The following is a 44,935-nucleotide window of genomic DNA, read 5'->3' on the forward strand; positions in this document are numbered from 1 at the left end:
GAATTACCGATTTCTGTCCCACTCTCTTTTTGATTGCATTGAAAAAAGTGGCGAAATGGCGTATGATAAACGTGTAAGGTTTCCCAATAGGAGGTGTTCAGATGGACTTTCGTTTAGATCAAAGTTTAGTAGCTCTTGGTATTGATACGGTTGTGGTCGGAATTGCTAGAAATGTGGACCCCCAAGCAGTTTTACCCCCTTCTTTTCTTGAAAAGAAGAAAGTAGTTGAACAATGGGCGCTCCAATGTCAGACAGAAGAAGTAGTGGCATCTCCTGTTATCAAAGGGTATACAGACCTCTTGCAAACAGTAGGGCGTAGCATCAAGAAAAATCCACCAACAGTCCTAGCTCTTATCCGAAACATCCAGCATCGAGGAGCTCTTCCTCAGATCAATAGCATCATCGATATCTATAATGTCGAATCGCTGAAGTCTTTTCTCGCGATCGGAGGACATGACCTAGATAAGATTGAGGGACCGATTGAATTTACAGTGAGTCAAAGAGACGATCTCTTTCTCCCTATCCTTTCTAGTGAAAAACATGTCGCACCGACAGATCCTGTCTACCGGGATCAAAAAGGAGTTCTGGCTTGGTTGGATGTACGCGATAGTGACCATTACAAATTTGAGGAGACTACGCAAAACGCCCTCTTTGTCATCCAAGGAAATACCGAGACGTCAGTCGAGATGCGTTTAGAAGCGCTAGAACGAATCCACAAGGACCTTGCTCTTTGCATGCCTCAGCTTCAATTTGAGAAATTTCTCGTCACACAAAATGGAGTGGAAAAGGTCGTGTAAACAGCGAAAATCATTTTCATGAAATTTTCAATTTGACAAAGTAATCCATTTGCGGTAAGATATTGTTCGGGCACCTCATTTTGAGGTCGGAGCTCCCTAAAGATTAGGGAGCTATTTTTGTTTTTTCTGCAAAGAGGAATGGCCTCTACAACATTAGAAGAAGAGGAAAGCACATGTCAACAAAATATATTTTTGTCACGGGTGGTGTCGTATCATCCATCGGGAAAGGGATTGTCGCAGCAAGTCTTGGTCGCTTGCTCAAAAATCGTGGATTGAAAGTGACGATCCAAAAATTTGACCCTTATATCAATATTGACCCAGGGACGATGAGCCCTTACCAACACGGGGAAGTATTTGTCACAGATGATGGCGCAGAGACAGACTTGGACCTTGGTCACTATGAACGCTTCATTGATATCAATCTGAATAAGTACTCAAATGTGACGACAGGGAAAATTTATAGCGAAGTCCTTCGCAAGGAACGTCGCGGAGAATACTTGGGCGCGACTGTACAGGTGATTCCTCATATTACAGATGCCTTGAAAGAAAAGATCAAACGAGCAGCGACGACGACGGATTCAGATGTCATCATCACAGAAGTCGGAGGAACAGTTGGAGATATTGAGTCCCTTCCATTCCTTGAAGCTCTTCGTCAAATGAAGGCAGATGTCGGTGCTGAAAATGTTATGTATATCCACACCACCCTTCTTCCTTACTTGAAAGCTGCGGGAGAAATGAAAACCAAGCCGACGCAACACTCTGTGAAAGAACTTCGTGGTCTTGGGATTCAACCAAATATGTTGGTCATCCGTACAGAAAAGCCAGCTGGTCAAGGAATTAAGAACAAGTTGGCTCAATTCTGTGATGTGGCACCAGAAGCTGTCATCGAGTCACTTGATGTGGAGCACTTGTACCAAATCCCATTGAACTTGCAAGCACAAAATATGGACCAAATCGTTTGTGACCATTTGAAATTGGATGTTCCTGCAGCAGATATGACAGAATGGTCTGCGATGGTCGACAAGGTCATGAACCTCAAGAAGCAGGTCAAGATTTCCTTGGTTGGAAAATACGTAGAATTGCAAGATGCCTACATTTCTGTCGTTGAGGCCTTGAAGCACTCAGGGTACGCCAACGATGCAGAAGTCAAGATTAATTGGGTCAATGCCAATGATGTGACAGCTGAAAATGTGGCAGAACTCCTTGGAGATGCGGATGGAATCATCGTCCCAGGTGGTTTTGGTCAACGGGGAACAGAAGGAAAAATTCAAGCCATCAAGTATGCGCGTGAACAGGACGTCCCAATGTTGGGTGTCTGCTTGGGTATGCAGTTAACCTGTATCGAATTTGCCCGTCACGTTTTAGGCTTGGAAGGGGCCCATTCATCCGAATTGGATCCAGAAACCAAGTATCCGATTATCGATATCATGCGGGACCAAATCGATGTGGAAGATATGGGAGGAACGCTCCGTCTCGGTCTTTACCCATCTAAACTCAAACGAGGATCAAAAGCAGCCGCTGCCTATGACAATCAAGAAGTGGTACAACGTCGCCACCGTCACCGTTATGAGTTTAACAATGCTTTCCGTGAACAGTTCGAAGAAGCAGGATTTGTCTTCTCAGGCGTTTCACCAGACAACCGTTTGGTCGAAATCGTTGAAATCCCAGAAAACAAATTCTTTGTTGCTTGCCAATACCACCCAGAATTGTCAAGCCGTCCAAACCGCCCAGAAGGACTTTACACAGCCTTTATCACAGCGGCAGTTGAAAACCACGATAGCAAATAAAAATCAAGGGAGCAGGTCGAAGGACCTGCTCCCTTTTTGTGAAAAAATGACAAACTCTGAAAAAAGTTTGAAAAAAATCTTGACAAAAAAGTCGTTGATTGATATACTAGTAAAGTACTCAATCGCGGGGATGGCGGAATTGGCAGACGCGCAGGACTAAGGATCCTGTGACCGCTTTAGGTCGTGAGGGTTCAAGTCCCTCTCTCCGCATCGGATCAAGATAGCTTCGGCTATCTTTTTTTGTTTTCAAATCTCTTTGTGGTAGAATGGGTGTGAGATGAGGTGAGAACATGAAGAAAAAGGATCTGGTTTTGGTCGATGGCCTCTTTGCACTATTGGGAAGTGCCATTAATTTTTTCGGTCCTATCCTAATTTTAGCGATGGCGATAGGCGCATACAAGGATACTTTTAGATATTTTATTGCCTTAAACATATGGAATGTTTTCATTTTTTTAGTGGCGATTGCTTCTAAGTATCTGCTCAGAGAAGAGAAAAGGATGAAAAGATGGATTCCCAATCTCTTTCAGATAGCAGGCTTTATTCTCTTTCTTGCGTCAATCCTTGCAGTGTTTGAGAATATTCCCTTTCTTGAGGGAGTGCTAAACGGACTTCTTGGGAAAATGTTTACCGACAGTCAGTTATTTGCTGCTTATTTCTATTCTCAATGGGTCGCAGGTGGACTCCTTGTGATTTGCGGGATTGGCTTTCTCCTTTCATTAAAAAATTTTAAAGAGAAGGATTGAAAGGGGGCATAAACTCCCTTTTTTTGCTTTTTGAAAGGGATGGAAGTCATAGGAGGGAGAGGGTTCCTCCTCATTTATTGGAAGAAATCGCTTAAAGGCACAGGAAAAACTAGCAATTTCATCTAAAAAGTGATAAAATAAACAATGTAAGTGGGATTAACCCCACAAAAATTTATAGGAGGCCTATAACAAATGGCAATCGTTTCAGCAGAAAAATTTGTCCAAGCAGCTCGTGACAATGGTTATGCAGTTGGTGGATTTAACACAAACAACCTTGAGTGGACTCAAGCTATCTTGCGTGCAGCAGAAGCTAAGAAAGCTCCAGTACTTATCCAAACTTCTATGGGTGCTGCTAAATACATGGGTGGTTACAAAGTATGTAAAGCCCTTATTGAAAACCTTGTAGAATCAATGGGTATTACTGTACCAGTTGCTATTCACCTTGACCATGGTCACTACGACGATGCTCTTGAATGTATCGAAGCTGGTTACACTTCAATCATGTTTGACGGTTCACACCTTCCAGTTGAAGAAAACCTTAAATTGGCGAAAGATGTCGTTGAAAAAGCTCATGCTAAAGGTATCTCAGTAGAAGCTGAAGTTGGTACTATCGGTGGTGAAGAAGACGGTATCATCGGTGACGGTGAATTGGCACCAATCGAAGACGCTAAAGCAATGGTTGCTACAGGAATCGACTTCTTGGCTGCAGGTATTGGTAACATCCACGGTCCTTACCCAGCAAACTGGAAAGGTCTTCACCTTGACCACTTGCAAAAATTGACTGAAGCTGTTCCAGGATTCCCAATCGTATTGCACGGTGGATCAGGTATCCCTGATGATCAAATCCAAGCAGCTATCAAACTTGGTGTTGCAAAAGTTAACGTGAACACTGAATGCCAAATCGCATTTGCAAATGCTACTCGTCAATTCGTACGTGAATACGATGCAAACGAAGCAGAATACGACAAGAAGAAACTCTTCGACCCACGTAAATTCTTGAAACCAGGTTTCGAAGCAATTACTGCAGCTGTTGAAGAACGTATCGACGTATTCGGTTCAGAAGGCAAAGCTTAATTAAAAACAGGAAAGCAAGGTCCCATGTGGATCTTGTTTTTTTGTATGGGAAAGGTTGCTTCCAGAGGTTAATTTTTGTACAATATGGCTATGAAAAAATTCAAACTGTGGAGCTGGATCATTTGTGGCTTTTTCCTGCTCTTTTTAGGTGCTACATTTATTTTTCATCAATTCAGTTTACGAAATGAAAGTAAGCTTCTCACACCCATTGGTAAACAAGTTACAGTCAATGGACATCGAATGAATGTCTCTGTTAAAGGAGAAGGACCTGAAACAATCGTTTTTCTTTCCGGTGCAGGTATCGCCTCTCCTATTTTAGACTTTAAGAATCTATCAGATTCCCTATCCAAAAAATACAAAGTTGTTGTCGTGGAGCGAGCAGGATATGGTTTTAGCCAAGATAGTGATCGTTCAAGAGATGTGATGGAGGTCCTTTCTGAGACCCGTCAAGCTTTGGTGCAAGCTCATGTTTCAGGACCTTATGTGATTGTTTCGCATTCAATGGCTAGTTTAGAGAGTCTTGCTTGGCAAGAGAAATATCCAAATGAAGTGAAGGCTTTGATTGGCCTGGATTGGGCCTTGCCAGCGAGTTATGAAGATTTAAAAGAACACCCAACTCTCATAACCTTAGTCTATTGGACGAGTAAGATTGGCCTGCTCCGTTATTTCCCAGAGTCCTTTTATATAAAAAATCCAACTCTGACTGAAACTGAACGACAACAATATAAATTACTAGCATATAAGCAGTTGATGTCACAAGCCATGCTTCATGAATCCCGTTTGGCAAAGGAAAATGCCAAGAAAGTTCCATCTAGCATTAATCCGAAAATTCCAGCCTTACTCCTGGTTTCTAACGGTGAAGGCACGACATTTAGCCAATCAGAGTGGCAACGTTATGCAGAGAGATTTGCAAGCGACCAGTCTAATGTTCAAGTCGACTATATAGATGCGCCTCACGACCTCTATCATTATCAAAGCGATGCTATTGTTTCTCGCATTAAAGAATTTTTAGAGAATAATTGAGGGCTTAAAAATCCATTGAGACTGATGATAATAATTAAATGCTGAAGGATTAACAGTAGAATCGTTAATTTTCTCGATTAAAAAATTCTTTTTCTTAACAATAAGCCTGCCCCTAAGGGCAGGTTTTTTGGTGTCTTAAGGAAACTATTTAACAGAATTTTTGATTAAAAGTTTCATTTTAAGAGAGAAATCTCTAATTTTATAATCTATAAGCAAACGCTTGCATTCCTTTTTTTATTAGATTATAATAGGTTGGTATAAAGCCTTCTGTAATAATATTTAGAAAGTGTAGAAAGTAAGGATTTAGAATATTTGTGGTCAAAAATACAATGTTGCTTCTTACGATAGGGAGATAGATATGGCAATGATAGAAGTACAACATCTTCGGAAAAATTTTGTGAAGACAGTTAAGGAGCCGGGGTTAAAGGGAGCCTTGCGCTCCTTTATTCATCCTGAAAAGCAGACCTTTGAAGCGGTCAAGGATTTAACTTTTGAAGTTCCAAAAGGGCAGATTTTAGGATTTATCGGGGCAAATGGTGCTGGGAAGTCAACCACCATCAAAATGCTGACAGGAATTTTGAAGCCCACATCTGGCTTTTGTCGGATTAACGGCAAGATTCCGCAGGATAATCGCCAAGATTATGTCAAGGATATTGGAGTCGTTTTCGGACAACGCACCCAGTTATGGTGGGATTTGGCTCTGCAAGAGACCTACACGGTTTTGAAAGAGATCTATGATGTACCGGACTCGCTTTTCCATAAGCGCATGGACTTTTTGAATGAAGTTTTGGATTTGAAGGAATTTATCAAGGATCCTGTGCGGACTCTTTCACTAGGTCAACGGATGCGGGCGGATATTGCGGCTTCCTTGCTTCACAATCCCAAAGTTCTCTTTTTAGATGAACCGACTATTGGTTTGGATGTGTCGGTCAAGGACAACATTCGTCGGGCCATTACCCAGATTAATCAGGAGGAAGAGACAACTATTCTCTTGACTACTCATGATTTGAGTGATATTGAGCAACTCTGTGATCGGATTTTTATGATTGATAAGGGGCAAGAGATTTTTGATGGAACGGTTAGCCAGCTCAAGGAGACCTTTGGAAAGATGAAGACTCTCTCCTTTGACCTGACGCCAGGTCAAAATCATCTCGTCTCTCATTATGAGGGCTTGCCTGATATGTCCATTGATAGACAAGGAAATACTCTCAATATTGAATTCGATAGTTCCCGCTACCAGTCGGCCGATATTATCAAGCAAACCTTATCTGATTTTGAGATCCGTGATTTGAAGATGGTAGATACGGATATTGAAGATATTATCCGTCGCTTCTATCGAAAGGAGCTCTAAGATGGTCAAATTGTGGAGACGTTATAAACCCTTTATCAATGCAGGGATTCAGGAGTTGATTAGCTATCGAGTCAACTTTATTCTTTATCGGATTGGCGATGTCATGGGTGCTTTTGTGGCTTTTTATCTATGGAAGGCTGTCTTTGATTCCTCCCAGGAGCCTTTGATTCAGGGCTTCAGTATGGCGGATATCACCCTCTACATCATCATGAGTTTTGTGACTAATCTTCTGACTAGGTCGGATTCTTCCTTTATGATTGGTGATGAGGTCAAGGATGGTTCCATTATCATGCGCTTGTTGCGACCAGTGCATTTTGCGGCTTCTTACCTCTTTACGGAGCTTGGTTCCAAGTGGTTGATTTTTATCTCTGTTGGACTGCCATTTTTAAGTGTCATTGTTTTGATGAAAATCTTATCTGGGCAAGGGATTGTAGAAGTGCTGGGACTAACTACCCTTTATCTCTTTAGCTTAACCCTGGCTTATCTGATTAACTTTTTCTTTAATATTTGCTTTGGATTTTCAGCCTTTGTATTTAAAAATTTATGGGGTTCCAACCTACTTAAGACTTCCATAGTGGCCTTTATGTCTGGGAGTTTGATCCCCTTGGCTTTCTTTCCAAAGGTCATTTCAGATATTCTGTCCTTCTTACCTTTCTCATCCTTAATTTACACTCCGGTCATGATTATTGTTGGAAAATACGATGCTAGTCAGATTCTTCAAGCACTTTTGCTTCAGCTTTTCTGGCTTATAGTGATGGTGGGCTTGTCTCAGTTGATTTGGAAACGAGTCCAGTCATTTATCACCATTCAGGGAGGTTAGTATGAAAAAATATCAACGCATGCATCTGATTTTTATCAGACAGTATATCAAGCAAATCATGGAATACAAGGTAGATTTTGTGGTTGGTGTGTTGGGAGTCTTTCTGACTCAAGGCCTGAACCTCTTGTTTCTCAATGTCATCTTTCAACACATTCCCTCCCTAGAAGGTTGGACTTTTCAAGAAATTGCCTTTATCTATGGATTTTCCTTAATTCCAAAGGGACTAGATCATCTCTTTTTTGACAATCTCTGGGCTTTAGGTCAACGACTAGTTCGAAAAGGGGAGTTTGACAAGTATCTGACTCGTCCTATCAATCCTCTCTTTCACATCCTCGTTGAGACCTTTCAGATTGATGCCTTGGGTGAACTCTTGGTCGGTGGCATTCTATTAGGAACAACAGTAACTAGCATCTCTTGGACTCTTCCAAAATTCCTGATTTTTCTAGTCTGTATTCCTTTTGCGACCTTGATTTACACTTCTTTAAAAATCGCGACAGCTAGCATCGCTTTTTGGACCAAGCAGTCAGGTGCCATGATTTACATTTTCTATATGTTTAATGATTTTGCCAAGTATCCTATTTCTATTTACAATTCGCTCCTTCGTTGGTTAATTAGCTTTATTGTACCTTTCGCCTTTACGGCCTACTATCCTGCCAGCTATTTCTTGCAGGACAAGGATGGACTCTTTAATATTGGTGGTTTGATTCTGATTTCCCTTGTTTTCTTTGTTATTTCCCTCAAACTTTGGGATAGGGGATTGGATGCTTACGAAAGTGCTGGTTCGTAAGAGGTAAAGTAAGACTAAAATCAAGAAAGGAACTTATGATGTTTGTAATTAAAGAAGTCAAGGGTGAAGATCAAAAAATGGCAGTTGTCGCTGAGATTTTAAGGGATTTGCCAGAATGGTTTGGAATACCAGAAAGCACGCAAGCCTACATTGAAGGAGCTAAGGATTTACGAGTTTGGGCTGCTTATCAAGAAAGTGATGTAGTAGGGTTTATAAGTTTATCATATTCGAGTGAAGATTGTGCTGAAATTGACTGTCTAGGCGTGAAAAAATCATTCCAAGGTCAAGGAATTGGAAGGAAATTAATTACGACTATAGAAAGAGAAGCAGTCAAACAAGTGGACTACCTACAGGTCAAAACAGTCGCAGAAGGTTCAAATAAAGATTATGACCGAACAAATGTCTTTTATCGCAGTCTTGGTTTTAAAAAATTAGAGATTTTTCCGCAACTATGGGATCCACAGAATCCATGTCAGATTCTGATTAAAAAGATCAACTAAAAGTGCTTGACATCCGCTATCAGAGTGCTATACTAAGAAGGTAATCGCCGATTTAGCTCAGTTGGTAGAGCAACGCACTCGTAACGCGTAGGTCACAGGTTCGATCCCTGCAATCGGCATAGAAAAAATCTGCTTTGAAGGAGCGAGACGATGAATAATGGTGATCACATATTCGTTCGGTCTCGCTCCTTCTTTTGACCACATAGGCGCCATTTTTGACCACTTAGTCAAAAGTCCTTGTCTCCGTAGGACCTCTCTGCTATCATAGAATCATCAAAGGAAGAAATACTTCCGAATAATCAAAATGAGGTATATGATGAAAAAATTACTTGGACTTTCATTGATTCTTGCTGCTCTTGCAGTTGTGATAATGGGAATGGTTGGCTTTCCAAAGATCGATGTGAATATCTGGCCCCTATTTCCTGTTCTCTTATTTGCATTCTTTACACTTGAAAATCTCTTGAAAAAAGATTACAAGGCAAGTGTTATCTGCGCCTTGATCGCGCTGATGATCGCAAATGCGATTTACGATCTCTTGCCGGTCTCAAATGGTTTAGTTATCACAGCAGGTGTGCTCGCTTGCGTAGGTCTTAGTTTTCTTTTACCGGACAAGGAAAGCAATAAATAAAGAAAGGAGGCTGGGATAAAAGTCCTAGCCTCTCAATTGTCTTTGGATTGTCGAGCAAGACGCAGTGGTTGAGTGGGCTCTACTACGCTGATTTCATCAGATTTTACAGCCCTACTCAACTGTGCGGAGGTGGGACGACGAAATCGAATTCTAACGAATTACCGATTTCTGTCCCACTCTCTTTTTTACTTCTCAAATACGACCTCTTGATGGGGAAAATGTGCCACTTACTGAAAAGTCCTTGTTTTGTTTTCAACAGCTGTTATAATGGTACTATCAAAACGTTGGGAAAGGAGTTTTATGAAAGTTAGAATCGAATTGGATCCATCTATGGACGAGCCTGAGATCTTGATTCGAGCTCCGCGCTTGACCCCGGAGTTGACCCAGCTGCAAGAGAGAATCCTGGAACAAAAAGTCGCTCCTTTAGCCTTCTACAAGGATCGAAGTGAGTATTTTCTAGATGTGGCATCGATCCTCTTTTTTGAGACGGATGGGGAGAAGATTTTTGGGCACACCAAGGACGAGGCCTATGAGGTCAAGCAGAAGCTCTATGAGTTGGAGGAGCTGCTTCCCATCGCCTTTTGTCGGATATCCAAATCCACCATTGTCAACGCGAAGCAGATCTACTCTCTGGAAAAGTCTTTTTCAGGGACCAGCACGGTCAATTTCTACCAGACCCATAAGCAGGTTCATGTATCTAGACGCTACTATCAACTCTTAAAAGAACGACTAAATGAAATGAGGTAATATCATGAGAAAAAAATTAATTGGAGTATTCTTAATCCTTTTAGCAGCCTTAATCCTCTTACAAGGCTATTTTGTAAAATGGGACATCAGCATCTGGACCTTGGCTTGGGTTACCTTGCTTGCCGTTCTGTCCCTCTCTAGTTTCTTAAAACGCCATTTTGGTTGGGGCTTCATCTATGGACTTTTAGCCCTCTTTTGTCTCAATGGGCAATACCATTTCCTTCCGGTGTCCAATTCAGTTGTCATCCTCTCCTCAATTCTCGCTGTGATTGGGCTCAACATTTTGTTCAAACCCTCTAAGAAAACAAAAGCCCGCCTAGCTTCCTATTCTGCTGGGTCCATGAGTAAGTCGGATGGCAATGACATCGATGTCACTTTTTCAACAGTGACAAAATATCTCAATGATCAACACTTCACCCACGGAAGTGCAGATGTGAGTATGGGAGAAGCTTCGGTTTATTTTGACAATTGCCGTATTGAAGGTCCTTCTGCTCAGTTTGTTGTCGATGTTTCCCTTGGAAGTTTGAGCCTCTATGTACCAAGTGATTGGCGGGTCCATGTTCATGTGGATAATTCCCTCTCGGCGATCCAACATCAGGAAAACCCAAGTGCTCTGACAAGCAAGGATTTCTACATTACGGGCGATGTTTCCTTAGGAAATCTGGAAATTATCTATGTCGGAGCGAATTCGTTTTCTTAAATCTGAAATGAAAAACTTTGGCCAAAAGCTTGCCAAGAGAGATTTTTTTTGGTAATATAGTACGGTATGTGGTGCTAGCACATCCGTTATATTAGATCTAATAGGAGGAAACACAGAAATGGCTAAAGTATGTTATTTCACAGGTCGTAAGACTGTATCAGGTAACAACCGTTCACACGCTATGAACCAAACAAAACGTGCCGTAAAACCAAACCTTCAAAAAGTAACTGTCCTTATCGATGGTAAACCTAAAAAAGTTTGGGCTTCAGCTCGTGCATTGAAATCTGGTAAAGTAGAACGCGTTTAATAAAGAATATAGAACCTCATAGAGGTTCTTTTCTTTTTCTCTAGAGACAGCTGTCACAGCGGGAGAAGAATAGTCCCTACCCTTTTACAGTTGACCTCTTTTATGGTAAAATAAAATATAAAATACTTTTGAGGTAGAAATTATGACAGTAAAAATCAATACAAAGGACGGTCAAATTGAATTGACTGATGAGGTTATCGCAACTGTTGTAGGCGGTGCCGCTACTGAGATCTTCGGTGTGGTTGGAATGGCCAGCAAAAATGCGATCAAAGATAATTTCCAAGCCCTCCTAGGGAAAGAAAACTTCTCTAAAGGTGTTGTTGTCAAAACAACGGAAGCAGGAACTATCGCAGTTGATGTTTACACTGTTTTGAGCTATGGAACAAAGATTAGCGAAGTCTCAAAAAATATTCAAGAACGTGTGAAATTTAGTTTGGAAAATCAACTTGGAATCACTACGGATACTGTGAATGTCTATATTCAAAATATCAAGATTGTGGGAGAATAATCGTGGCTAATATTACTACAAGTTTATTTCAAGAAATGGTTCAAGCGGGGGCTACGCGCTTAAATAAACAAGCGGAATATGTAAACTCTTTGAACGTCTTTCCTGTGCCAGATGGGGATACAGGAACCAATATGGGAATGACCATCGAAAATGGGGCCAAAGAAGTATCTGACCGTTCTGCATCAACTGTTGGAGAAGCAGCAGGGATCTTCGCTAAAGGTCTCTTGATGGGGGCGCGTGGGAACTCAGGAGTCATCACTTCTCAATTGTTCCGCGGATTTTCTCAAAGTGTCAAAGACAAAGAAGAATTGGATGGAGCAGCACTTGCAGCAGCCTTCCAATCTGGGGTAGAAGTTGCTTATAAAGCCGTTATGAAGCCAGTTGAAGGGACTATTTTGACGGTTTCTCGTGGGGCAGCCATCGGGGCCAAGAAAAAAGCAGAATCTACCAATGATGCAGTAGAAGTTATGCGTGCCGCTCTTGAAGGAGCTAAAACAGCTCTTGCGAAGACTCCAGATATGTTGCCAGTCTTGAAAGAAGTTGGCGTGGTAGACTCTGGTGGTCAAGGGTTGGTCTTCATCTATGAAGGATTCTTGTCAGCCTTGACAGGTGAATTCATCGCTTCTGAAGAGTTCCAAGCAACACCTGCAACCATGTCAGAAATGATTAATGCAGAACACCACAAGTCAGTCGCTGGCCATGTGGCTACTGAAGACATCAAATTTGGTTACTGTACAGAAATCATGGTCGCTTTGAAACAAGGTCCAACCTATGTCAAAGACTTCGATTATGATGAATTCCGTAACTATTTGAACAACCTTGGGGATTCCCTATTAGTGGTGAATGACGATGAGATTGTCAAAGTTCACGTCCATACAGAAGATCCAGGTCTTGTCATGCAAGAAGGTCTTAAGTACGGAAGCTTGGTCAAGGTGAAAGTCGACAACATGCGTAACCAACACGAAGCGCAAGTTGAGAAAGAAGAGCGCCAAGCTAAACCGGTTGAAGAAAAAGAATATGCCATCATTGCAGTCGTTGCGGGTGACGGATTGGCTGATATCTTTAAAGCGCAAGGGGTGGATTACATCATCTCTGGCGGTCAAACCATGAACCCATCAACAGAAGACTTTGTTAAAGCTGTTGGAGAGTTGAATGCGCGCAACATCATTATCTTGCCAAACAACAAAAATATCTTGATGGCCGCTCAATCTGCAGCAGAAGTGATTGATCAACCAGCAGCAGTTGTAGAGACCAAGACCATCCCTCAAGGATTGACCAGTCTTCTTGCCTTTGATGAAAGCAAATCGATCGAAGAAAACTACGAACGCATGAGCGCTTCATTGGGCGATGTTGTGTCTGGTAGCGTGACAACAGCGGTTCGCGATACCACTATCGACGGCCTTGAAATCCATGAAAATGACAATCTTGGAATGGTCGATGGTAAGATCGTCGTTTCAAACCCAGATATGATGGAAACCTTGGAAGAAACATTCGCTCATATGTTGGACGAAGATAGTGAAATTGTGACCATCTATGTCGGTGAAGACGGCAGTGAGGAGTTGGCAAACGAATTAGCTCAAGCTCTTGCTGAGAAGTATGAGGATGTAGAAGTGGAAATCCACCAAGGTGGCCAACCAGTCTACCCATACTTGTTTAGTGTAGAATAATTGAACAGAAGGTTCCTTTCGGAACCTTTTTTTGTATATAGAAAAACGAGGAGATTCCCTATGAAATCAGCGTGATTCAGAGGGATTGAGACTGAAGTGAACCCTCCACTGAGGCTTTATTCGTGAGAAAAAGGAGTTTCTGCAAAAAGTCTCACATTCATCAGATTTTTATTCAAATTGAAGAGCTTGAAAAGAGGGGGAAATGCTTTGAGCAGTGGAGTTTTTAGACAAGAAAGACGCGATATGTTATACTGGTATCAGTATGTGAAAGGAGAGTTATAAAAATGAAGAAATTTTTTGTAACCCTTGGGCTAGCCATTTTGGTATTGACTGGTTGTTCGCAATCCCAAACAAAGAAAACTACAACCGCTAGCTCATCTAGCAGTTCCTCTGTTAAAAAAGAAGTAAAAAATGAAGAAAAAACCACAACCTTAGTAGGAGATATCAATGGAACAAAACACCGGGATATCATCAAGTCTAAGGGAGATAAGGTTGAAAACCTTCGCATCGAAGTGACGGCCGATCTGCCCCAACAACTTGGGACCATCGCAGCAGAGAAGTCGCCTGAAGAACTCACAGCAGCCATTCAAGCTTTGCTGGAGCAAAATGAAGACTACAAGAAGCTGAAAACCGTTCCTGGTTTTAGCTTGGAGTATAGCGTTACACCAGAGAAGAAATTGCTCTCAACCAGTGTGATTGACCTCAACCAAATTGATGCCAAGTCTCTAGAAGAAATTTCTTACTTCAAAGATGCTGGTCTCAATGATTTGAAAAATATGAAGGCAGATGCCTTGGTCAAGGCCTTGAAATTGCATGGCATGAAAGAAGAAGGCCAGTAAGAAGAATAGAAAAAGTCGAGTGAAGTCACTTGGCTTTTTTTAGTGACTTTTGTCATGTGAGCGAGTGACAAAATTATCTAGTGGCTGTTATTTTCTTTCGCTATAATATAGTCAGAAAGTAAGAGGTAAGGAAAAATGAAACAATGGTTCTATAAAGTGTTTACGTTAACAGTGGTGGGGATGGTCGTCTATTTGATCTTTTCAAAGGATGATAGTCTTTATTACCATTTTCCTTGGGAATTATTTGCTGGGATTGGCATCATGAGCTGGGTGGTCCAGGAAGTTTTGAAAATGGTCAAGGCGGTTAAAAAGGAAATAGAGCAGTGAAAAAAACGGGAGTGACCTTGGTTGTTTTTGTCATCATTCCAGCTAGCCAAGCCTGCTTGAAAGGAGAGTATCATGAGCGTCATTAGAGTAGAGAACTTGAAAAAAAGCATCAAAGGAAAAGTCATTTTAGAAGATCTTTCTTTTGCGGTTGAACGGGGGGATTGTCTGGCCTTAATCGGGCCAAACGGAGCTGGGAAAACAACCTTGATGAACTGTCTTCTGGGAGATATGAAAGTGACTTCTGGAATCATTGAAGTAGAGGGGAAGGCTCCTGGTCATCCTCGATTAAAGGCTAGTGTCTCCTATCTCCCTCAAGAGAATGCTATCGTTCAAAAGTTAACCGTGCAAGAACTGATCAACTTCTTTCGCTCTATTTATCCCAACCCCTTAACAGGGGAAGAAATTGATGATCTATTGCGTTTTACTCCAGAACAAAAGAAGCAATTAGCCAGTAAGCTGTCTGGTGGGCAAAAGCGTCTCTTATCCTTTGTGTTGACCTTGATTGGTTGTCCGAGTCTTTTGTTTTTGGACGAGCCAACTGCTGGAATGGATACGTCCACCCGCCAACGCTTTTGGGAGATCGTCGGGCATTTAAAGGAAGAAGGCGTGACCATTGTCTATTCTTCGCATTACATCGAGGAAGTAGAACATACAGCTGATCGGATCCTGGTCTTGCATCAGGGCCATTTGCTTCGGGATACGACACCTCTCGCTATGAGAAGCGAAGAGGTAGAAAAACATTTCACTCTACCTCTACGCTACCAAGCTCTAGTGGCAGAGATGGAAGGTATTGGTGAAGTGGTCATTAAACCCGATGCCCTTCAGGTTGTGACACGGGATGCCAATCGTTTGTGGACTCGATTACAAGAAGAAGGATGTTCGATCCAAGAAATCGAAGTAAGCAATCGAAGTTTATTGGATTCTATTTTTGAAAATACAAAGGAAGTAGGTAGAGAAGATGAAACGCATGAAAGCTCTCGGCGTGGTTGAGTGGCATTTGACTAGACGCCAAGCCATTTATTACTTGTTATCAATTGGGATGCCCACGGCCTTTTATCTCTTCTTTTCAGGGATGTACCAGGACACGCCAGGGGCACCCGCTCACTTTATGAGGGATTATCTTTTGTCCATGACGGCTTTTTCTATGATGTCTACGGCTATCTTTTCTTTTCCAACCGTTCTTGAAACCGATCGACTCAATAATTGGCAAAAAGTCTTGCGCCATACCCCCGTATCTATGGTAGAATATTATCTAATAAAGGTTGTGGGTCTCTTTGTCGATTTTCTCCTATCGATTGGAGTTGTCTTTACCGTAGGCCATGTGGTGCGGCATGTGAATATGCCCCTGCAGGATTGGATCTTAGGAGCCTTCCTTCTCATCCTAGGAAGCCTAGCGTTTGTGGCTCTCGGTCTGGTCTTGACCCTGCTTCCTTCTAGTCAATTGATGTCTGTTGTAGGTAATCTCCTTTACATGGGACTGGCTGTCATGGGAGGGCTATGGATGCCGATTAGTCTCTTTCCAGAATGGATGCAAGCCATCGGCAAATGCTTACCAACCTATCAATTGATGGAACTGATTAAGACCTTTTTAAACAAGGGACAGGTTAATGTCTTTGCGAGTGTCTATTTAACCTTGTTTACCCTGGTCTTGTTTGCCCTTGTTATCATCTATCGTCGTCATTCTGAGGTTCGTTCATGATTGAAAAACTCAAACATATTCACCATATGTTTTACGTAGGCTTAATCTTTATGGCCTTTCCCTTTGCTTCTATTTTCTTAGGGCAGATTCCCTGGTGGCATTTCTTTTTAGCCATCTTCTTTATGATAAGCTATCTAGGAATCCTCATTACTGAAAATAAGAAACTGACCTGGCTTTTTTGGATTTATCTTCTACTTTATATTGCAGGAAATACCTTTTTTGTTGGAACTAGCTTTTGTTGGTTTTACTATTATCTGAGCAATATTTTGCTCTATCGTTTAGGGATTCGCGATTTTCGCTCGCCCTTTCTTTGGACGGCTGTTGGATCACTACTGATCCTTTTTGGAGCCCTGTTATTTAATAGGGAGATGAGAGAAAATGATTGGCTTTTTGTACTGATCATCTGCTTGTTCATCGCGATTATGACCTATAGTATGGCCCGGGCTGAGATGATGGAAGAGTTGAAAGCTGACCATGCCAAGCAAAATGCCCAGATCAATCTTTTGCTGGCAGAAAACGAGCGCCATCGGATTGGCCGTGATCTGCATGACAGTCTAGGACACACCTTTGCCATGCTCAGTGTCAAGGCGGACCTAGCTGATCAATTCTTAGCATTGGGTCAGGTTGAGAAGGCTAAGGAGCAGGTGCAAGAGATTCAAGCCATCAGTCAAGAGTCCATGCACCAAGTCCGAGAGATTGTCGAGAACTTGAAGCAGCGAACCCTGGCAAGAGAGCTAGAAACCGTCAAGCAAATGCTGGAAGTGGCGCAAGTAAAAGTGGAGATTCAAAATGAGCTTGATACAGCCAGCATCTCGCCGATTCTAGAATCTGCTCTGGCTATGGTATCTCTGGAATTAGCTACCAATATGATCAAACACGCCAAAGCGACGCAGGCTCTTCTCTCTTATCGCTCCACCGAGACAGGAGTGGAAATGGTCGCAGAAGACAATGGCATCGGCTTTGACAAAGTTTCCGACAAGGACCTGCACTCGATTCGCGAACGGATTGCCTTGTTGGGAGGAGAGCTGGAGATCAGTCATCAACACAAGCCGACCCGGATAGAAATACGGATCCCCTATCAAGAAAGGAAATAAGATGCGCTTATTAGTTGCTGAAGACCAAAGTATGTTGCGCGATGCTCTCTGCCAGCTCTTGCTCCTGCAAGAGGATGTGGAAGATGTCTTGCAGGCTGGCGATGGACAAGAGGCCATTCGTTTACTCGAAACACATCCAGTCGATATTGCGATTTTAGATATCGAAATGCCCATCAAAACAGGGTTAGAAGTGTTGGAATGGGCTAAAAGTCAACAACCCCAGATCAAGGTCGTCATCGTTACCACCTTTAAGCGGCCGGGCTATTTCGAGCGGGCCCTCAAGGCTGGAGTCGATGCCTATGTCTTAAAAGAACGCCGCATCACGGATTTGATGGCGACTCTTCATACAGTATTAGCAGGGCAAAAAGAATATTCTCCTGAATTAATGGAAGGGATCTTGACCCATCCCAATCCTCTAAGCCCTCAAGAAAAGGCAGTTTTAAAAGAAGTCGCAAAAGGGGCTTCTAACCAAGAAATTGCTGATCGTTTATTCCTCTCAAACGGGACCATCCGCAATTATATGTCAGCCATTCTGACCAAGTTGGATGCGGAAAACCGGACCGAGGCAGCAAAGATCGCCCAAGAAAAGGGTTGGTTATAAGGAAGAAAAGTTTCTAGGATTTCCTAGAGACTTTTTTTCTGATAGACGTAGCATTTTTAGAAAAACTCTCATTCTTCGGATTTGAATAGAAAATTCAGAAAATTTACTATTTTTCCTTGAAATATTTTCTAAAAATGGTATGATAGTAGCATGCTAATTTGATATACAAAGTACTGGAAAGGAGAGACATGGAGAAAATTACCTTAGAAACTGCGAAAACCGGTTCAGAACTTGTCCTTGAAACCCTGCGTGATTTGGGAATCGATACAATTTTTGGTTATCCTGGTGGAGCCGTTTTGCCTTTATACGATGCTATCTATAGCTTTGAAGGTATCAAGCATATTCTTGGACGACACGAACAAGGATGTTTGCATGAAGCTGAAGGCTATGCCAAATCAACTGGGAAGTTGGGTGTCGCAGTCGTCACGAGTGGACCGGGGGCTACCAATGCTATTACAGGGATTGCGGATGCCATGAGCGACAGTGTGCCTTTATTGGTCTTTACTGGTCAAGTCAATCGCGCTGGAATCGGGAAAGACGCCTTCCAAGAAGCGGATATTGTGGGAATTACCATGCCCATTACCAAGTACAATTATCAAGTACGTGAGACGGCAGACCTTCCGCGGATTATTACAGAAGCTGTCCATATCGCGACTACAGGTCGTCCAGGTCCTGTCGTCATTGACCTACCGAAAGACGTCTCTGCTATAGAGACAGATTTCATCTATGAACCAAGTGTGAAGCTTCCAAGCTATCAGCCAACCATTGAACCAAATGAATTGCAAATCAAAAAGATTTTGAAGCAATTGAGTAAGGCTAAAAAACCAGTTCTTCTTGCTGGTGGTGGAGTGAGTTACGCTGGAGCCGCAAAAGAGTTGATTGCTCTAGCAGAGCGCTATCAGATTCCAGTAGTGACCAGTCTGTTAGGTCAAGGAACGATTGCAACCAGTCATCCTCTTTTCCTAGGGATGGGAGGAATGCATGGATCCTTCGCGGCCAATATCGCTATGACAGAGACGGATTTCATGATCAGTGTTGGTTGTCGATTTGACGACCGTTTGACAGGGAATCCAAAGACTTTCGCTAAAAATGCTAAGGTTGCCCATATCGACATTGATCCTGCAGAGATTGGGAAGATCATTGCTATCGACATTCCTGTGGTTGGCGATGCAAAGAAAGCCTTGCAACAGTTGCTAGCAGAGCCAACGGTTCATAACAACACTGAAAAGTGGATCGAAAAGGTGACCCAAGATAAGAACCGGGTTCGTTCTTACGATAAGAAGGAACGGGTTGTGCAACCACAAGCTGTGATTGAACGCATTGGAGAGTTGACCAAGGGGGACGCTATTGTCGTCACAGACGTTGGACAACACCAAATGTGGGCAGCTCAATACTATCCTTACCAAAATGAGCGCCAATTGGTAACATCTGGTGGTCTAGGAACGATGGGATTTGGTGTTCCTGCAGCTATCGGAGCGAAAATTGCCAATCCAGATAAAGAAGTTGTTCTCTTTGTCGGAGATGGTGGTTTCCAAATGACCAACCAAGAATTGGCGATCTTAAATATTTATAAGGTTCCGATCAAGGTCGTTATGCTCAACAACCACTCGCTTGGAATGGTCCGTCAATGGCAAGAAGCCTTCTATGATGGTCGGACGTCAGAGTCAGTCTTTGATAGTCTTCCGGATTTCCAATTGATGGCGCAAGCTTACGGGATCAAGAATTATAAATTTGATAATCCTGATACTCTGGAGAAGGATTTGGAAGTCATCACAGAAGATGTACCAATGTTCATCGAAGTAGACATTTCTCGGAAAGAGCATGTCTTACCGATGGTACCAGCTGGTAAGAGTAATCATGAGATGTTGGGGGTGAAGTTTAATGCGTAGAATGTTAACAGCCAAACTTCAAAACCGATCAGGTGTTCTGAACCGCTTTACTGGAGTCCTGTCGAGACGTCAAGTCAATATCGAAAGCATCTCTGTTGGTGCAACAGAAAACCCTAATGTATCGCGGATTACCATTATCATTGATGTTGCTTCGCATGATGAAGTAGAGCAAATCATCAAACAGCTCAACCGTCAGATTGATGTGATTCGCATTCGTGATATCACTGACAAACCACACTTGGAGCGCGAAGTGATCCTGGTGAAAGTTTCTGCACCAGCTGAGAAGCGGGCAGAAATCTTGGCCATTATTCAACCTTTCCGTGCGACCGTGGTCGATGTGGCCCCAAGCTCTATCACCGTTCAAATGACGGGAAATGCAGAAAAGAGCGAAGCCCTCATTCGTGTTATTCGACCTTATGGGATTAAAAATATCGCTCGTACCGGTGCAACCGGTTTTACTCGAGATTAATTCTCGCCTTAACATTGTTAACCCCGCCTTAAAAAGGCAAATTAAAATAGAAAAGAGATTTTACTTATGGCAGTTCAAATGGAATACGAAAAAGACGTTAAAGTTGCAGCATTAAATGGTAAGAAGATTGCTGTGATCGGTTATGGTTCACAAGGACATGCGCATGCACAAAACTTGCGTGACTCAGGTCATGATGTCATCATCGGTGTACGTCCAGGTAAATCATTCGATAAAGCAAAAGAAGATGGTTTTGATACTTATACAGTAGCAGAAGCGACTAAATTGGCAGACGTGATCATGATTTTGGCTCCGGATGAAATCCAACAAGAATTGTATGAAACTGAAATTGCGCCAAATCTTGAAGCGGGTAATGCTGTTGGTTTTGCACACGGATTCAATATCCACTTTGAATTCATCAAAGTTCCAGCGGATGTCGATGTCTTTATGTGTGCACCGAAAGGACCAGGTCACTTGGTTCGTCGTACTTATACTGAAGGATTTGGTGTACCAGCACTTTACGCAGTCTATCAAGATGCTACAGGTAACGCCAAAGACATCGCTATGGACTGGTGTAAAGGGGTTGGATCAGCACGTGTTGGTCTTTTGGAAACAACCTATAAAGAAGAAACGGAAGAAGATTTGTTCGGAGAACAAGCTGTACTTTGTGGTGGTTTGACTGCCCTTATCGAAGCTGGTTTTGAAGTATTGACTGAAGCAGGTTATGCTCCAGAATTGGCCTACTTTGAAGTTCTTCACGAAATGAAATTGATTGTAGACTTGATCTACGAAGGTGGCTTCAAGAAAATGCGTCAATCAATCTCTAACACTGCTGAATACGGTGACTACGTATCAGGCCCACGTGTCATCACTGAACAAGTGAAAGAAAATATGAAAGCTGTTCTTGCTGACATTCAAAATGGTAACTTCGCTAACGACTTTGTTAACGACTATAAAGCTGGACGTCCAAAATTAACTGCTTACCGTGAACAAGCTGCTAACCTTGAAATTGAAAAAGTTGGTGCTGAATTGCGTAAAGCGATGCCATTCGTTGGTCAAAACGACGATGACGCCTTCAAAATCTACAACTAATTGTCTGTAGAAGACTAAGCAAGTTGGGACACCCTGGCTTGCTTTTTTGATCAATACACAGCAACAGAGGTATGAAATGATAACAGCAAAAGATGTGGCCAAGGCCCATAAAATATTAAGTGGAGTCGTTGTTAATACGCCCCTTGAATACGACCACTATTTATCTGAAAAATATGGGGCAAAGATTTATTTGAAAAAAGAAAACGCCCAACGTGTTCGTTCGTTCAAGATTCGTGGAGCGTATTTTGCAATTTCTCAACTCTCAAAAGAAGAGCGTGAGCGTGGGGTAGTGTGTGCTTCTGCGGGAAACCATGCGCAAGGAGTTGCTTATACTTGTAATGAAATGAAGATTCCAGCAACCATCTTCATGCCGATTACAACACCACAACAAAAGATCGGCCAAGTCCGCTTCTTTGGTGGGGATTATGTAACAATCAAGTTGGTCGGAGATACTTTTGACGCTTCAGCGAAGGCGGCCCAAGAATTTACTCTTGCAGAAAAGCGGACCTTTATTGACCCGTTTGATGATCCACACGTACAGGCTGGCCAAGGAACAGTGGGCTATGAAATTCTTGAGGAAGCTCGAAAAGAATCGATTGCCTTTGATGCTGTCCTTGTCCCTGTCGGTGGAGGAGGCCTCATTTCAGGTGTTTCTACCTATATCAAAGAAACGGATCCTCGGATTGAAGTCATTGGGGTAGAGGCCGAAGGAGCGCGCTCCATGAAGGCTGCTTTTGAAGCAGGTGGTCCCGTCAAATTGCCAGAAATCGATAAGTTTGCAGACGGGATTGCTGTGCAAAAAGTGGGACAATTGACTTATGAAGTGACCCGTCAACATGTGGAAACTTTGGTTGGGGTCGATGAAGGCTTGATTTCAGAGACTTTGATTGATCTTTATTCCAAACAAGGGATCGTAGCTGAACCAGCAGGAGCGGCCAGTGTGGCATCCCTTGAAATCTTGCGCGAATACATCAAGGGGAAAACCATTTGTTGTATTATCTCAGGTGGGAATAATGATATCAACCGTATGCCTGAGATGGAAGAACGGGCCTTGATCTACGATGGGGTCAAACACTACTTTATCGTCAATTTCCCACAACGTCCAGGGGCCCTTCGTGAATTTGTAAATGATATCTTAGGGCCAAATGATGATATTACACGTTTTGAATACATCAAGCGTGCTAGTAAAGGAACAGGCCCTGTCTTGATTGGGGTTACTTTGGCCAATAAGCATGACTATGCAGGCTTGGTTAACCGTATCGAGCGTTTTGATCCGTCTTTCATTAACTTGAACGGCAATGAAACTCTCTATAATATGCTGGTCTGAGTATCATACAGAAATAATCGACTATTTAAGCAATATATTTTTATGGAATATATTGCTTTTTTATGAAGACTTGTGATATGATATGCGTAAATTAAAAGGAGGAACTTTTTATGCCTGGATTTTTTATCTTTATTTTATTCTTGCTAATGGTTGCAGGATTCATTGTGATTAGCTCACTATATGTGGTCAAGCAACAATCTGTTGCCATCATCGAGCGTTTTGGTCGCTATCAAAAAATTAGCGATAGTGGCATTCATATGCGAGCACCTTTTGGCATCGATAAAATTGCCGCGCGAGTTCAATTGCGCGTCTTGCAGAGTGAGATTGTGGTTGAAACAAAAACTCAGGATAACGTGTTCGTTACCATGAATGTGGCGACGCAATATCGAGTGAACGAAAGCAACGTAAAGGATGCTTACTACAAACTCATGCGTCCAGAATCACAGATTAAATCATACATTGAAGATGCTCTTCGTTCTTCTGTGCCTAAGTTGACCTTAGATGAATTGTTTGAGAAAAAAGATGAAATTGCTCTTGAAGTTCAAAAACAAGTAGCAGAAGAAATGTCAACTTATGGATATATTATTGTTAAAACCTTGATTACCAAAGTTGAGCCAGATGCTGAAGTGAAACAATCCATGAATGAGATCAATGCGGCGCAAAGAAAACGCGTGGCAGCTCAGGAATTGGCAGAAGCAGACAAGATCAAGATCGTTACTGCTGCCGAAGCAGAGGCGGAAAAAGACCGTTTGCACGGGGTTGGTATTGCCGAGCAACGGAAGGCCATTGTCGATGGATTGGCAGACTCTATTAAAGAGTTAAAAGGCGCGAATGTAGACTTGACCGAAGAACAAATCATGTCAATTCTCTTAACCAACCAGTACTTAGATACCTTAAATAATTTTGCAGATAAAGAAGGGAATAATACGATTTTCCTACCAGCAAACCCTGATGGCGTCGAAAACATTCGTACACAAATATTATCAGCCCTGAAAGCAAAGTAAACTTTTTATCATTTTTTAAAAAAGGTTCGTATTTTCAGCAATTTTAGTTGACAAAATGTGCAAAAAAATTTATATTAGTATTGGAAATAATAATATAGGAGAAAGATCATGGCTAAATCGAACTTTGAAAAAGTAGAATCAGTTGTTGGATGGGTACGTGATAAGAAAATTACAGGATATCGTATCAGTAAAGAAACAAATGCCCGTGAAATGTCTATCATTGCCTTGGCTCAAGGACGTGCAAAAGTGAAGAATATCTCGTTTGAAACTGCACTTGGATTGATTGATTTTTATGACAAAAATCATCAAAAATTCGAAGATTAATTTGTTGTTCCAATTGAAAACCAGAGAGTTTGCTCTCTGGTTTTTTTCTATGCCTCAAAAGCAGAAGCGATACAAAAAACAGCTTGCTTCCATACTGGTAAGCAAACTGTTTCAAGAGATTAATGTAAGAAGCGTTGAAGGAATTCCTTGGTACGTTCTTCTTTTGGATTGCTAAAGATTTCTTTTGGATCTCCTTGCTCAGCGATGACACCCTTGTCCATGAAGATGACCCGGCTAGAGACATCGCGGGCAAATTCCATTTCGTGGGTGACGACAATCATGGTGAGTCCTTCTTTAGCAAGGTTCTGCATGATTTTCAAGACTTCCCCAACCATTTCTGGGTCTAGGGCAGAAGTTGGTTCATCGAAGAGAATGGCATCAGGATCCATAGAGAGGGCGCGTGCGATAGCGACCCGTTGCTTTTGACCACCTGAAAGTTGTTTCGGACGGGCAGCCCAATATTGAGAACCCATACCGACTTTTTCAAGGTTTTCTTTGGCAACTTTTTCTGCAGTTTCACGATCACGCTTGAGGACGGTCGTTTGTGCTACGATCGTATTTTCCAAGACGTTTAAATTTTCGAAGAGATTAAAACTTTGGAAAACCATCCCCAATTTCTCGCGGTAGTGGGTAAGATCATACTCAGGATCAAGGACATTTTGCCCACGATAGAGAATCTCTCCAGCAGTAGGAGTCTCCAGAAGATTGATGGAGCGAAGGAAGGTTGATTTTCCGCTACCAGAGCTCCCGATGATGGAGATCACCTCTCCTTTTTCAACGGTGAGCGAAATATCTTTCAAGACCTCATTTTGACCATAAGATTTTTTTAAATGTTGGATTTCAAGAATTTTTTCTGCCATTATTTCACCTCCTTGACTTGCATTTGATTTGCACCTGTAGTGTAAGTATCAGAATCTAAGCGACGTTCGATATAGCGAAGAATTCGTGTGATGGTAAAGGTGAGAACGAAGTAAATCACAGCGATGATCGTAAAGGTTGGGAAGTATTGGTAGTTTTGAGTTGCGACCGTATTTCCTGTAAAGTACAGTTCAACTACAGAGATAACATTCAAAACAGATGTATCCTTGATGTTAATAACAAATTCATTCCCTGTTGCTGGCAAGATATTGCGAACAACCTGTGGAAGGACGACCTTGCGCATGGTTTGTCCATGGGTCATTCCTAGAGCAGTCGCTGCTTCAAACTGACCTGGATCCACTGCTAAGATCCCACCACGAACAATCTCACTCATATAAGCTCCGGTATTGATGGATACGATAAAGATGGCGGCCCAGGTACGATCCAAGGAAATGTTGAAGGCTTGGGCGGAACCGTAGAAAATGACCATGGATTGAACGATCATCGGAGTTCCACGGAAGATTTCAATGTAGACATTGAGGAACCAACCAAAGGCAGTTTGGCATCCAGCAAGGAATTTATTTTTAGCCTTTGGAGCTGTCCGGAAGACACCGATTAACAAACCGATAACCAACCCAGCAATGGTCCCTGTCATGGAGATTAAGAGGGTCATACCAGTTCCCCGTAGGAACTGTGGACCATTATCCTTTAAAATCTTCATCATTTGGCTAAAGAATGTCTGCTTATCATCACTAGCATCACTGGAAGCTGGTTGCTTCTTAATCATATCATCCATGAGTTTGACTTGGTCTTCAGACGAAATCTTAGCTAGTGCGGCATTGACTTGGTCAATTCTAGTGTCACCCTTCTTCATCCCGATAGCGATAGTCGCATCTTCTTCCCCAACTTCAAATCCTTTTTTGAATTGAATCATCTTAAATTTAGAATTAGCGGACTCGGCGGTTAGGGCTTCGGGACGTTCAGAAACATAGGCATCAATAACACCCGATTCTAAAGCTTGACGCATCTGGGCAAAATCACCCATTGCAGTTTCTTGTTTCGCACCCTTGAGTTGGGAAATGAGAGAATAGAGGTAGACCCCTTGTTGAGAGGTGACCTTTGCATCCTTAAAGTCATCTAGACTAGTGGCGTTTGCATAGTTTCCATCTTTACGAACGAGCATGACCGGTTCACTGGTATAGTAGCTCTTGGAGAAGGCGACCTCTTTTTTACGTTCAGCGGTTGGACTCATCCCAGCGATAATCATATCGATTTTACCAGAAGTGAGGGCTGGAATTAAACCGTTCCAAGATGTTTTTACGATCAGAGGTTTTTTACCTAACTCCTCAGCAACTTTTTTGGCGATTTGGACATCGTACCCATTAGCATATTGATTGGTACCGTCAATTTTAACAGCTCCATTTGCATCATCTTCTTGGGTCCAGTTGAAAGGAGCGTAGGCTGCTTCCATTCCGATTCGTAAATAGTCATCTGCATGAGCAACCTGTGTGATCCCCAGGCAAATGAAAAGCCCTGTTAAGAGCGCGAATAATGTTTTTTTCATTTTTTCTCCTCTTCCTTATTTTAACTTCTCCTATTGTACAGTAAAATAGGCTGCATTTCAAACATGGTCCTCTTTTTATTTAAAAAATGCTATAATAATACAAAGGAGCGTGATCAAATGAAAAAGTATTTGTATGTTTTTTTCGCCTTTCTGGCCTGCCTTTTTGTCAGTCAGAATGTCTATGCATCTAGTCCATCTTATGATGTACTTTACTATGGTGGAACCTTGACCTTGGACACCTGGGACGACGCCACCTATGAGGAAGAACTGGTTTATTATTTCAAAGATTCTTATAGAGGACAGTATGTTAGCCTAGGAACTGCGGGCAACATGCCACAAGGGTTTGCAATTGAGATACCGCCAAAGGTTGAGGTGGAAGGTCGTGATCTTCAAAGAGAACCCGAGATTACGAATCTAGGTGATGGCTACCGAGTGAAAATTTATAACAGTGGTGTAGCGCAAGATACAGTCAAAATAAAAGTCACATGGAAATTAAAAAATCTTCTTTATTCACACAAGGATATCTTGCAGTTGAACTGGAAACCAATTACGGATGGCGATCAGAAGGTGGACGAAGTTCAATTTCGTGTCATTCCTAAGTTTGCACCAGCCAATGCCCAGTCGGAACTGTATATCCATACAGCCTTTATGGGACCGGATGTGACTGTAAAGAAAGAAGATGGAATCTATTCTGCTACTTTCTATAACCTAGGCAAAGGAAAGGCTGTGGAGTTGTATGGTTACTGGTTGAAGTCAGATCTAACTACTTTGTATGATTCTGGTCGAAATACAGGATTGACCAAATTGGATGAATTTCACAAGAACCAAGCTAAAATTGAACAGGAAAAATACTGGACACGCATGTTTTGGAACTGGATCTTGCCAGCCTTCATTATTGCACTCTGGCTTCTTTCTCTCTTGGGCCGCAATCGGTTTAAAAAAATGATTTGGCCTGGTGTGACCTATCCGACCGATACACGCCTTTACGAGATTCCACAGGACATTGCACCTCTGATTATGAGTTCGGTTGTTTATTCAGCTGAATTAGACGAGGCCTCCCCGACCAATAAAGAGAAGGCAACTCCGCCGGTATTTACATTTGAAAAAATGCTTCAAGCTACTTTGCTGGATCTGATGGATCGTGGAGTGATTGTCTACGAGCAACAAGGAAATGAAGTCGTTTTGACCAGAAAGTCTCATGGACATGTGGATGATTTTGAACGGTCCTTTATGAATATGGCTTTTGGGGATCAAGTTTCCTGTCCTGTTAACCGTCTCTTTGAGAATTATGAATTCAGTGATGATGTATACAAACATGCCAAAAAAGCAGATCAAGATGCGATTCGTTCACTAGGAAGTAAGGCTCAGGCTCGTTTTGATACGGCTGTCAACCAAGTGGCCCGAGATGTTCATCGCAAGGTAGAAGATCTCCATTTGCCAAGCTACTATCGCCCTTTAGAAGCAAAAGAAGAAGCGCAAGCTAGACGAAGTCTCTTCTTTGGTTGGGCTGCTTGGTTTATCGCCCTTGGAGCAGAAATCTTTGCCATCTTTGGGATGGGTTGGTTCTCTGTTCCTTGTTTGATAGGGATCCTCATACTTTGGTTTATGCCAGTGCGCTTCAATGGTGTCTTTAAGGCCTGCCTACGAGATGGGGTTGTCAATCTTGCGGGTGCTGAGCAACGCTATTACTGGGATAGTTTTGGTCGGATGTTGAAAGAGATTGCCCACCTTAACGATGCAGAGTTGCAGTCTCTGGTCCTATGGAACCGCTTATTGGTTTATGCGGCCTTGTATGGTGTAGCCGATCAGGTCACAAAGGTCATGAAACTTCGGAATATTCATTTAGAAAATCAAGCCTTAAACGCCTTCGTTTACACCCCGTTCTATCATGATGTGACCCACTCAAGTCATGCCATGTCTACTTATGGATCGACAGCATCGACGGCTAGTCATTTCACAGTTTCCTCTGGTAGTGGAGGAGGTTTCTCCGGTGGTGGAGGCGGAGGAGGCTTTGGTGCCTTCTAAGCAGCGCTGAGAATGGTCTTGGTTGCTCTTTCCCTTCTAGTTTAGAAGGCCTGGTCCAGTCCATAGAATTATGATATAATAGAGCAAATGTAAGTTTAGGAGAAAAAGATGTTTCTGATCGAATTAATCAAGGCGGTTCTTTTTGGAATTGTCGAGGGGATTACAGAATGGTTACCGATCTCAAGTACAGGTCACTTGATTCTGTTACAGGATTTTGTGCAGTTTAAAAATCAAGATCCAGCCTTTATGGAGATGTTCAATGTCGTGATCCAATTGGGTGCGATCCTAGCAGTTGTGGTGATTTATTTCGATAAATTGTATCCCTTCAAACCTGGTAAATCTCCACTTGAAGTACGTCGAACCTGGCAATTATGGGCAAAGGTTGCGGTTGCAACGCTCCCTCTTGTCTTTGTTTTTAAATTAGACGATTGGTTTGAGGCGCATTTCCACAATTCGATTTCCGTTGCGATTATGTTGATCACCTACGGGATTGCCTTTATCTATCTAGAAAGACGGGAACAAGTTGAGCCAGCAGTAACGGAATTGCATAAGCTACCTTATCGAACAGCTCTTTATATTGGACTCTTCCAAGTTTTATCGCTATTTCCAGGAACAAGCCGTTCAGGTACTACGATTGTAGGTGGCTTGATCAATGGTGTTAGCCGCCCAGTGGTGACAGAATTTACCTTTTATTTGGGGATCCCAGCCATGTTTGGGGCTAGCCTCTTAAAGGTTGGAAAATTCGCTCTTGGCGGACATTCACTAGCATTGGGGCAACTCTTTATTCTACTGGTAGCGATGGGAGTGGCCTTTGTGGTCAGCATGTATGCCATCCGCTTCTTGACAGATTATGTGAAAAATCATGATTTCACCGTCTTTGGGAAATACCGGATCGTTCTTGGTTCCATCTTGTTATTGTATGGACTCTTCCGTGTTATTTTCTAAGAGAACGGATGAACTTGATCAAATTGTTTTCTGAGGTTGGAGACTTTTGTCCCGACCTCTTTTCGATGCATCCTTTTTTTGAATTCTATCCAATTTTTTAGTATAATAGTAAGACTAGAAGTATGAGGTTATGCTATGAAGATGAAGCAAATTAGTGATTCAACAATTAAGATCACGATCCAACTAGAAGACTTAGAAGAACGTGGGATGGAAATTGCTGATTTCCTTGTCCCACAAGAAAAAACAGAAGAATTTTTCTACGCCATTTTGGATGAACTCGAAATGCCAGAAAGCTTCCTGGATAGCGGGATGCTGAGTTTTCGTGTGACGCCAAAACCAGATAAATTGGATGTTTTTGTTACCAAATCAAAAATTGACCAACAATTGGATTTTGAGGATTTGTCAGATCTTCCTGATATGGAAGAGTTGTCGCGCATGACGCCAGATGAATTTATCAAAACCTTGGAAAAAACAATCTCTGATAAGACAAAAGGGGATGCAGAAGCCATTCACCATTTGGAACAAGAAGAGTTACGTGACAATCAAGAACAAGATCCGACATCTGAAGCACCAGTAAGTCAGTATATCTATTACATTTTGCGTTTTTCAAATATCCAGCAAGCAGTTGCCTTTTCAAAAACGGTCAGCTTTCCAGTGGATACTTCTGAATTATACAAAATGGGGTCTGATTATTATTTAACTGTCTTGATTGATACAGAGGATCAACCAAATCAATATCCAACCTGGTTACTTGCTATCATTCGGGAGTATGCGGATGATTCAGAAGTTACACGGGCCGTTCTGCAGGAACATGGTCACTTACTAATGGTGTCTGGTGCGATTGAGAATTTGAAGAAAGTTGCTAGCTTATGATGTCCTTTTCCTTGCAATTTGTTCTGGTGCTGATTGGGACTTTTATGATTGCCTTGGTATTGACGCCCTTGGTTCGCCTATTCTCCTTTAAGATTGATGCCGTAGATTATCCGAATGCGCGTCGGATCAATACCAAGCCCATGCCAAGCGCGGGTGGACTGTCTATCGTGATTGCTTTTTCAATTGCGACTCTTGTCTTTATTCCTATGCTGACATCCACCACCGCACCAATCAAAAGTTACCTATCCTATACCTTGCCGGTCGTAGGAGCGGGATGGATTATCGCCCTCACGGGCTTGATCGATGATGTAAAAGAGTTGTCAGCCAAGAAAAAGATGATCGGTATCCTGCTGGCAGCGAGTCTAGTCTGGTTTTTGACAGATTTTCGGCTGAATGATTTCAAGATTCCATTTGGTGGTCCCTTACTTCATTTTGAACCGTGGCTTTCTTATCTTTTGACAGTGATTTGGATTGTTGCCATTACCAATGCGGTCAATCTGATTGATGGATTAGATGGCTTGGTGAGTGGGGTCTCTATTATTTCCCTAGTGACAATGGGGATTGTGTCCTATTTCTTTCTACCAGTACCCAATCTCTTTCTGACCATGACGATCTTTGTCTTGGTTGCGTCCATCGCTGGCTTCTTTCCTTTTAACTACCATCCAGCCATTCTCTATCTGGGAGACACCGGTGCCTTGTTTATCGGATTCATGATTTCTGTCTTGTCCTTGCAAGGCTTGAAAAATGCGACAGCTGTTGCGGTAGTCACACCAATGATCATCCTCGGAGTACCGATTACAGATACCTTTTTAGCCATTATCCGTCGGACCCTGTCTGGTCAAAAATTTTATAAACCGGATCGCAATCACTTGCACCACCGACTACTTTCTCTGGGCTTGACACATCGGGGAACTGTACTTGTGATCTATGGAATTTCGATGATTTTCTCCTTAATTTCTCTCTTGCTCAACATCTCGAGTCGCATTGGGGGCGTCCTACTTGTGATCGGGCTCTTGTTTGGAGTAGAGTTGTTAGCAGAATTGATTGGGGTACTGGGGCCACATCATAGTCCTTTGTTAAATGTTCTGCGCTATATAGGGAATTCTTCCTACCGGGAGGAAGTTCGTCAAAAACGAAAAGAAAAAACTAAATAAGAATAGTTCTAATCAAAAGAAAAGCCATTTAGGCTTTTTTTTGATATACTTGAAAGGTAAAAAAATACTTTGTGATGAAGGAATCTTTGCTTTGAGAACCTTCTAGACTTCAAAGTAAAAAGAAAGGGAATGCAATGTCGACATTAGAAATTAAAGACCTTCACGTTGAAATTGAAGGCAAAGAAATTTTAAAAGGTGTAAACCTGACCCTAAAAACTGGTGAGATCGCAGCCATCATGGGACCAAATGGAACAGGGAAATCTACTCTGTCAGCTGCCATTATGGGAAACCCAAATTATGAAGTAACCAAAGGGGAGATTCTCTTTGATGGTGTCAACATCTTGGAATTGGAAGTAGACGAACGTGCACGGATGGGCTTGTTCCTTGCCATGCAATACCCTTCAGAAATCCCAGGAATTACGAATGCAGAATTTTTACGTGCAGCCATGAATGCTGGTAAAGAAGAGGACGAGAAGATCTCTATTCGTGATTTCATCAAAAAATTGGATGAAAAGATGGAACTGCTCAACATGAAAGAAGAAATGGCAGAACGCTATTTGAACGAAGGCTTCTCTGGTGGTGAGAAAAAACGCAATGAAATCCTTCAATTGTTGATGTTGGAACCAACATTTGCCCTTTTGGATGAAATTGACTCTGGTTTGGATATCGATGCTCTTAAGGTCGTATCTAAAGGGGTTAATGCAATGCGGGGTGAAGGTTTTGGAGCTATGATCATCACCCACTACCAACGTTTGTTGAACTATATTACTCCTGACGTCGTTCATGTGATGATGGAAGGTCGTGTTGTGCTTTCAGGTGGACCGGAATTGGCTGCCCGCTTGGAACGTGAAGGCTATGCCCAACTCGCAGAAGAACTCGGTTACGACTATAAAGAAGAACTATAACCTGATGACAAGTGATCTAATGTTGTCATAAAATCAAACAGATAGTATCTTTATTAGGAGAAAAAAATGAGTATTGAAAATATTACCCTCTTTTCGGAACTGCATGCTGAGCCAAGCTGGCTGCAAGATTTACGAAAAAAAGCTTTTGACAAGATCGATCAGTTGGAATTGCCAGCCATTGAACGCGTCAAATTTCACCGCTGGAATCTTGGGGATGGGACGATCACAGAAAGCGAGGCTTCTGCCAATGTTCCTGATTTTACAGCCCTCGATTCAAACTTAAAATTGGTCCAAGTTGGAACTCAAACTGTATTTGAACAGGTGCCACAAGACTTGGCAGACCAAGGAGTCCTTTTCACAGATTTCCATACTGCCTTAGAAGAAATTCCGCAGGTAGTGGAAGACTACTTCATGTCTTCCGTTAAATACGACGATGATAAACTAGCAGCTTACCACACAGCTTATTTTAATAGTGGGGCTGTCCTTTATGTTCCAGATAACGTCGAAATTTCAGAACCAATCGAAGGTATTTTCTACCAGGATAGTGATAGTGATGTACCTTTTAATAAACACATTTTGATTATTGCAGGCAAAAACAGCAAGTTTAGCTATTTGGAACGCCTAGAATCAAAAGGTGAAGGCTCAGCAACAGCAACGGCTAATGTGACGGTTGAGGTGATTGCCCGCTCAGGTGCCCAAGTGAAATTTGCGGCGATTGACCGCTTGGGTGAAAATGTCACAGCCTACATCAGTCGACGTGGGAAACTAGGTCAGGATGCCAGCATTGATTGGGCTATCGGTGTTATGAACGAAGGCAACGTGGTTGCAGATTTTGACAGTGACTTGGTTGGAAACGGAAGTCATGCAGATTTGAAAGTCGTTGCCTTATCAAGCGGTCGTCAGGTGCAAGGAATTGACACCCGCGTGACCAACTTTGGTTGCAACTCGATCGGAAATATCTTGCAACACGGGGTTATTCTTGAAAAAGGAACCTTGACCTTTAACGGAATTGGACATATTATCAAGGGGGCTAAAGGAGCAGATGCTCAGCAAGAAAGCCGTGTCTTGATGTTATCGGATCAAGCGCGTTCAGATGCCAACCCAATCCTCTTGATTGATGAAAATGACGTCACAGCAGGCCATGCTGCATCGATCGGTCAAGTGGACCCAGAAGATATGTATTACCTCATGAGTCGTGGTCTGGATCAACACACAGCGGAACGCTTAGTGGTGCGTGGTTTCTTGGGATCTGTTATTGTTGAAATCCCAGTTAAAGAAGTACGTGATGAAATGATTGCCACCATTGAAGAAAAGTTATCTCAACGCTAAGGAGAAACAATGCTAGATAAAAATACGATTGCTCAAGATTTTCCCATTCTCGATCAACTAGTCCACGATGAGCCTTTGGTTTATCTAGATAATGCAGCGACGGCGCAAAAACCTAAACGTGTTCTCGAAGCCGTTAATCACTATTATTTGCAAGATAACGCCAATGTTCATCGTGGAGTTCATACTTTGGCTGAACGAGCGACAGCAGCCTATGAGGCGGCGCGTGAGAAAGTCAGAAAATTTATCAACGCTTCATCAACCAAGGAGGTGCTCTTTACAAGAGGGACAACGACTGGACTCAACTGGGTAGCCCGCTATGCAGAAGAAGTCCTAAAGGAAGGGGATGAAGTCCTGATTTCCATCATGGAACATCACTCCAATATCATTCCTTGGCAGCAAGCCTGCAAGAAGACAGGAGCAAAACTGGTCTATGTCTATCTAAAAGATGGCTTACTGGATATGCAGGACTTAAAGAGCAAGCTTAGTGAGAAGACAAAATTTGTCTCCATCACCCATGCTTCAAATGTCTTAGGGGTGGTCAATCCGATCAAGGAAATTGCTCGATTAGCTCATGAAGTTGGAGCGATCATGGTCGTAGATGGGGCTCAATCAACCCCTCATATGGCCATTGATGTACAAGACTTAGATGCGGATTTCTTTGCTTTTTCTGGCCACAAGATGGCTGCACCAACAGGGATTGGTGTCCTCTATGGGAAGGAAGAAATCTTAGAGCAAATGTCTCCGATCGAGTTTGGGGGCGAGATGATTGACTTTGTTTACGAGCAATCTGCCTCTTGGAAGGAATTACCTTGGAAATTTGAAGCTGGAACACCCAATATGGCGGGTGCAATTGGTCTTGGTGCAGCAATCGATTACTTAGAAGAGCTGGGGATGGACCAGGTAGAAGCGCATGAGCAAGAATTGATTGCCTATGTGTTTCCAAAATTACAGGCGATCGAAGGCTTGACTATCTATGGTTCCCAAGACTTAGCCCAACGTTCTGGCGTCATTTCTTTTAATCTAGGGGATCTCCATCCGCATGACTTAGCAACAGCACTAGATTATGAAGGGGTTGCCGTTCGTGCAGGTCACCACTGTGCACAACCACTCCTTCAATACCTACAAGTCCCAGCGACAACGAGAGCAAGTTTTTATATCTACAACACCAAAGCGGACTGTGATAAATTAATTGAGGCATTGATCAAAGCAAAGGAGTTTTTCAATGGCACTTTCTAAATTAGATTCGCTGTACATGGCGGTCGTAGCTGACCATTCAAAACACCCCCATCACCAAGGACAGATTGAAGATGTTGATCAGATCCAACTCAACAATCCAACTTGTGGAGATGTGATCCAGTTAAGTGTGAAATTTGATGAGAATGACAGGGTGGAAGATATTGCCTTTGTGAATTCAGGCTGTACGATCTCAACCGCTTCAGCTAGTATGATGACGGATGCTGTAATGGGAAAAACAAAAGAGGAAGTTGAAGAATTGGCACAGGTCTTTTCAGAAATGGTCCAAGGCCAATCAGATCCTCGCCAAGAGGAGTTGGGAGATGCAGCCTTCTTATCTGGAGTCTCAAAATTCCCACAGCGGATTAAATGTGCGACCCTCTCCTGGAATGCTCTTAAAAAAGCGATCGAACGTAGTAATTAGTTAAAAGAAGAAACAGAGAAAGAAAGGAAATTATGGCTGAAGAAAGAGTCGAACCGAAACCAATTGATCTCGGTGAATATAAATTTGGATTTCACGATGACGTTCAACCCATTCTCTCTACCGGGAAGGGATTGAATGAAGCGGTAATTCGTGAATTATCTGCAGCAAAAAATGAACCAGAATGGATGCTAGAATTCCGTTTGAAATCTTTTGAAACCTTCAAAAAGATGCCCATGCAAACCTGGGGAGCCGATCTATCAGAGATTGACTTTGATGATTTGATCTATTATCAAAAACCTTCGGATAAACCTGCCCGTTCATGGGACGAAGTTCCAGAGAAAATCAAAGAAACCTTTGAGCGTATCGGAATTCCTGAAGCAGAACGTGCTTACTTAGCAGGGGCTTCTGCTCAGTATGAATCAGAAGTGGTTTACCACAATATGAAAGAAGAGTTTGAAAAGTTGGGGATTATCTTTACCGATACTGATTCTGCCCTAAAAGAATATCCAGATCTTTTCAAACAGTACTTTGCGAAGTTGGTACCGCCAACGGATAACAAATTGGCTGCCCTCAACTCAGCAGTCTGGTCCGGTGGAACCTTCATTTATGTACCAAAAGGCGTAAAAGTCGACGTCCCCCTTCAAACTTACTTCCGTATCAACAATGAAAATACAGGTCAGTTTGAGCGCACGTTGATTATTGTGGATGAGGGAGCAAGTGTCCACTATGTAGAAGGCTGTACAGCACCGACCTATTCAAGTAATAGCCTCCATGCTGCGATTGTTGAAATCTTTGCCTTGGATGGTGCTTATATGCGCTACACAACCATCCAAAACTGGTCTGACAATGTCTACAACTTGGTCACCAAGCGGGCCAAAGCTCAAAAAGATGCCACAGTTGAGTGGATCGACGGAAACTTAGGTGCCAAGACAACCATGAAGTACCCATCTGTTTATCTGGATGGAGAAGGAGCGCGTGGGACCATGTTGTCCATTGCCTTTGCGAATGCAGGTCAACACCAAGATACAGGTGCCAAGATGATCCACAATGCCCCTCATACCAGTTCGTCTATCGTATCGAAGTCTATCGCAAAAGGTGGCGGAAAGGTAGACTACCGTGGACAAGTGACCTTCAACAAGAACTCCAAGAAATCAGTTTCTCACATTGAGTGTGACACTATTATCATGGATGATTTATCTGCATCAGACACGATTCCATTTAATGAAATCCACAACTCACAAGTTGCTTTGGAACACGAGGCCAAGGTTTCAAAAATCTCAGAAGAACAACTGTATTATTTGATGAGTCGTGGTTTGTCTGAATCAGAAGCGACAGAAATGATTGTCATGGGATTTGTAGAGCCCTTTACAAAAGAACTTCCAATGGAATATGCCGTTGAGTTAAACAGACTCATTAGCTACGAAATGGAAGGATCTGTAGGATAATTCGTTTTAATAACAAAATAAAATCACAATGGATTTGACTCCATTGTGATTTTTTTACTTATAATTTTTCGTTGACATACCGGACGAATTCATTCCACCAAACCTTTAAGAAAAAGCTTTTCTCAATGGTTCTTCCTGCTACCATATCGACCGTTGGCTCTTGATCTTCTAAGTAGCCACGTCCGATTTTATCTGGATCAGTGTAGTGTATTTTTCCAAGATTAGTGCCTGATTTGACAGGTGCTCGGAATGATTCTTGGTCACTCTTGAATTGAATTTTTGGTTCCGCTTGACTGCCTTGCTTTTCGACGATATAGAAGTCTTTTTTTGCAACAGCTAAAACAGTCTCGGATTTCCCATCTATGACAGTTGCCTTACTTTTTCCGTAGGGATCTCCTTCTTTGACGACAATGGAAGAAACAAAGGTCCGTACCACGTAGTTCATCAGAGAAGAAGTAGCCACAAAACGTGCATACGGATCACCGTCAACTGCCTCCACTCCTAGGACAACAGTGATCATATGGATGCCATTTTGCGTTGTTGATGCAGCAAAGGTGATGCCACCTTTGGTAGAGTTGCTGACCCGTAGGCCATCAACTCCAGAACGGTAATTCGGCATGCCTTCTAGCATCAGGTTGGGGTTTTCAATCTGTGTGTTTGAAAAAAGAGCAGTGGGTTTTGAAGTATATTTGGTCACTTCAGGAAAATCCTGGAGTAAGTGCTTGGCAATAACAGCAATATCATAAGCGCTCAATTGATTTTCGTCTTCTTTCCCGTCAGGATCTCCGCTGATGGTTTGAGTATTTAATCCAGTAGCATTGATTAAATGAGGAGATTGAATGCCCCATTCAGCAAGTTTTTTCTTCATTTTTTCAACGAAGCTTTTCTCAGAGCCCCCCACTTTCTCAGCTAAGGCCAAGGCAGCAGTGCTAGAATTTCCAACTAAAAGAGCAGTCAATAACTGTTCAACCGTATATTGGTTCGCTTCCATAGGAAGAGTACCAGCACCTTCGATATCATTTAAAGCCAGAGCTTTCTCAGACAATTTGATAGGATCTTTTAGAGAAAGTTTTTTTTCATGAATAGCTTCGAAAATCAGATAAGTGGTCAAGAGTGTAGATAGTCCCCCCACATCTCGCTTTTTCTCTGAATCCTTTTCATATAAAATTTTACCTGTATCAGCTTCAACAGCAATAGCACTTTGAGCAGCAAGTTCTAGCTCATCTGCCAGAACGACTTGATAAGGTAAACTGCATAACAGCAGGATGAAGGTTAAAAAAGAAAGAAAGAATTTTTTCACAGTTGTTTCCTCGTTGCTTAGTCCTCTCTATTGTATCATACAAATGATTAATGGAAAATTGTAAAATCATCAATTAGGCTAAAAAGTCAGTCATAGCAAGGTTTTTGAATAGTGATAAAACGAATATTCAGAAAATTTAGTTTACTTTTTTTTCTACTTGTGATATAATCTTAAACAAATCTAAAAAAACTATTGGAGAATTCCTATGAAAAAAGGTAAAGTATTCGCAGTTGCCGGAGTAACACTCCTTGCAGCTGGATTGTTAGCTGCATGTTCTAGTTCAAATACTAGCAAAGCAAGCTCAGGCGAAGACAAAAACTATGGTTATGTCTACACTTCAGATCCAACAACTTTGGACTATACAATTTCTTCTAAAGCTGCTACCCATGACATCACTACAAATGTGGTAGACGGTTTGTTAGAAAATGATAAATACGGTAACCTTGTACCTTCACTTGCGGAAGACTGGTCTGTTTCTAAAGACGGTTTGACTTATACCTACAAGATTCGTAAAGGTGTCAAATGGTATGATGCGGATGGTGAAGAACACGGCGAAGTGACTGCCAAAGACTTCGTGACTGGTTTGAAACACGCTGCTGATAAAAAATCAGAAGAACTTCCACTAGTTCAAGGCTCAATCAAAGGCTTGGATGATTATGTGCAAGGAAAAACTACAGACTTCAGCCAAGTTGGTGTCAAAGCGGTTGATGATTACACACTTCAATACACATTGAACAAACCTGAAACTTTCTGGAACTCTAAAACGACTAACGGAATTTTGTCCCCAATAAGCACAGAGTTCTTGAAGAGTAAGGGAGATGATTTTGGTCAACCAAACGATGTGAAGTCAATCCTTGCAAACGGACCTTTCCTTCTTAAATCAATCACTTCAAAATCATCTGTTGTATTTGAAAAGAATGACAACTACTGGGATAAGAAAAACGTTCACCTGAAAGAAGTAAAATATACTTATTACGATGGATCAGACCAAGATTCATTGGCACGTGGATTCTCTGATGGTGCTTATACAAAAGCTCGCCTTTTCCCTGCAAGTTCAAACTTTGCAACTGTAGAGAAAAAATATAAAGACGATATCTTTACTACACCAGCAGGATCAGGTGTAGCAGTCCTTGGCTTTAACCTTGATCGTCAATCTTACAAACACACTGCTAAGAAATCCGATGCTGAAAAATCTTCTACTAAGAAAGCAATTTTGAACAAAGATTTCCGTCAGGCCGTCACTTTTGCCTTGAACCGTGAAAGCTACTCAGCACAAGTCAATGGTAAAGAATTTGCTAAACCAGCTATCCGTAATACATATGTTGCACCTGCGTTCGTACAAGTAGATGGAAAAGACTTCGGAAATGTAGTTGCAGATAAGTTGACTACTTATGGAGACCAATGGAAGGGTATCAACCTTGCAGATGGTCAAGATGGTCTTTACAACAAAGATAAAGCGAAAGCACAACTTGAAAAAGCCAAAGCTGAACTTCAAAAAGATGGTGTTCAATTCCCAATTCATATTGATGTACCGGTAGCACAAAATTCTACAAACTTTGTTTCACGGATGCAATCTCTGAAACAAACTGTGGAAGATACTCTTGGTAAAGACAATGTCGTTCTTGATCTTCAAATGATGGACTCAGACGAAGTGTTGAATATTACTTTGAATGTGCCATCAGCTGCAGACGCAGACTGGGATCTTCAAGGAATGGTAGGATGGAACCCAGACTATGATGATCCATCAACTTACCTTGATACTCTTCAACCAGCTTCTGAGGACCAAACAAAAGTTTACCTTGGTTTTGCAGGTGGTGTAGATAACCCATCAGCAAAAGCTGTAGGTTTGGATGAGTTTGCAAAACTTCTTGACGATGCAAACAACGAAACACAAGATGTTGTGAAACGTTATGAAAAATACGCAGCAGCTCAAGCTTGGTTGACAGATAGTGCGATTGTTATTCCAACGATGTCAAGTACAGGTGCTGCAACAGTTGTTTCTAAGGTAGTTCCATTCTCTGAACCATCATCACAAACAGGTAACAAAGGTTCAACATACTTGAAATACGTTGAAGTTCAAGATGAGCCGGTTACTAAGAAACAATACGATGAAGCCCTTAAGAAATGGCAAAAAGAAAAAGCTGAGTCAAACAAAAAAGCTCAACAAGATCTTGAAAAACACGTTAAATAATTAAATTATTGATTTTCATTAGAACTTTCTCTTCTAGGGGAGAAAGTTCTTTTGGACATTAAAGGAATGAAATATGAAAAAATATGTTTTTATGCGTATTTTGCGTTCGTTAGTGTCGATCTTTCTCGTCACGACATTAACCTACATGATTATCTATACGCTAACACCGAGAAATCTCATCTTTAAAAATGACCCCAACTACAATAAAGTAGCGAAGACAAAAGATTCGAAGATCAACTACGAAAATACAGTCTATGATCGCATGGGTTATTTGGAATACATGGATTCAAAGAGCTTGCAACAAAAAGCAAGTAAAGAAGATTCTTCTGTAACAGTTGATGCGACTACTGCTAATGAAAAGATCTATAAAGAATACATTAACAAATTAGGTCATGGTTGGCAGTTGAAACGTTTCCCAGAAAGTAAGTCTTTTTATGCGGTGCGTGAAATTCCGGTTTTTGAACGTGTCATTAGTTTCTATGCGAATTTGATTCAATTTGATCATCCAGGTTGGGTGAAAGATGCCTCAAATCCAAACCTCAAACGCTATATCCGTATTGAAAATGATCCATCTATTGGTTGGTCTGTTGTAGGTTCTGGTACGAAGCACAAATACCTCTTGTACTTTAATGGTCAATTCCCATATGTACACCAAAACTTTGTGACCTTAAACCTTGGAAATTCATATCCAACTTATTCAAATACCCCTGTTCTTCAAGTTATTACCCAAGGACAAGGAACAACTAAGAAGAGTGAAGTGAACTTCCCAACAGGTAAAAAGACATCTTCAATCGATATCTACTCACGTACCTACAAATCACCAAGTAAGGCAGACTCACAAGATATCAGTCGATTTGGTAAAGGGGACGCTTATACAGCAACGTTGAGCAACTATGAGAATCCATCCATGATTGCATCTTCTTCAATCATTGGTTTGATTGGTATTGCGATTGCTTACTTGATTGCGATCCCATTAGGATCTTACATGGCTCTGTTCAAGGACTCATGGTTTGATAGCATCTCAACAGCAACCTTGACATTTATGATGTCTCTTCCAACTATTGCCCTTGTTTACATTGTGCGTCTAGCAGGTTCATTCTTTGGACTTCCAGACTCATTCCCAGTACTTGGAGCACAGGATTGGCGTTCATATGTATTGCCTTCTCTGATTCTTGGCTTGTTGAGTGCTCCATTTATCGCAGTTTGGATTCGTCGTTACATGATCGATATCCACTCGCAAGATTTCGTCCGTTTTGCTCGTTCAAAAGGATTGTCAGAACGTGAGATCTCAAGAAAACACATCTTCAAAAATGCGATGGTTCCATTGGTATCTGGTATTCCAGGTTCTATTATTGGAGTTATCTCAGGTGCGACACTTACTGAAACGGTCTTCGCTTTCCCAGGTATGGGTAAAATGTTGATTGACTCTATTAAAGCATCAAACAACACCATGGTCATCGGACTTGTCTTCATCTTCACATCACTTGGTATCTTTGCTGCCATGTTAGGTGATATCTTGATGACAGTGCTTGATCCACGGATTAAATTAACGAATACGAAAGGAGGCAAATAATGGCTACAATCGATAAAAATAAATTTCAGTTTGTAAAACGCGATGACTTTGCCTCTGAAGTAATCGATGCTCCAGCGTATTCATACTGGAAATCTGTATTCAGACAATTCTTGAAAAAAAGAACCACGATCATTATGCTTGCTGTTTTGATTGGGATTCTTTTGATGAGTTTTGTTTACCCGATGTTTTCAAATTTTGATTACAACGATGTAAGTAAGGTAAATGACTTTACTGCTCGTTTGAATCCACCAAGTGCCAAAGCTTTCTTTGGTACAGATAATAACGGTAAATCCCTCTTTGATGGAGTTTGGTTCGGTGCTCGGAATTCCATTATTATTTCCTTCGTCGCCACTGTTATTAACGTCGTGGTCGGAGTCATTGTTGGTGGAATTTGGGGAATCTCAAAATCCATCGACCGTATCATGATGGAAGTTTATAACGTTATTTCAAATATCCCATTCTTGCTAATCGTTATCGTCTTGACTTACTCAATGGGATCTGGTTTCTGGAACTTGATTCTTGCTATGTCCTTAACAGGATGGATCGGGATAGCCTACATGATTCGTGTTCAAATCATGCGTTACCGTGATTTGGAGTACAACTTGGCCAGTCGAACATTAGGAACGCCAACATTGAAAATTGTTACGAAAAATATTTTGCCTCAATTGGTATCTGTAATCGTGACACAAACATCACAAATGTTACCAAGTTTTATTTCTTATGAAGCCTTCCTTTCCTTCTTCGGACTTGGTCTTCCAATTACAGTTCCAAGTTTGGGACGGTTGATTTCTGACTATTCTCAAAACGTAACTACAAATGCCTACCTATTTTGGATTCCGCTTACTGTTTTGATTTTAGTATCCTTGTCATTCTTTATCGTCGGACAAAACTTGGCCGATGCTAGCGACCCACGTACACATAGATAGGAGGAGTAGATATGACATCAAATAACAATATTATTTTATCTGCTCAAGATATCGTAGTGGAATTTGACGTGCGCGATCGCGTACTGACAGCTATTCGTAGCGTATCGCTTGAGCTAGTAGAAGGTGAAGTTCTTGCCTTGGTTGGTGAGTCAGGTTCAGGGAAATCAGTTTTGACAAAAACGTTCACCGGAATGTTAGAAGATAACGGCCGTATTGCCCAAGGTTCGATTAAATACCGTGGTCAAGAATTGACAGATTTGAAATCGAATAAAGATTGGGAAAATATTCGTGGATCTAAGATCGCTACAATTTTCCAAGACCCAATGACAAGTTTGGACCCAATCAATACAATTGGTTCACAAATTACAGAAGTCATTATCAAACACCAAGGGAAAACAGCTAAAGAAGCCAAAGAAATGGCTTTGGACTATATGGAGAAAGTTGGAATTCCAGATGCTGAACGTCGTTTTGATGAGTATCCATTCCAATATTCAGGTGGGATGCGTCAACGGATCGTTATTGCCATCGCCTTGGCCTGCCGTCCAGATATTTTAATCTGTGACGAACCAACAACAGCCCTTGACGTAACCATTCAAGCGCAAATCATTGATTTGTTGAAATCCCTTCAAAAAGAATACCAATTTACAGTTATCTTTATCACCCACGACTTAGGTGTGGTTGCAAGTATTGCAGATAAAGTAGCCGTTATGTATGCTGGAGAAATTGTTGAGTTTGGTAAAGTAGAAGAAATTTTCTACGATCCAAAACATCCATACACATGGAGCTTGCTTTCAAGCTTGCCTCAATTATCAACCTCAGATGGTGATCTTTACTCTATCCCAGGGACTCCGCCATCATTGTATGCTCCAATCAAAGGAGATGCCTTCGCTCTTCGTTCAGACTATGCAATGCAGATTGATTTTGAAGAAGAGGCACCTGCTTTCAAAGTGACCGATACTCACTGGGCTAAGACATGGTTGCTCCATCCAGATGCACCAACAGTTCATAAACCAGAAGTAATCGAAAACCTTCACGAAAAGATTGGCTCAAAAATGGGCTTCACTCACATGACAGAATAGGAGGAAGGAAATGACTGAAAAATTAGTTGAAATTAAAGATTTAGAAATTTCCTTCGGTGAAGGAAATAAAAAATTCGTTGCTGTTAAAAACGCCAACTTCTTTATTAATAAGGGAGAAACTTTCTCTCTTGTTGGTGAATCAGGAAGTGGGAAGACAACAATTGGACGTGCCATCATCGGTCTGAATGATACAAGTGCTGGAGAAATTATTTATGACGGTCGCAAGATCAACGGAAAAAACTCTCATAGTGAAAAATCAGAGTTGATCCGTAAAATTCAAATGATCTTCCAAGACCCAGCAGCAAGTTTGAATGAACGTGCAACAGTTGATTATATTATCTCTGAAGGTTTGATCAACCACCATTTGTTTAACAGTGAAGAAGAACGTCAGGAAAAAGTGAAAAATATTATGCATGAAGTCGGACTTCTTGCAGAACATTTGACACGTTACCCTCACGAATTCTCAGGTGGTCAACGTCAACGGATCGGTATTGCCCGTGCACTTGTCATGGAACCAGAATTTGTCATTGCGGATGAACCAATCTCAGCCCTTGACGTTTCAGTACGTGCGCAGGTCTTGAACCTTTTGAAAAAATTCCAAAGAGAATTAGGCTTGACCTACCTCTTTATCGCCCATGACTTGTCAGTTGTGCGCTTCATTTCTGACCGTATTGCAGTTATCTATAAAGGGGTTATTGTAGAAGTAGCAGAAACTGAAGAGCTATTTAACCACCCAATCCATCCATACACCCAATCCCTACTTTCAGCGGTCCCAATTCCAGATCCAATTCTAGAACGTAAAAAAGTTCTAAAAATCTACGATCCAGAACAACATGATTACTCTGAAGATAAACCACAAATGGTTGAAATTAAACCAGGTCATTATGTATGGGCTAACAAAGCTGAAGAAAACAAATACAGACAAGAATATAAATAGAGAGGATTCCCTCTCTATTTTCTTTATTCAAAAAAACTTTAAAAAAAAATAAAATTTTTTGAAAAAAAGTATT

Annotated in this window: 44 protein-coding genes and 2 tRNA genes; 43 read left to right on the forward strand and 3 right to left on the reverse strand. The window is 41.8% G+C overall.

The window, feature by feature from the left end; genetic code table 11:
* The first annotated feature begins 101 nt into the window (after positions 1 to 101).
* The 29 genes from HMPREF2904_RS05495 (at position 102) to HMPREF2904_RS05635 (ending at position 24,101) form a co-directional block, all read left to right on the forward strand.
* Positions 102 to 797 carry a B3/B4 domain-containing protein gene (locus tag HMPREF2904_RS05495; RefSeq protein WP_070660795.1) on the forward strand — a complete coding sequence of 232 codons (696 nt, stop codon included), beginning with the start codon at positions 102 to 104 and terminating at the stop codon, positions 795 to 797.
* 173 nt (positions 798 to 970) lie between these two features.
* Positions 971 to 2,584, forward strand: a complete 1,614-nt coding sequence (locus tag HMPREF2904_RS05500; protein ID WP_070660798.1) for a CTP synthase — start codon at positions 971 to 973, stop codon at positions 2,582 to 2,584.
* Between the two features lie 124 nt (positions 2,585 to 2,708).
* A tRNA-Leu gene (locus tag HMPREF2904_RS05505) sits at positions 2,709 to 2,794 on the forward strand.
* Between the two features lie 80 nt (positions 2,795 to 2,874).
* Positions 2,875 to 3,327, forward strand: a complete 453-nt coding sequence (locus HMPREF2904_RS05510) for a hypothetical protein (RefSeq protein WP_070660802.1) — start codon at positions 2,875 to 2,877, stop codon at positions 3,325 to 3,327.
* Positions 3,328 to 3,519: 192 nt separating this feature from the next.
* A complete protein-coding gene (locus tag HMPREF2904_RS05515; protein ID WP_003004573.1) occupies positions 3,520 to 4,401 on the forward strand; it encodes a class II fructose-bisphosphate aldolase in 882 nt (293 codons plus the stop codon).
* Between the two features lie 84 nt (positions 4,402 to 4,485).
* Positions 4,486 to 5,424, forward strand: a complete 939-nt coding sequence (locus HMPREF2904_RS05520; RefSeq protein WP_070660806.1) for an alpha/beta fold hydrolase — start codon at positions 4,486 to 4,488, stop codon at positions 5,422 to 5,424.
* 358 nt (positions 5,425 to 5,782) lie between these two features.
* Positions 5,783 to 6,775 (forward strand): ABC transporter ATP-binding protein, encoded by a 993-nt coding sequence (locus tag HMPREF2904_RS05525; protein ID WP_070660809.1) that lies wholly within the window; start codon positions 5,783 to 5,785, stop codon positions 6,773 to 6,775.
* Between the two features lies 1 nt (position 6,776).
* The gene (locus HMPREF2904_RS05530) at positions 6,777 to 7,595 is read left to right on the forward strand and encodes an ABC transporter permease (RefSeq protein ID WP_003017344.1); all 819 of its coding nucleotides are present in this window, start codon (positions 6,777 to 6,779) and stop codon (positions 7,593 to 7,595) included.
* A 1-nt stretch (position 7,596) separates the two neighbouring features.
* Positions 7,597 to 8,382, forward strand: coding sequence for an ABC transporter permease (locus HMPREF2904_RS05535; protein WP_023919332.1), 786 nt, complete (start codon positions 7,597 to 7,599; stop codon positions 8,380 to 8,382).
* Positions 8,383 to 8,420: 38 nt separating this feature from the next.
* Positions 8,421 to 8,882 carry a GNAT family N-acetyltransferase gene (locus tag HMPREF2904_RS05540; RefSeq protein WP_023919330.1) on the forward strand — a complete coding sequence of 154 codons (462 nt, stop codon included), beginning with the start codon at positions 8,421 to 8,423 and terminating at the stop codon, positions 8,880 to 8,882.
* Between the two features lie 46 nt (positions 8,883 to 8,928).
* A tRNA-Thr gene (locus tag HMPREF2904_RS05545) sits at positions 8,929 to 9,001 on the forward strand.
* 197 nt (positions 9,002 to 9,198) lie between these two features.
* Positions 9,199 to 9,510: a LiaF transmembrane domain-containing protein gene (locus HMPREF2904_RS05550; protein WP_070660812.1), complete on the forward strand. Its 312-nt coding sequence runs from the start codon at positions 9,199 to 9,201 to the stop codon at positions 9,508 to 9,510.
* A 300-nt stretch (positions 9,511 to 9,810) separates the two neighbouring features.
* Positions 9,811 to 10,257 carry a LytTR family DNA-binding domain-containing protein gene (locus tag HMPREF2904_RS05555; protein WP_003004160.1) on the forward strand — a complete coding sequence of 149 codons (447 nt, stop codon included), beginning with the start codon at positions 9,811 to 9,813 and terminating at the stop codon, positions 10,255 to 10,257.
* A 4-nt stretch (positions 10,258 to 10,261) separates the two neighbouring features.
* Positions 10,262 to 10,957 carry a LiaF transmembrane domain-containing protein gene (locus tag HMPREF2904_RS05560; RefSeq protein WP_045759126.1) on the forward strand — a complete coding sequence of 232 codons (696 nt, stop codon included), beginning with the start codon at positions 10,262 to 10,264 and terminating at the stop codon, positions 10,955 to 10,957.
* A gap of 118 nt (positions 10,958 to 11,075) precedes the next feature.
* Entirely contained in the window at positions 11,076 to 11,264 is a 189-nt protein-coding gene (rpmB, locus tag HMPREF2904_RS05565; RefSeq protein WP_001140948.1) for a 50S ribosomal protein L28, read from the forward strand.
* 142 nt (positions 11,265 to 11,406) lie between these two features.
* Positions 11,407 to 11,772, forward strand: a complete 366-nt coding sequence (locus HMPREF2904_RS05570; protein ID WP_003004393.1) for an Asp23/Gls24 family envelope stress response protein — start codon at positions 11,407 to 11,409, stop codon at positions 11,770 to 11,772.
* Positions 11,773 to 11,774: 2 nt separating this feature from the next.
* On the forward strand, positions 11,775 to 13,439 hold the full coding sequence (locus HMPREF2904_RS05575; protein WP_070660815.1) for a DAK2 domain-containing protein: 1,665 nt from the start codon (positions 11,775 to 11,777) through the stop codon (positions 13,437 to 13,439).
* Between the two features lie 284 nt (positions 13,440 to 13,723).
* Positions 13,724 to 14,278: an SP0191 family lipoprotein gene (locus HMPREF2904_RS05580; protein ID WP_070660818.1), complete on the forward strand. Its 555-nt coding sequence runs from the start codon at positions 13,724 to 13,726 to the stop codon at positions 14,276 to 14,278.
* 135 nt (positions 14,279 to 14,413) lie between these two features.
* Positions 14,414 to 14,605 (forward strand): hypothetical protein, encoded by a 192-nt coding sequence (locus HMPREF2904_RS05585; RefSeq protein WP_070660821.1) that lies wholly within the window; start codon positions 14,414 to 14,416, stop codon positions 14,603 to 14,605.
* 72 nt (positions 14,606 to 14,677) lie between these two features.
* A complete protein-coding gene (locus HMPREF2904_RS05590) occupies positions 14,678 to 15,595 on the forward strand; it encodes an ABC transporter ATP-binding protein (protein WP_070660824.1) in 918 nt (305 codons plus the stop codon).
* On the forward strand, positions 15,564 to 16,304 hold the full coding sequence (locus tag HMPREF2904_RS05595; protein ID WP_070660828.1) for an ABC transporter permease: 741 nt from the start codon (positions 15,564 to 15,566) through the stop codon (positions 16,302 to 16,304). The genes HMPREF2904_RS05590 and HMPREF2904_RS05595 overlap by 32 nt, the downstream gene beginning before the upstream one ends.
* Positions 16,301 to 17,398 carry a sensor histidine kinase gene (locus tag HMPREF2904_RS05600; protein WP_070660832.1) on the forward strand — a complete coding sequence of 366 codons (1,098 nt, stop codon included), beginning with the start codon at positions 16,301 to 16,303 and terminating at the stop codon, positions 17,396 to 17,398. The genes HMPREF2904_RS05595 and HMPREF2904_RS05600 overlap by 4 nt, the downstream gene beginning before the upstream one ends.
* 1 nt (position 17,399) lies before the next feature.
* On the forward strand, positions 17,400 to 17,999 hold the full coding sequence (locus tag HMPREF2904_RS05605) for a response regulator transcription factor (RefSeq protein WP_070660835.1): 600 nt from the start codon (positions 17,400 to 17,402) through the stop codon (positions 17,997 to 17,999).
* Between the two features lie 188 nt (positions 18,000 to 18,187).
* A complete protein-coding gene (locus HMPREF2904_RS05610; RefSeq protein WP_070660838.1) occupies positions 18,188 to 19,888 on the forward strand; it encodes an acetolactate synthase large subunit in 1,701 nt (566 codons plus the stop codon).
* Entirely contained in the window at positions 19,881 to 20,357 is a 477-nt protein-coding gene (gene ilvN / locus HMPREF2904_RS05615) for an acetolactate synthase small subunit (RefSeq protein WP_023919316.1), read from the forward strand. Before HMPREF2904_RS05610 ends, ilvN begins: the two co-directional genes overlap by 8 nt.
* 66 nt (positions 20,358 to 20,423) lie before the next feature.
* Entirely contained in the window at positions 20,424 to 21,446 is a 1,023-nt protein-coding gene (gene ilvC / locus HMPREF2904_RS05620) for a ketol-acid reductoisomerase (RefSeq protein ID WP_070660840.1), read from the forward strand.
* Between the two features lie 76 nt (positions 21,447 to 21,522).
* Positions 21,523 to 22,773, forward strand: coding sequence for a threonine ammonia-lyase IlvA (ilvA, locus tag HMPREF2904_RS05625; RefSeq protein ID WP_045759134.1), 1,251 nt, complete (start codon positions 21,523 to 21,525; stop codon positions 22,771 to 22,773).
* 110 nt (positions 22,774 to 22,883) lie between these two features.
* The gene (locus HMPREF2904_RS05630; protein WP_003010253.1) at positions 22,884 to 23,777 is read left to right on the forward strand and encodes an SPFH domain-containing protein; all 894 of its coding nucleotides are present in this window, start codon (positions 22,884 to 22,886) and stop codon (positions 23,775 to 23,777) included.
* A gap of 108 nt (positions 23,778 to 23,885) precedes the next feature.
* On the forward strand, positions 23,886 to 24,101 hold the full coding sequence (locus tag HMPREF2904_RS05635) for a capsule biosynthesis transcriptional regulator (RefSeq protein ID WP_003004771.1): 216 nt from the start codon (positions 23,886 to 23,888) through the stop codon (positions 24,099 to 24,101).
* Between the two features lie 119 nt (positions 24,102 to 24,220).
* On the opposite strand, the gene HMPREF2904_RS05640 is transcribed toward HMPREF2904_RS05635, so the two are convergent.
* Positions 24,221 to 24,961: an amino acid ABC transporter ATP-binding protein gene (locus HMPREF2904_RS05640; RefSeq protein ID WP_070660843.1), complete on the reverse strand. Its 741-nt coding sequence runs from the start codon at positions 24,959 to 24,961 to the stop codon at positions 24,221 to 24,223.
* Entirely contained in the window at positions 24,961 to 26,523 is a 1,563-nt protein-coding gene (locus tag HMPREF2904_RS05645; protein WP_070660846.1) for an ABC transporter substrate-binding protein/permease, read from the reverse strand. Before HMPREF2904_RS05645 ends, HMPREF2904_RS05640 begins: the two co-directional genes overlap by 1 nt.
* Before the next feature lie 117 nt (positions 26,524 to 26,640).
* On the opposite strand from HMPREF2904_RS05645, the gene HMPREF2904_RS05650 reads away from it, so the two are divergent.
* From HMPREF2904_RS05650 to sufB, 9 genes are all read left to right on the forward strand, one after another.
* Positions 26,641 to 28,548, forward strand: a complete 1,908-nt coding sequence (locus HMPREF2904_RS05650) for a DUF2207 domain-containing protein (protein ID WP_070660849.1) — start codon at positions 26,641 to 26,643, stop codon at positions 28,546 to 28,548.
* Between the two features lie 108 nt (positions 28,549 to 28,656).
* Positions 28,657 to 29,493 (forward strand): undecaprenyl-diphosphate phosphatase, encoded by an 837-nt coding sequence (locus HMPREF2904_RS05655; protein WP_070660851.1) that lies wholly within the window; start codon positions 28,657 to 28,659, stop codon positions 29,491 to 29,493.
* A gap of 135 nt (positions 29,494 to 29,628) precedes the next feature.
* Positions 29,629 to 30,366, forward strand: a complete 738-nt coding sequence (gene mecA, locus HMPREF2904_RS05660; protein WP_003004768.1) for an adaptor protein MecA — start codon at positions 29,629 to 29,631, stop codon at positions 30,364 to 30,366.
* Positions 30,363 to 31,520, forward strand: a complete 1,158-nt coding sequence (locus tag HMPREF2904_RS05665; protein ID WP_023919310.1) for a glycosyltransferase family 4 protein — start codon at positions 30,363 to 30,365, stop codon at positions 31,518 to 31,520. Before mecA ends, HMPREF2904_RS05665 begins: the two co-directional genes overlap by 4 nt.
* Before the next feature lie 134 nt (positions 31,521 to 31,654).
* Positions 31,655 to 32,425, forward strand: a complete 771-nt coding sequence (sufC, locus tag HMPREF2904_RS05670) for a Fe-S cluster assembly ATPase SufC (RefSeq protein ID WP_003004238.1) — start codon at positions 31,655 to 31,657, stop codon at positions 32,423 to 32,425.
* Positions 32,426 to 32,491: 66 nt separating this feature from the next.
* A complete protein-coding gene (sufD, locus tag HMPREF2904_RS05675; protein WP_070660854.1) occupies positions 32,492 to 33,754 on the forward strand; it encodes a Fe-S cluster assembly protein SufD in 1,263 nt (420 codons plus the stop codon).
* A gap of 9 nt (positions 33,755 to 33,763) precedes the next feature.
* Positions 33,764 to 34,990 (forward strand): cysteine desulfurase, encoded by a 1,227-nt coding sequence (locus HMPREF2904_RS05680; RefSeq protein ID WP_070660856.1) that lies wholly within the window; start codon positions 33,764 to 33,766, stop codon positions 34,988 to 34,990.
* Entirely contained in the window at positions 34,977 to 35,411 is a 435-nt protein-coding gene (gene sufU, locus HMPREF2904_RS05685; protein ID WP_013904704.1) for a Fe-S cluster assembly sulfur transfer protein SufU, read from the forward strand. Before HMPREF2904_RS05680 ends, sufU begins: the two co-directional genes overlap by 14 nt.
* A gap of 32 nt (positions 35,412 to 35,443) precedes the next feature.
* On the forward strand, positions 35,444 to 36,856 hold the full coding sequence (gene sufB / locus HMPREF2904_RS05690) for a Fe-S cluster assembly protein SufB (RefSeq protein WP_003010279.1): 1,413 nt from the start codon (positions 35,444 to 35,446) through the stop codon (positions 36,854 to 36,856).
* Positions 36,857 to 36,914: 58 nt separating this feature from the next.
* On the opposite strand, the gene HMPREF2904_RS05695 is transcribed toward sufB, so the two are convergent.
* Positions 36,915 to 38,156: a serine hydrolase gene (locus tag HMPREF2904_RS05695; RefSeq protein WP_070660859.1), complete on the reverse strand. Its 1,242-nt coding sequence runs from the start codon at positions 38,154 to 38,156 to the stop codon at positions 36,915 to 36,917.
* Between the two features lie 205 nt (positions 38,157 to 38,361).
* Here HMPREF2904_RS05695 and HMPREF2904_RS05700 point away from each other — a divergent pair, with 205 nt between their 5' ends.
* The 5 genes from HMPREF2904_RS05700 to HMPREF2904_RS05720 all read left to right on the forward strand — a co-directional run bounded on the left by HMPREF2904_RS05700 (position 38,362) and on the right by HMPREF2904_RS05720 (position 44,862).
* Positions 38,362 to 40,347, forward strand: a complete 1,986-nt coding sequence (locus HMPREF2904_RS05700; protein WP_070660862.1) for a peptide ABC transporter substrate-binding protein — start codon at positions 38,362 to 38,364, stop codon at positions 40,345 to 40,347.
* 73 nt (positions 40,348 to 40,420) lie between these two features.
* Entirely contained in the window at positions 40,421 to 41,920 is a 1,500-nt protein-coding gene (locus HMPREF2904_RS05705; RefSeq protein ID WP_070660865.1) for an ABC transporter permease, read from the forward strand.
* Complete coding sequence (gene oppC / locus HMPREF2904_RS05710; RefSeq protein ID WP_070660868.1) at positions 41,920 to 42,846, forward strand: oligopeptide ABC transporter permease OppC; 927 nt, start codon at positions 41,920 to 41,922, stop codon at positions 42,844 to 42,846. The genes HMPREF2904_RS05705 and oppC overlap by 1 nt, the downstream gene beginning before the upstream one ends.
* Positions 42,847 to 42,857: 11 nt before the next feature.
* Positions 42,858 to 43,925 (forward strand): ABC transporter ATP-binding protein, encoded by a 1,068-nt coding sequence (locus HMPREF2904_RS05715; protein ID WP_070660870.1) that lies wholly within the window; start codon positions 42,858 to 42,860, stop codon positions 43,923 to 43,925.
* Between the two features lie 10 nt (positions 43,926 to 43,935).
* Positions 43,936 to 44,862: an ATP-binding cassette domain-containing protein gene (locus HMPREF2904_RS05720; protein WP_070660874.1), complete on the forward strand. Its 927-nt coding sequence runs from the start codon at positions 43,936 to 43,938 to the stop codon at positions 44,860 to 44,862.
* The last annotated feature ends 73 nt before the right edge of the window (positions 44,863 to 44,935 follow it).

Source organism: Streptococcus sp. HMSC072G04 (assembly GCF_001813295.1).
Classification (GTDB): domain Bacteria; phylum Bacillota; class Bacilli; order Lactobacillales; family Streptococcaceae; genus Streptococcus.

What these genes read in the sequence shown, in the direction of transcription:
- HMPREF2904_RS05590 (WP_070660824.1), top strand. Translation starts at nt 14,678, where the DNA reads ATGAGCGTCATTAGAGTAGAGAACTTGAAAAAAAGCATCAAAGGAAAA.
- HMPREF2904_RS05630 (WP_003010253.1), top strand. Translation starts at nt 22,884, where the DNA reads ATGCCTGGATTTTTTATCTTTATTTTATTCTTGCTAATGGTTGCAGGA.
- HMPREF2904_RS05700 (WP_070660862.1), top strand. Translation starts at nt 38,362, where the DNA reads ATGAAAAAAGGTAAAGTATTCGCAGTTGCCGGAGTAACACTCCTTGCA.
- ilvA (WP_045759134.1), top strand. Translation starts at nt 21,523, where the DNA reads ATGATAACAGCAAAAGATGTGGCCAAGGCCCATAAAATATTAAGTGGA.
- HMPREF2904_RS05650 (WP_070660849.1), top strand. Translation starts at nt 26,641, where the DNA reads ATGAAAAAGTATTTGTATGTTTTTTTCGCCTTTCTGGCCTGCCTTTTT.
- sufB (WP_003010279.1), top strand. Translation starts at nt 35,444, where the DNA reads ATGGCTGAAGAAAGAGTCGAACCGAAACCAATTGATCTCGGTGAATAT.
- HMPREF2904_RS05585 (WP_070660821.1), top strand. Translation starts at nt 14,414, where the DNA reads ATGAAACAATGGTTCTATAAAGTGTTTACGTTAACAGTGGTGGGGATG.
- HMPREF2904_RS05610 (WP_070660838.1), top strand. Translation starts at nt 18,188, where the DNA reads ATGGAGAAAATTACCTTAGAAACTGCGAAAACCGGTTCAGAACTTGTC.
- HMPREF2904_RS05720 (WP_070660874.1), top strand. Translation starts at nt 43,936, where the DNA reads ATGACTGAAAAATTAGTTGAAATTAAAGATTTAGAAATTTCCTTCGGT.
- HMPREF2904_RS05655 (WP_070660851.1), top strand. Translation starts at nt 28,657, where the DNA reads ATGTTTCTGATCGAATTAATCAAGGCGGTTCTTTTTGGAATTGTCGAG.
- HMPREF2904_RS05535 (WP_023919332.1), top strand. Translation starts at nt 7,597, where the DNA reads ATGAAAAAATATCAACGCATGCATCTGATTTTTATCAGACAGTATATC.
- HMPREF2904_RS05560 (WP_045759126.1), top strand. Translation starts at nt 10,262, where the DNA reads ATGAGAAAAAAATTAATTGGAGTATTCTTAATCCTTTTAGCAGCCTTA.
- ilvC (WP_070660840.1), top strand. Translation starts at nt 20,424, where the DNA reads ATGGCAGTTCAAATGGAATACGAAAAAGACGTTAAAGTTGCAGCATTA.
- HMPREF2904_RS05635 (WP_003004771.1), top strand. Translation starts at nt 23,886, where the DNA reads ATGGCTAAATCGAACTTTGAAAAAGTAGAATCAGTTGTTGGATGGGTA.
- sufU (WP_013904704.1), top strand. Translation starts at nt 34,977, where the DNA reads ATGGCACTTTCTAAATTAGATTCGCTGTACATGGCGGTCGTAGCTGAC.
- HMPREF2904_RS05595 (WP_070660828.1), top strand. Translation starts at nt 15,564, where the DNA reads ATGAAACGCATGAAAGCTCTCGGCGTGGTTGAGTGGCATTTGACTAGA.
- HMPREF2904_RS05495 (WP_070660795.1), top strand. Translation starts at nt 102, where the DNA reads ATGGACTTTCGTTTAGATCAAAGTTTAGTAGCTCTTGGTATTGATACG.
- rpmB (WP_001140948.1), top strand. Translation starts at nt 11,076, where the DNA reads ATGGCTAAAGTATGTTATTTCACAGGTCGTAAGACTGTATCAGGTAAC.
- HMPREF2904_RS05605 (WP_070660835.1), top strand. Translation starts at nt 17,400, where the DNA reads ATGCGCTTATTAGTTGCTGAAGACCAAAGTATGTTGCGCGATGCTCTC.
- HMPREF2904_RS05540 (WP_023919330.1), top strand. Translation starts at nt 8,421, where the DNA reads ATGTTTGTAATTAAAGAAGTCAAGGGTGAAGATCAAAAAATGGCAGTT.
- HMPREF2904_RS05705 (WP_070660865.1), top strand. Translation starts at nt 40,421, where the DNA reads ATGAAAAAATATGTTTTTATGCGTATTTTGCGTTCGTTAGTGTCGATC.
- HMPREF2904_RS05580 (WP_070660818.1), top strand. Translation starts at nt 13,724, where the DNA reads ATGAAGAAATTTTTTGTAACCCTTGGGCTAGCCATTTTGGTATTGACT.
- HMPREF2904_RS05640 (WP_070660843.1), bottom strand. Translation starts at nt 24,961, where the DNA reads ATGGCAGAAAAAATTCTTGAAATCCAACATTTAAAAAAATCTTATGGT.
- HMPREF2904_RS05525 (WP_070660809.1), top strand. Translation starts at nt 5,783, where the DNA reads ATGGCAATGATAGAAGTACAACATCTTCGGAAAAATTTTGTGAAGACA.
- HMPREF2904_RS05530 (WP_003017344.1), top strand. Translation starts at nt 6,777, where the DNA reads ATGGTCAAATTGTGGAGACGTTATAAACCCTTTATCAATGCAGGGATT.
- HMPREF2904_RS05600 (WP_070660832.1), top strand. Translation starts at nt 16,301, where the DNA reads ATGATTGAAAAACTCAAACATATTCACCATATGTTTTACGTAGGCTTA.
- HMPREF2904_RS05680 (WP_070660856.1), top strand. Translation starts at nt 33,764, where the DNA reads ATGCTAGATAAAAATACGATTGCTCAAGATTTTCCCATTCTCGATCAA.
- HMPREF2904_RS05510 (WP_070660802.1), top strand. Translation starts at nt 2,875, where the DNA reads ATGAAGAAAAAGGATCTGGTTTTGGTCGATGGCCTCTTTGCACTATTG.
- HMPREF2904_RS05715 (WP_070660870.1), top strand. Translation starts at nt 42,858, where the DNA reads ATGACATCAAATAACAATATTATTTTATCTGCTCAAGATATCGTAGTG.
- HMPREF2904_RS05500 (WP_070660798.1), top strand. Translation starts at nt 971, where the DNA reads ATGTCAACAAAATATATTTTTGTCACGGGTGGTGTCGTATCATCCATC.
- HMPREF2904_RS05665 (WP_023919310.1), top strand. Translation starts at nt 30,363, where the DNA reads ATGATGTCCTTTTCCTTGCAATTTGTTCTGGTGCTGATTGGGACTTTT.
- HMPREF2904_RS05520 (WP_070660806.1), top strand. Translation starts at nt 4,486, where the DNA reads ATGGCTATGAAAAAATTCAAACTGTGGAGCTGGATCATTTGTGGCTTT.
- mecA (WP_003004768.1), top strand. Translation starts at nt 29,629, where the DNA reads ATGAAGATGAAGCAAATTAGTGATTCAACAATTAAGATCACGATCCAA.
- ilvN (WP_023919316.1), top strand. Translation starts at nt 19,881, where the DNA reads ATGCGTAGAATGTTAACAGCCAAACTTCAAAACCGATCAGGTGTTCTG.
- HMPREF2904_RS05515 (WP_003004573.1), top strand. Translation starts at nt 3,520, where the DNA reads ATGGCAATCGTTTCAGCAGAAAAATTTGTCCAAGCAGCTCGTGACAAT.
- HMPREF2904_RS05555 (WP_003004160.1), top strand. Translation starts at nt 9,811, where the DNA reads ATGAAAGTTAGAATCGAATTGGATCCATCTATGGACGAGCCTGAGATC.
- HMPREF2904_RS05550 (WP_070660812.1), top strand. Translation starts at nt 9,199, where the DNA reads ATGAAAAAATTACTTGGACTTTCATTGATTCTTGCTGCTCTTGCAGTT.
- sufC (WP_003004238.1), top strand. Translation starts at nt 31,655, where the DNA reads ATGTCGACATTAGAAATTAAAGACCTTCACGTTGAAATTGAAGGCAAA.
- HMPREF2904_RS05645 (WP_070660846.1), bottom strand. Translation starts at nt 26,523, where the DNA reads ATGAAAAAAACATTATTCGCGCTCTTAACAGGGCTTTTCATTTGCCTG.
- HMPREF2904_RS05570 (WP_003004393.1), top strand. Translation starts at nt 11,407, where the DNA reads ATGACAGTAAAAATCAATACAAAGGACGGTCAAATTGAATTGACTGAT.
- oppC (WP_070660868.1), top strand. Translation starts at nt 41,920, where the DNA reads ATGGCTACAATCGATAAAAATAAATTTCAGTTTGTAAAACGCGATGAC.
- sufD (WP_070660854.1), top strand. Translation starts at nt 32,492, where the DNA reads ATGAGTATTGAAAATATTACCCTCTTTTCGGAACTGCATGCTGAGCCA.